This is a genomic window from Pelagibius litoralis, assembly GCF_011683915.1.
GTDB lineage: Bacteria > Pseudomonadota > Alphaproteobacteria > Kiloniellales > Kiloniellaceae > Pelagibius > Pelagibius litoralis.
This window is the reverse complement of record NZ_JAAQPH010000018.1, coordinates 56565-110044: the sequence shown is the minus strand read 5'-3', so window position 1 is coordinate 110044 and position 53480 is coordinate 56565. Positions and strand designations below refer to the sequence as shown.

At 64.3% G+C, this 53480-nt stretch carries 57 protein-coding genes and 2 tRNA genes (2 of these 59 cut by a window edge); 29 read left to right on the top strand and 30 right to left on the bottom strand.

Annotated features, from left to right (window positions below; translation table 11 throughout):
• Positions 1–175, top strand: partial view of a GFA family protein gene (locus HBA54_RS21130; RefSeq protein WP_167228377.1) — the end only. Its footprint begins 260 nt before the window's first position; 175 of the gene's 435 nt are visible here — the last part of the coding sequence; its start codon lies off the left edge, out of view; its stop codon occupies positions 173–175.
• 136 nt (positions 176–311) lie between these two features.
• Here the strand turns inward: HBA54_RS21130 and HBA54_RS21125 are convergent, their stop codons facing one another.
• Complete coding sequence (locus HBA54_RS21125; protein ID WP_205944806.1) at positions 312–707, bottom strand: RidA family protein; 396 nt, start codon at positions 705–707, stop codon at positions 312–314.
• A 59-nt stretch (positions 708–766) separates the two neighbouring features.
• On the bottom strand, positions 767–1372 hold the full coding sequence (locus HBA54_RS21120; RefSeq protein ID WP_167228374.1) for a histidine phosphatase family protein: 606 nt from the start codon (positions 1370–1372) through the stop codon (positions 767–769).
• A 241-nt stretch (positions 1373–1613) separates the two neighbouring features.
• Between HBA54_RS21120 and HBA54_RS21115 the strand changes: the two genes are divergently transcribed.
• Complete coding sequence (locus HBA54_RS21115; RefSeq protein WP_167228372.1) at positions 1614–2519, top strand: transglutaminase family protein; 906 nt, start codon at positions 1614–1616, stop codon at positions 2517–2519.
• A 93-nt stretch (positions 2520–2612) separates the two neighbouring features.
• A complete protein-coding gene (locus tag HBA54_RS21110) occupies positions 2613–3416 on the top strand; it encodes a DUF1223 domain-containing protein (RefSeq protein WP_167228370.1) in 804 nt (267 codons plus the stop codon).
• 23 nt (positions 3417–3439) lie between these two features.
• On the opposite strand, the gene HBA54_RS21105 is transcribed toward HBA54_RS21110, so the two are convergent.
• Both HBA54_RS21105 and htpG read right to left on the bottom strand, forming a co-directional pair.
• Entirely contained in the window at positions 3440–3988 is a 549-nt protein-coding gene (locus HBA54_RS21105) for a GrpB family protein (protein WP_167228368.1), read from the bottom strand.
• Between the two features lie 202 nt (positions 3989–4190).
• On the bottom strand, positions 4191–6080 hold the full coding sequence (htpG, locus tag HBA54_RS21100) for a molecular chaperone HtpG (protein WP_167228365.1): 1890 nt from the start codon (positions 6078–6080) through the stop codon (positions 4191–4193).
• Positions 6081–6161: 81 nt separating this feature from the next.
• On the opposite strand from htpG, the gene HBA54_RS21095 reads away from it, so the two are divergent.
• The 3 genes from HBA54_RS21095 to HBA54_RS21085 all read left to right on the top strand — a co-directional run bounded on the left by HBA54_RS21095 (position 6162) and on the right by HBA54_RS21085 (position 10052).
• Positions 6162–6947, top strand: coding sequence for a protein-L-isoaspartate(D-aspartate) O-methyltransferase (locus HBA54_RS21095; RefSeq protein ID WP_437126235.1), 786 nt, complete (start codon positions 6162–6164; stop codon positions 6945–6947).
• A 70-nt stretch (positions 6948–7017) separates the two neighbouring features.
• Positions 7018–9636: a helicase-related protein gene (locus tag HBA54_RS21090; RefSeq protein ID WP_167228361.1), complete on the top strand. Its 2619-nt coding sequence runs from the start codon at positions 7018–7020 to the stop codon at positions 9634–9636.
• Positions 9637–9650: 14 nt separating this feature from the next.
• Positions 9651–10052: an RNA-binding S4 domain-containing protein gene (locus HBA54_RS21085; protein WP_167228359.1), complete on the top strand. Its 402-nt coding sequence runs from the start codon at positions 9651–9653 to the stop codon at positions 10050–10052.
• 209 nt (positions 10053–10261) lie between these two features.
• Here the strand turns inward: HBA54_RS21085 and HBA54_RS21080 are convergent, their stop codons facing one another.
• The 6 genes from HBA54_RS21080 to HBA54_RS21055 all read right to left on the bottom strand — a co-directional run bounded on the left by HBA54_RS21080 (position 10262) and on the right by HBA54_RS21055 (position 14594).
• Positions 10262–10708 carry a hypothetical protein gene (locus HBA54_RS21080; RefSeq protein ID WP_167228357.1) on the bottom strand — a complete coding sequence of 149 codons (447 nt, stop codon included), beginning with the start codon at positions 10706–10708 and terminating at the stop codon, positions 10262–10264.
• Positions 10709–10818: 110 nt separating this feature from the next.
• A complete protein-coding gene (locus HBA54_RS28770; RefSeq protein WP_205944805.1) occupies positions 10819–11112 on the bottom strand; it encodes a hypothetical protein in 294 nt (97 codons plus the stop codon).
• Positions 11106–11681 (bottom strand): nucleotidyltransferase family protein, encoded by a 576-nt coding sequence (locus HBA54_RS21070; RefSeq protein ID WP_167228355.1) that lies wholly within the window; start codon positions 11679–11681, stop codon positions 11106–11108. The genes HBA54_RS28770 and HBA54_RS21070 overlap by 7 nt, the downstream gene beginning before the upstream one ends.
• Before the next feature lie 137 nt (positions 11682–11818).
• Positions 11819–12397 (bottom strand): CARDB domain-containing protein, encoded by a 579-nt coding sequence (locus tag HBA54_RS21065; protein ID WP_167228353.1) that lies wholly within the window; start codon positions 12395–12397, stop codon positions 11819–11821.
• 167 nt (positions 12398–12564) lie between these two features.
• A complete protein-coding gene (locus tag HBA54_RS21060) occupies positions 12565–13890 on the bottom strand; it encodes an NAD(P)/FAD-dependent oxidoreductase (RefSeq protein WP_167228351.1) in 1326 nt (441 codons plus the stop codon).
• Positions 13891–13892: 2 nt separating this feature from the next.
• Positions 13893–14594 carry a DUF938 domain-containing protein gene (locus HBA54_RS21055; protein WP_167228349.1) on the bottom strand — a complete coding sequence of 234 codons (702 nt, stop codon included), beginning with the start codon at positions 14592–14594 and terminating at the stop codon, positions 13893–13895.
• Between the two features lie 116 nt (positions 14595–14710).
• On the opposite strand from HBA54_RS21055, the gene HBA54_RS21050 reads away from it, so the two are divergent.
• From HBA54_RS21050 to HBA54_RS21030, 5 genes are all read left to right on the top strand, one after another.
• A complete protein-coding gene (locus HBA54_RS21050; RefSeq protein ID WP_167228347.1) occupies positions 14711–15181 on the top strand; it encodes a tellurite resistance TerB family protein in 471 nt (156 codons plus the stop codon).
• Positions 15182–15256: 75 nt separating this feature from the next.
• Positions 15257–15601 (top strand): ferredoxin FdxA, encoded by a 345-nt coding sequence (gene fdxA, locus HBA54_RS21045; protein ID WP_167228345.1) that lies wholly within the window; start codon positions 15257–15259, stop codon positions 15599–15601.
• Positions 15602–16108: 507 nt separating this feature from the next.
• On the top strand, positions 16109–16600 hold the full coding sequence (locus tag HBA54_RS21040) for a CarD family transcriptional regulator (protein WP_167228343.1): 492 nt from the start codon (positions 16109–16111) through the stop codon (positions 16598–16600).
• Positions 16601–16674: 74 nt separating this feature from the next.
• Positions 16675–17487: a metallophosphoesterase family protein gene (locus HBA54_RS21035; protein ID WP_167228341.1), complete on the top strand. Its 813-nt coding sequence runs from the start codon at positions 16675–16677 to the stop codon at positions 17485–17487.
• A 160-nt stretch (positions 17488–17647) separates the two neighbouring features.
• Positions 17648–18532 (top strand): RNA polymerase factor sigma-32, encoded by an 885-nt coding sequence (locus HBA54_RS21030; RefSeq protein ID WP_167228339.1) that lies wholly within the window; start codon positions 17648–17650, stop codon positions 18530–18532.
• Between the two features lie 99 nt (positions 18533–18631).
• On the opposite strand, the gene HBA54_RS21025 is transcribed toward HBA54_RS21030, so the two are convergent.
• The 3 genes from HBA54_RS21025 to HBA54_RS21015 are packed head-to-tail and all read right to left on the bottom strand — an operon-like array spanning position 18632 to position 22949.
• A complete protein-coding gene (locus tag HBA54_RS21025) occupies positions 18632–20596 on the bottom strand; it encodes an adenylate/guanylate cyclase domain-containing protein (protein WP_167228337.1) in 1965 nt (654 codons plus the stop codon).
• A gap of 29 nt (positions 20597–20625) precedes the next feature.
• A complete protein-coding gene (locus HBA54_RS21020) occupies positions 20626–22128 on the bottom strand; it encodes a M48 family metalloprotease (protein ID WP_167228335.1) in 1503 nt (500 codons plus the stop codon).
• On the bottom strand, positions 22125–22949 hold the full coding sequence (locus tag HBA54_RS21015; RefSeq protein ID WP_167228333.1) for a thermonuclease family protein: 825 nt from the start codon (positions 22947–22949) through the stop codon (positions 22125–22127). The genes HBA54_RS21020 and HBA54_RS21015 overlap by 4 nt, the downstream gene beginning before the upstream one ends.
• Positions 22950–23145: 196 nt before the next feature.
• Here HBA54_RS21015 and pip point away from each other — a divergent pair, with 196 nt between their 5' ends.
• The 3 genes from pip to HBA54_RS21000 all read left to right on the top strand — a co-directional run bounded on the left by pip (position 23146) and on the right by HBA54_RS21000 (position 24718).
• Positions 23146–24114 carry a prolyl aminopeptidase gene (gene pip, locus HBA54_RS21010; RefSeq protein WP_240932805.1) on the top strand — a complete coding sequence of 323 codons (969 nt, stop codon included), beginning with the start codon at positions 23146–23148 and terminating at the stop codon, positions 24112–24114.
• Positions 24115–24183: 69 nt separating this feature from the next.
• Positions 24184–24260 (top strand) — tRNA-Arg (locus HBA54_RS21005).
• 77 nt (positions 24261–24337) lie between these two features.
• On the top strand, positions 24338–24718 hold the full coding sequence (locus HBA54_RS21000; RefSeq protein ID WP_167228331.1) for a DUF423 domain-containing protein: 381 nt from the start codon (positions 24338–24340) through the stop codon (positions 24716–24718).
• Between the two features lie 24 nt (positions 24719–24742).
• Here the strand turns inward: HBA54_RS21000 and HBA54_RS20995 are convergent, their stop codons facing one another.
• Positions 24743–25540 carry a glycosyltransferase family 25 protein gene (locus HBA54_RS20995; RefSeq protein WP_167228328.1) on the bottom strand — a complete coding sequence of 266 codons (798 nt, stop codon included), beginning with the start codon at positions 25538–25540 and terminating at the stop codon, positions 24743–24745.
• Between the two features lie 205 nt (positions 25541–25745).
• Between HBA54_RS20995 and HBA54_RS20990 the strand changes: the two genes are divergently transcribed.
• Positions 25746–26084: a VOC family protein gene (locus HBA54_RS20990; RefSeq protein WP_167228326.1), complete on the top strand. Its 339-nt coding sequence runs from the start codon at positions 25746–25748 to the stop codon at positions 26082–26084.
• A 105-nt stretch (positions 26085–26189) separates the two neighbouring features.
• Entirely contained in the window at positions 26190–26948 is a 759-nt protein-coding gene (locus tag HBA54_RS20985) for an SDR family NAD(P)-dependent oxidoreductase (RefSeq protein ID WP_167228324.1), read from the top strand.
• Between the two features lie 154 nt (positions 26949–27102).
• Here the strand turns inward: HBA54_RS20985 and HBA54_RS20980 are convergent, their stop codons facing one another.
• Entirely contained in the window at positions 27103–27393 is a 291-nt protein-coding gene (locus tag HBA54_RS20980; RefSeq protein WP_167228322.1) for a 4a-hydroxytetrahydrobiopterin dehydratase, read from the bottom strand.
• Positions 27394–27506: 113 nt separating this feature from the next.
• Between HBA54_RS20980 and HBA54_RS20975 the strand changes: the two genes are divergently transcribed.
• The gene (locus HBA54_RS20975; RefSeq protein WP_240932804.1) at positions 27507–27920 is read left to right on the top strand and encodes a metallopeptidase family protein; all 414 of its coding nucleotides are present in this window, start codon (positions 27507–27509) and stop codon (positions 27918–27920) included.
• A gap of 234 nt (positions 27921–28154) precedes the next feature.
• Here HBA54_RS20975 and HBA54_RS20970 read toward each other — a convergent pair whose 3' ends face one another.
• Positions 28155–29771 carry a Rieske (2Fe-2S) protein gene (locus tag HBA54_RS20970; protein ID WP_167228320.1) on the bottom strand — a complete coding sequence of 539 codons (1617 nt, stop codon included), beginning with the start codon at positions 29769–29771 and terminating at the stop codon, positions 28155–28157.
• A gap of 96 nt (positions 29772–29867) precedes the next feature.
• Between HBA54_RS20970 and HBA54_RS20965 the strand changes: the two genes are divergently transcribed.
• Together HBA54_RS20965 and HBA54_RS20960 are read left to right on the top strand one after the other, a co-directional pair.
• On the top strand, positions 29868–30530 hold the full coding sequence (locus HBA54_RS20965; RefSeq protein ID WP_167228318.1) for a helix-turn-helix transcriptional regulator: 663 nt from the start codon (positions 29868–29870) through the stop codon (positions 30528–30530).
• Between the two features lie 223 nt (positions 30531–30753).
• A complete protein-coding gene (locus HBA54_RS20960) occupies positions 30754–31155 on the top strand; it encodes a hypothetical protein (RefSeq protein WP_167228316.1) in 402 nt (133 codons plus the stop codon).
• 101 nt (positions 31156–31256) lie between these two features.
• Here the strand turns inward: HBA54_RS20960 and HBA54_RS20955 are convergent, their stop codons facing one another.
• Both HBA54_RS20955 and cobB read right to left on the bottom strand, forming a co-directional pair.
• Positions 31257–31874 carry a uracil-DNA glycosylase family protein gene (locus tag HBA54_RS20955; protein WP_240932803.1) on the bottom strand — a complete coding sequence of 206 codons (618 nt, stop codon included), beginning with the start codon at positions 31872–31874 and terminating at the stop codon, positions 31257–31259.
• Positions 31864–32580 carry a Sir2 family NAD+-dependent deacetylase gene (gene cobB / locus HBA54_RS20950; protein ID WP_167228314.1) on the bottom strand — a complete coding sequence of 239 codons (717 nt, stop codon included), beginning with the start codon at positions 32578–32580 and terminating at the stop codon, positions 31864–31866. Before cobB ends, HBA54_RS20955 begins: the two co-directional genes overlap by 11 nt.
• Positions 32581–32687: 107 nt before the next feature.
• Between cobB and HBA54_RS20945 the strand changes: the two genes are divergently transcribed.
• The 3 genes from HBA54_RS20945 (at position 32688) to HBA54_RS20935 (ending at position 35115) form a co-directional block, all read left to right on the top strand.
• Complete coding sequence (locus tag HBA54_RS20945; protein ID WP_322096082.1) at positions 32688–33194, top strand: low molecular weight protein-tyrosine-phosphatase; 507 nt, start codon at positions 32688–32690, stop codon at positions 33192–33194.
• Complete coding sequence (locus HBA54_RS20940) at positions 33178–34047, top strand: fructosamine kinase family protein (RefSeq protein WP_167228312.1); 870 nt, start codon at positions 33178–33180, stop codon at positions 34045–34047. The genes HBA54_RS20945 and HBA54_RS20940 overlap by 17 nt, the downstream gene beginning before the upstream one ends.
• Before the next feature lie 135 nt (positions 34048–34182).
• Entirely contained in the window at positions 34183–35115 is a 933-nt protein-coding gene (locus HBA54_RS20935) for a DMT family transporter (RefSeq protein WP_167228310.1), read from the top strand.
• Positions 35116–35243: 128 nt separating this feature from the next.
• Here HBA54_RS20935 and thpR read toward each other — a convergent pair whose 3' ends face one another.
• The 4 genes from thpR to HBA54_RS20915 all read right to left on the bottom strand — a co-directional run bounded on the left by thpR (position 35244) and on the right by HBA54_RS20915 (position 38769).
• Positions 35244–35777, bottom strand: coding sequence for an RNA 2',3'-cyclic phosphodiesterase (gene thpR, locus HBA54_RS20930; protein ID WP_167228308.1), 534 nt, complete (start codon positions 35775–35777; stop codon positions 35244–35246).
• 71 nt (positions 35778–35848) lie between these two features.
• Positions 35849–36892 (bottom strand): NADP(H)-dependent aldo-keto reductase, encoded by a 1044-nt coding sequence (locus HBA54_RS20925; RefSeq protein WP_167228306.1) that lies wholly within the window; start codon positions 36890–36892, stop codon positions 35849–35851.
• Between the two features lie 60 nt (positions 36893–36952).
• The gene (locus tag HBA54_RS20920) at positions 36953–38125 is read right to left on the bottom strand and encodes an FIST signal transduction protein (protein ID WP_167228304.1); all 1173 of its coding nucleotides are present in this window, start codon (positions 38123–38125) and stop codon (positions 36953–36955) included.
• Between the two features lie 2 nt (positions 38126–38127).
• Positions 38128–38769 carry an arylesterase gene (locus tag HBA54_RS20915; RefSeq protein WP_240932802.1) on the bottom strand — a complete coding sequence of 214 codons (642 nt, stop codon included), beginning with the start codon at positions 38767–38769 and terminating at the stop codon, positions 38128–38130.
• 305 nt (positions 38770–39074) lie between these two features.
• Between HBA54_RS20915 and HBA54_RS20910 the strand changes: the two genes are divergently transcribed.
• The 3 genes from HBA54_RS20910 (at position 39075) to HBA54_RS20900 (ending at position 43376) form a co-directional block, all read left to right on the top strand.
• On the top strand, positions 39075–39845 hold the full coding sequence (locus HBA54_RS20910) for an ABC transporter ATP-binding protein (RefSeq protein ID WP_240932801.1): 771 nt from the start codon (positions 39075–39077) through the stop codon (positions 39843–39845).
• Complete coding sequence (locus HBA54_RS20905; RefSeq protein WP_322096081.1) at positions 39842–42430, top strand: ABC transporter permease; 2589 nt, start codon at positions 39842–39844, stop codon at positions 42428–42430. The genes HBA54_RS20910 and HBA54_RS20905 overlap by 4 nt, the downstream gene beginning before the upstream one ends.
• 229 nt (positions 42431–42659) lie before the next feature.
• Positions 42660–43376 carry a Bax inhibitor-1/YccA family protein gene (locus tag HBA54_RS20900; protein WP_205944804.1) on the top strand — a complete coding sequence of 239 codons (717 nt, stop codon included), beginning with the start codon at positions 42660–42662 and terminating at the stop codon, positions 43374–43376.
• 176 nt (positions 43377–43552) lie between these two features.
• Here the strand turns inward: HBA54_RS20900 and HBA54_RS20895 are convergent, their stop codons facing one another.
• On the bottom strand, positions 43553–44311 hold the full coding sequence (locus HBA54_RS20895) for a glucose 1-dehydrogenase (protein WP_167228300.1): 759 nt from the start codon (positions 44309–44311) through the stop codon (positions 43553–43555).
• Positions 44312–44511: 200 nt separating this feature from the next.
• Between HBA54_RS20895 and HBA54_RS20890 the strand changes: the two genes are divergently transcribed.
• Both HBA54_RS20890 and HBA54_RS20885 read left to right on the top strand, forming a co-directional pair.
• A complete protein-coding gene (locus HBA54_RS20890; protein WP_167228298.1) occupies positions 44512–45267 on the top strand; it encodes a sulfite exporter TauE/SafE family protein in 756 nt (251 codons plus the stop codon).
• A gap of 42 nt (positions 45268–45309) precedes the next feature.
• Positions 45310–45603 (top strand): DUF1330 domain-containing protein, encoded by a 294-nt coding sequence (locus HBA54_RS20885; protein ID WP_167228296.1) that lies wholly within the window; start codon positions 45310–45312, stop codon positions 45601–45603.
• A 307-nt stretch (positions 45604–45910) separates the two neighbouring features.
• Here HBA54_RS20885 and HBA54_RS20880 read toward each other — a convergent pair whose 3' ends face one another.
• The 4 genes from HBA54_RS20880 to HBA54_RS20865 form a co-directional block, all read right to left on the bottom strand.
• Positions 45911–47041, bottom strand: coding sequence for a glycine cleavage T C-terminal barrel domain-containing protein (locus HBA54_RS20880; protein ID WP_205944803.1), 1131 nt, complete (start codon positions 47039–47041; stop codon positions 45911–45913).
• Between the two features lie 134 nt (positions 47042–47175).
• Positions 47176–47805 (bottom strand): hypothetical protein, encoded by a 630-nt coding sequence (locus HBA54_RS20875; RefSeq protein ID WP_167228292.1) that lies wholly within the window; start codon positions 47803–47805, stop codon positions 47176–47178.
• Between the two features lie 741 nt (positions 47806–48546).
• Positions 48547–49068: a hypothetical protein gene (locus HBA54_RS20870; RefSeq protein ID WP_167228290.1), complete on the bottom strand. Its 522-nt coding sequence runs from the start codon at positions 49066–49068 to the stop codon at positions 48547–48549.
• A complete protein-coding gene (locus HBA54_RS20865) occupies positions 49065–49898 on the bottom strand; it encodes a TIGR04255 family protein (protein ID WP_167228288.1) in 834 nt (277 codons plus the stop codon). Before HBA54_RS20865 ends, HBA54_RS20870 begins: the two co-directional genes overlap by 4 nt.
• Positions 49899–50127: 229 nt before the next feature.
• On the opposite strand from HBA54_RS20865, the gene trhA reads away from it, so the two are divergent.
• On the top strand, positions 50128–50805 hold the full coding sequence (gene trhA, locus HBA54_RS20860; RefSeq protein WP_167228286.1) for a PAQR family membrane homeostasis protein TrhA: 678 nt from the start codon (positions 50128–50130) through the stop codon (positions 50803–50805).
• A 23-nt stretch (positions 50806–50828) separates the two neighbouring features.
• Here trhA and HBA54_RS20855 read toward each other — a convergent pair whose 3' ends face one another.
• On the bottom strand, positions 50829–51740 hold the full coding sequence (locus HBA54_RS20855; protein ID WP_167228283.1) for a PLP-dependent cysteine synthase family protein: 912 nt from the start codon (positions 51738–51740) through the stop codon (positions 50829–50831).
• Between the two features lie 123 nt (positions 51741–51863).
• Between HBA54_RS20855 and HBA54_RS20850 the strand changes: the two genes are divergently transcribed.
• Positions 51864–52256, top strand: coding sequence for a winged helix-turn-helix transcriptional regulator (locus tag HBA54_RS20850; RefSeq protein ID WP_167228281.1), 393 nt, complete (start codon positions 51864–51866; stop codon positions 52254–52256).
• A gap of 150 nt (positions 52257–52406) precedes the next feature.
• Here HBA54_RS20850 and HBA54_RS20845 read toward each other — a convergent pair.
• Both HBA54_RS20845 and HBA54_RS20840 read right to left on the bottom strand, forming a co-directional pair.
• Positions 52407–52482: transfer RNA gene (locus HBA54_RS20845), tRNA-Thr, on the bottom strand.
• A gap of 165 nt (positions 52483–52647) precedes the next feature.
• Positions 52648–53480 carry the 3' portion of a heme biosynthesis protein HemY gene (locus HBA54_RS20840; RefSeq protein ID WP_167228279.1) on the bottom strand. 823 nt of this gene lie beyond the right edge of the window, so the window shows 833 of its 1656 coding nt (coding positions 824–1656); its start codon lies beyond the right edge, outside the window; it ends in the stop codon at positions 52648–52650.

The following is a 53480-nucleotide window of genomic DNA, read 5'->3' as shown; positions in this document are numbered from 1 at the left end:
AGCGGACAGCTATGTCATCTACGCCGGCATTCTGGACGGCCAGGACAGCCTGACGCTGAAAAGCCAGATCTTCATCGACGAAAAGCCGGCTTTCTACGACTTCGCCAACCAGACCCAGAACATGACCGGCGCCGAAGTCTTTGCCCTCTATGCGCCCCCGGCGGATCCGAATTAAGGCGCGGCGCGGTTGGACTCTTTCCGGTTTAGACGGCTCCGGCCCGCACCTCCTCCCGGCCACCCAATGTCAGTATCCTATGGGTGGCCGGGAGGAGGTGCGGGCTGGAACCGCTTCGACGTAAGTCGAAAACATTCTAGGGCCGCCTGGCGACGACATCGATTTCAACCCGTGCGCCGACCGCAAGCCCGGTCACGCCGATACAGGTGCGGGCCGGAAGCCTGCCCTCTTCGAAATAGCTTTGGTAGGTCTGGTTCATCGCCGTGTAGTCGCGTTCGAAATGGGTGATGTAGACCCGCGCCTGCACCACGTTCCGAAGGCTTAGCCCAACGCCCTCCAGCACGATGATGAGGTTATCCATCACGCGCCGGGTTTGCGCTTCGATGCCTTCGGGCAGCGCGCGCTCGGGCTCATCCGGCCAGGTCGGCATCTGACCGGTCAGGAAGACCCAGCCGTCAATCTCCGCCGCATGTGAAAATGTGGCCACCGGCTGCGGCGCCGCATCGATCATGTGAAACGTGGGAAGCGGCATCGCAAACTCCTTTATCGCTTTCTTGTATCGCCTTCTTGCCGGGAGGCGATCACGCCGGTTCAGGCGTCCTCCGTCTCCACATCAAAGCGCGTCACGACACCCTGCGCCAGACGGAAGAAGCCGTCCTGCGGTTCGTCCATGGCGAAGACTTCTTCCGGCGTCGCCTTCAGATAGAGCCCGCGCAGGATACGCCCGGCAAGCCCATGGCTGACCGCCACCAGGGGTGCGCCGTCTTCCAGCTCCGCCATCCAGCTCTTCAGGCGGGTCGCGACCAGGGCGTAGCTTTCACCGCCGGGCGTAATGTAGTTCCACTTGTCGGCCTGCCGGGCCGCCCAGGTTTCGGGGAACAGTTCCGCCAGTTGCGCCTCGCTGCGGGCTTCCCAGTCGCCGAAGGAGATTTCCGCGATCCGCGGCTCCAGCGTAATCGCGGCAGGGTCGATGCCCAGGCGGTCGGCCACGATGGCGGCGGTCTGCCAGGCGCGGCCCAGCGGGCTTGAGACGATCTTCGGCGGCGCTGCGTTCTCGCGCCTCAGGGTCTCGGCCAGCAGGCTGCCCATCGCCCCGGCCTGGGCAACGCCCCTGGCGGTCAGCGGCGAGTCCTTCTGGCCCTGAAGCCGGCCGATGGAATTCCACACGGTCTGGCCGTGGCGGACGAGATAAATCATGCAGGCTTCTCCGCAAAATCAGGAAAACGTTGCGGAGCATCCCGCGACAGTCGTGACCGTCGATATCACGGGCAGGCGGCCCTCGCCAAGCGAGACCGGGGTTTCAAGCGGGACGGGGATTTGGGGAGGGCAACCCGCGAACGGTTCCCAACGACCCTGTCATGCTTTAGGATGCCGCTGCCCCGGGCTTCAAGGATCCTAGGCCCAGAGGACCCTGCGTCCCTTATCAAATCGAGCTCACATGACGCTGCTGTCGGTTACCCATACGACGGTCTATCGCTATCAACGGCCGGTCACCTTCGGCGAGCACCGGCTGATGTTCCGGCCCCGCGACAGTCACGACATACGTCTGGTCAATACCGCCCTGATCATCGCGCCCCAGGCGGACATCCGCTGGATGCACGACGTCTTCTCCAATTCCATCGCCATCGCCTCGTTTCAGGAGGCCGCCAGCGAACTGCGCTTCGAAAGCCGCGTGGTCATCGATCACTACGGTCTCGACTATCCGGACTTTGCGATCGAGCCCTATGCCCAGACCTACCCCTTCAGTTACCCGGCGGAGGAAATTGCCGATCTCGGCCGCTCGGTCGAGCGCCACTACCCCGATCCGGACCGCAAGGTGGATGCCTGGGCGAAACGCTTTGTCGAAGGCAGCGGGCCCGTCGGCACCCAGGACCTGCTGACCCGCATCAACAGCGCGATCCAGGCGGAGTTCCGCTATGAGCGGCGCTATGCGATCGGCGTGCAGACACCGGCGGAAACACTGGAAAAAGGCAGCGGCACCTGCCGCGATCTGGCGGTCTTTATGATGGGCGTCGCCCGCGCGCTCGGTTTTGCCGCCCGCTTCGTCTCCGGCTATCTCTACGATCCCGCCGTCGAAGACGACCAGGCCCCCGAGAGCGATGTAACCAACGGCGTGCAAGGCGCCGGCGATACCCATGCCTGGGTGCAGATCTACCTGCCCGGGGCCGGCTGGGTGGAGTTCGACCCCACCAACGGGCAGGTCGGCGGCGCCAATCTGATCCGGGTCGCCGTGGCGCGCGAACCCTCCCAGGCGGTGCCGGTGCAGGGTACTTTCTACGGCGCCACCGGGGACTTTATCGACATGGATGTCGAGGTCCGGGTCACCAAGCCGATAACCACGTAATTTCCATATAAAAACATAAGCTTACAGGCAGAACCCCGCCGTCACCGGAACGTGATTCGCCAGTGAGCGCCGCGATCCGTAACGTCCCCGGCCATGGGTCGCACTTCTATCGCCTTTGGCGCTGTTGTCCTGGTTGCCGGCATTGCAGCCTGGACCGGACAAGCCATCACCAAGTCTCCGTCCTTCTTCGATGCGTCGGCAGAAGCCGAGCCCCTGCAGCTGGCCGAGCTCAGCGGCAATGCGCGTCCGGTGGTGGTCGAACTCTTCACCTCCCAGGGCTGCAGTTCCTGCCCGCCGGCCGATGCGCTGCTGGACGAACTGGCGGACCGCCCGGGCCTGCTGGCGCTGTCCTTCCACGTCGACTATTGGGACTACATCGGCTGGAAAGACCCCTTCGCTTCGGCGGAATACACCCAGCGGCAGCGTGACTACGCCCGGACGCTGGGCCTGCGCTATGTCTATACGCCGCAGATCGTGGTGGACGGCCGCAAGGACCTGGTCGGCAGCCATCGCCGTGCGGTGACCGAGGCGATCGAGGAAGCCGCCAAGCGCAAGAGCGTGGTGGACGTCACCCTGGCGCCCGACGACGGCGGCAAGGTCTCCCTCTCGGCCGGCCACGCACCGGCGGAGGGCGCGACGGTCTATCTGGTCATGTTCGACGACGACCACAAGACCGACGTGGCGCGGGGCGAGAACGGCGGCCGTTCCATCCACAACGCCAATGTGGTGCGCGAATACCGCAAGCTCGGCCGCTGGACCGGCGAGGCCATGGAGTTTTCCCTGGATATCGCTGCGGCACGCGGCGAAGGCCGTGGCGGCTGTGCGGTGATCGTCCAGGCCGGCACCACCGGCCCCGTTCTGGGCGCGGCGATCCTCGACCTCGACACAACCAGCTGAGCGCAACCCTGGTTACTGCAGATCTATTCAGGTTCCGGGGATAGCGCCCGTTCGACCACATCCGCCACGAAGGCAGTCTTGCCTTCGGTATAGGCCCTCCAAACGCCCTTTGAGTCGATGACGAGCTTTCGTTTCAAAGCACCGTATGCTGCGGCAGCCTCGGGGTTAGCGCGAAGATAATCCCGGAACAAGATGCGTTTCAGATGAACGGGCGTGCCGGGAGCGCACAGATATATTCGATGTCCGGGAGAAAGACCGCGGCGGCTGGTAAAGGTCCACATACCATCGTTGTACGGATCACCATGGTACTCACGGTCAGTCTCTTTGAGCAGATCGACAGACCTGACGATGTCATCGGCCGAGCGCAGAACCACATCAATGTCGATCTTGGGCTTGGCACATAAACCCGGAACGGCGGTGCTGCCGATGTGATGGACCTCTAATGCGGTTTCTCCGAGCGTATGCCTGATCGCTTCCTGGAGCTGCTCGAAGACTGCCGGCCAGAGCTGATCGTAAGGCACGACCGCGATGGGACCTGATCTGACGGCTGTCGACACCTCATCAATGAACATCCCGGCATCCTCAGCGTTCGGCGTGGCGCCAAGGCATCGGTTCACGCCGGCAGCCAAACAATACGCTAGATCGGATCATGTTTTGACGGAACCACTTCTTGGTTGCGCCAAAACATGTGAATCCGATCGCCATCAAACAGTGAGAGCAGATTCACCCGGTCGATGGATCGCCTTCGGCGATTCCATCCGACCGGGATCTGCTCTAGCCGCCGGAAACGAGGCCTCTTTCGACCAGGGCGGACAGCCGCCGCGAGAAGGCCGCGGCATCGGGCAGCGGTTCGCCCTCCATGACCAGCGCCTGGTCGAGCAGCAGCCAGGCTGCATCTTCCAGTACACCGCCCGCACCGTCCTTGCCGACCTGATCCGACAGCGCCTTGATCAGGGCGTGATCCGGGTTGATTTCGAGGATCCGGGCGGAACTGCGCTCAAGCTGGTTCTGCTGTTTCAATAGCCGTTCCAGATGCATGTCCATGTCGCCTTCGTCGGCCACCAGGCAGACCGGGCTGCTGGTCAGGCGCCCGGAAGGGCGCACGTCCTTCACGGCATCCTTCAGGGTCAGCTTCACGAAGGCGATCAAGGCATCCAGCGCCGGGCTGCTGTCCTCGGACTTCTCCGTATCGCTCTCTTCCTCGCCCTCCGGCTTGGCCACCTTGTCCAGATCGGCGCCGCCCCGGGTCACCGACTTGAAGGGCTTGGCGTCATAGTCCGGCACGGCAGTCAGCCAGAAGTCGTCGACCGGGTCGCTCAGCAGCAGCACCTCGACGCCCTTGGCGACAAAGCCTTCGATCTGCGGGCTCTTGGCCAGGGCCTCCGGGTCGCCGCCGGTAATCGTATAGATGGCGTCCTGGCCCGGTTTCATGCGCGCGACATAGTCGGCCAGGCTGACCAGCCCTTCGCCCGCGGTGGAGCGGAAGCGCGCCAGTTCGATCAGGGTGTCGCGCTGCGCCTGGTCCTCGTAAAGGCCCTCCTTGAAGACGGCGCCGAAGGTATTCCAGAAGGTCGCGTATTCCTCCGGCGCTTTTGCCGCCTTCTTCTTCAATTCGCCCAGCACCCGCTTCACCAGGGCGCTGCGGATCTTCGCCAGGCGCGGGTTGTTCTGCAGCAGCTCACGGCTGACGTTCAGCGGCAGGTCCTCGGTATCGACGATGCCGCGCAGGAACCGCAGGTAGGACGGCAGCAGTTCGCTGCAGTCGTCGGTGATGAAGACACGCTTCACATAGAGTTTGATCCCGGTCTTGCGGTCCGGGTGAAACAGGTCGAAGGGCTTGGTCGAGGGGATGAACAGCAGGCCGGTGTATTCCAGCACGCCCTCGGCCTTGAAATGCAGGCGCAGCCAGGGCTCGTCGAAGGTGTGGCCGACATGGTGGTAGAATTCCTTGTACTGCTCCTCGGTGATCTCGCTCTTGGGCCGGGTCCAGAGCGCCGAGGCGGCGTTCAGGGTCTGGTCGGGCTCGTCCTCCTTGCGCGATTCCAGGATCACCGGCACGGCGATGTGGTCGGAATAGGTGGCGACGATCTGGCGGATCCGCATGGGATCGAGGTATTCCTCGTCGCCGTCGCGCAGGTGCAGGACGATACGGGTGCCGTGCGCCGGCGCCTCGCCGTCCTCGGCCACGCTAAAGGCGCCCTGCCCGTCGGAGGTCCAGCGCCAGCCCTCGGCCTCGCCGGCCTTGCGGGTGCTGACCTCGACCTGCTTGGCGACCATAAAGGCGGAATAGAAGCCGACGCCGAACTGGCCGATCAGGCTGGTCCCCTCCGGCTTGCTCTCCAGCTGCTCGACGAAGGCGGCGGTGCCGGAGCGGGCGATGGTCCCCAGGTTGTCGATCAGATCCTGGCGGCCCATGCCGATGCCGTTGTCGGCGATGGTCAGCGTCTTGGCGCCGGGGTCGGCCTTCAGGCGAATGGCGAAGCTGCCGTCCTCACCCATCAGTTCCGGCTGGGTCAGGGCCGCGTAACGCAGCCGGTCGCAGGCGTCCGAGGCATTGGAGATCAATTCCCTGAGGAAGATCTCTTTTTCCGAATAGAGCGAGTGAGCGACGATATCGAGAAGGCGGCTGACCTCCGCCTGAAACTGCATTTCTTCCTGCGCCATCACCAAATCTTTCGTTTCGTGCTTCTTGATTGCTTGGGCCTGCCGCTCTCCTCAAAGAAAAGAGCGCAGCCGCCGACAGATATGTGCGCTATCTATAAGGACTACAAGCCCTCCCCCCTAAGGAAAACCGCCGGAGAGGACCGCATCATGACCGATCACCATGCCACCGTGCGCCAGGCGGAAAGAGCCGCCATGGTGGAAGCGGTGGTGGCGGAAGCCGCCGAGGCGGCGGACTGGCTGGGCGATGAGCCGCTGGACGGCAAGGTGCTGCAAGCCCTGGCAAAAGTGCCGCGCCATGCCTTCGTGCCCGGCCGGCAGGCGGCAGCGGCCTACGAGAACCAGCCCCTGCCCATCGGCGGGCGGCAGACCATCTCCCAGCCCTTCATCGTCGCGGTGATGAGCGACCAGGCAGAGATAACGGCGGGCAGCCGCGTGCTGGAGGTCGGCACCGGCTCAGGCTATCAGGCCGCCATGCTGGCCGAACTGGGGGCCGAGGTTTTCACCCTGGAGGTGCTGCCGGGCCTGGCGGCCGAAGCGGCGGCAAAGCTGGCGCACCTGGGCTATGACCGGGTCCATTGCCGCCAGGGCGACGGCGCGGCGGGCTGGCCGGAGGCCGCACCCTTCGACGCCATTTTGGTGACCGCCGCCGCCGACAGGGTTCCCGGCGTCCTGCTGGACCAGCTCGCCCCGGGCGGGCGGATGATCATCCCCCTGGAAGAACAGGACACCGCCACGCCGGCCCATTGGCGCCGCCCGCGCCAGACCCTGGTGAGGATCGACAAGGCCGCCGACGGCAGCCTGAGCGAAAAAGCGCTGCTGCCGGTCGCCTTCGTGCCGCTGACGGGGCCTTCCGCTGCCCGAAAATAGCCCTGATGCGTCACGCCGGGCGGCCAGGGAAGGCTTGCAATGAGCCCGTAAAATCCCGATTCTGTAGGCTATGTCGCTTTTCGCGCAAGCGCAGGATAAGGCCCAGGTAACCGCCGTTCTGGGGCCGACCAACACCGGCAAGACCTATCTGGCCATCGACCGCATGCTCGGCCATTCCAGCGGCATGATCGGTTTCCCCTTACGCCTGCTGGCGCGGGAAAACTACGAGCGCATCGTCCAGATCAAGGGCGCCGCCCAGGTCGCCCTGGTCACGGGGGAGGAAAAGATCGTCCCGCCGGGCGCGCGCTACTTCTGCTGCACCGTCGAATCCATGCCGGTCGACCGCCCGGTTTCCTTTCTGGCGGTGGACGAGATCCAGCTCTGCGCCGACCCCGAGCGCGGCCATATCTTCACCGACCGCCTGCTTCATGCCCGCGGTTTCGCCGAGACCATGTTTCTGGGCGCCGAAACCATCCGCCCGGTTCTGCAGGCCCTGGTGCCCGAAGCCATCTTCGTCACCCGGCCGCGTTTCTCCACCCTCAGCTATACCGGGCCGCAGAAGCTGACGCGCCTGCCGCCGCGCTCCGCCGTGGTCGCCTTTTCCGCCTCCGAGGTTTACGCCACGGCCGAGCTGCTGCGCCGCCAGCGCGGCGGCACGGCGGTGGTGCTGGGGGCGCTGAGCCCGCGCACCCGCAATGCCCAGGTGGCGATGTTCGAGGCCGGCGAGGTCGACTACCTCGTCGCCACCGACGCCATCGGCATGGGCCTCAACCTGAACCTCGACCACGTGGCCTTCGCCAAGCTGCGCAAGTTCGACGGCCGCGGCCAGCGCCGCCTGACCGCGCCGGAGGTCGGCCAGATCGCCGGGCGGGCCGGGCGCCACATGAACGATGGCACCTTCGGCACCACGACGGAAATCGGGCCGCTCAGCGACAGTCTGGTGGAGGCGGTGGAGAACCATGTCTTCCCGCCGCTGGCCTTCGTCCACTGGCGCAACCCGGATCTGGATTTCCGCGATCCCGAGCACCTGCTGAAAAGCCTCGACCGCCGCCCGCCGCGCCCGGAGATGCTGCTGGCCCAGCAGGCCGACGACCAGGTCGCCCTGGCGATCTTGGCAAAGGAGGCCGAGATCGCCGCCCTGGCGACCACGCCGGCAAACGTCGCCCTGCTCTGGGAAGTCTGCCAGGTGCCGGACTTCCGCAAGATCCTCTCTGACCATCACGCCCAGTTGCTGGCGCAGATCTATGTCAGGCTGATGACCAACGAAGGCCGCCTGCCGGAAGACTGGGTGGCCGCCCAGCTTGCCCGGCTGGAACGCAGCGACGGCGACATCGACCAGCTGGTCGCGCGCATCGCCCATATCCGCACCTGGACCTATATCACCCATCGCGGCGACTGGCTGGATGACGTCGAACACTGGCAGGACCGCGCAAGGGCCATCGAGGACGCCCTTTCCGATGCCCTGCACGAACGCCTGACCCAGCGTTTCGTCGACCGCCGCGCGGCGGTGCTGGTGCGCCGCCTGCGCGGCGACGGCGAGTTGATCGGCGCCGTGCGCAAGAACGGCGAGGTGGTGGTGGAAGGCGAGTTCGTCGGGCGCTTCGCCGGCTTCCGATTCGAACTGGACGAAGAGGCCAAGGGCGAGGACGCCCGCCCCCTGCTGGCCGCCGCAAGGCGCGCCCTGGTGGGCGAGATCCCCCGGCGCATCAAGCAGCTGGAGCAGGACAACGACGGCGCCTTTGCCCTCAGCGGCAACGAAATCACCTGGCGCGGTACCCCGGTCGCCCGCCTGCAGGCCGGTGACACGGCACTGACACCTGGGATCGAGGTGCTGCACAGCGACTTCCTGGACGGCCCGGCGCGCGAGCGGCTGCGCAAGCGCTGCATGCTCTGGCTGACCCGCCATATCCAGGCCACCTTGAAGCCGCTCATCGCGGTCCAGAAGGCCGAGCTTTCGGCCCCCGGCCGCGGCCTGCTCTTCCAGCTTGTCGAGGCGCTGGGAACCCTGCCGCGCCGCCCCTTGAGCGCCCAGATCGCCCTGCTGACCAAGGCCGACCGCAAGGCCCTGGCGGCGCTCGGCGTCAGGCTTGGCGCGGCCAGCCTGTTCCTGCCCAGGCTGCAGCAGCCGCGCATGCTGCAACTGCGTGCCCGTCTCTGGGCCCTGCGGGCGGGCTGCGAAGAACCGCCCCTGCCGTCGGTCGGCACCAAACTCTTCGAACTGACCGATGCCGCCAGCCTGACCCGCGACGTGGAGGGCTTCTGCCATGCCCTCGGCTTTCGGCTGGCAACCCGCAGAAGCGGCGCGCCCCTGGCGGTCAGGGCCGACGTGCTGGAACGTCTCTCCCGCGAAGCGTACCGCCTGTCGGCCGAGAACGGATCGCTGAGCCTGACCGCCGAGCTCTGCAAGTTGGCGGAGGCAACGGAAGCGGACATGGCGGTTTTGCTCTTCGCCCTCGGCTATCGCCGGCAACAGGAAGGCGAAGGCACCGTCAGCTACAGCCGCCGGGGTGCCCGTGCAAAACCGCGTCAAAACGCTGCGGCGGGCGTGGCAGCGACGGCAGAAAACAAACCCGCCAAGCGGCCGAAAAAGCGCGGCAGGAAACCGTCGCGTCAAAGCCTGGAGGATGAGAAGCGCTATGCCGACTCGCCCTTCGCGGTGCTGCGCAACCTGGCCCTCAGCGGCAAGTAAGCTGTGACCGCAACATGAGCGAAACCGGCAAAGGGCTGCGCGCCGACAAGTGGCTATGGTACGCGCGCTTCTTCAAAACCCGCAGCCTGGCCAGCAAGGTCTGCCAGGCGGGTAAGCTGCGTCTTTCCGGGCAGGGCGTGGTGAAGCCCCACCACAAGGTGCGGGCCGGGGACGTTCTGACCTTTCCCCAGGCGTGCCACATCCGGGTGATCAGGGTCGTCGCCCTGGCCGAACGCCGCGGCCCCGCCAGCGAGGCCCAGGCGCTCTACGAGGACCTGAAACCGCCGGAAGCGGAAAGCCGCCTGCCCCGCGGTACGCCCTCGGCCACCGCAAAGATCGCCCTGCGCGATCCGGGTACGGGCCGCCCGACCAAGCGCGAGCGCCGCGACCTGGACAGGCTTCGCGAACCGGAGTGACCTGGCGATAAATTCCGGCGCTTCCCCCCAAAAGGAAAACTGCCCGCTCTGGCCGTGCAGAGCGGGCAGCGCCGAACAACGTTGCATCCTGGAACGGACCTGGTGCGTCTACTCCAGGTATTTCATGAGGCACAGGGGCGCCCTTGCGGCTGACCTGAAGCCGTCTCCGCGATCCTGAAGACAGACGCCCTGTGCCAGTTGCCGGAAGTTCAGTCTTTGGGACAGTTGGTGCCATTGCATTGGTGACAACCGCCATCTACGCCGCCCGGTCCCGCCGACACATAGCAAACCTTACCGCCGATCCAACAACCGAATTGAAACGGTTCCGAGCCCGTTGAGTTGAAGCCGCATCCCGCCGCTTCAGGATTGCGGTCGATCGCCTTCAGCCGGATCTTACTTTGGTTCAAAGGGGGCAGGTCCGGACCCGCGTTTTTCAGCGATAACAGTACGCGATCAAGCTGGCGTTTTTGCGTAGGGTTAAGCTGCGAATAGCGGACAACCTCTCTTCCTTCATCTGTCTGAATGACAACAGGAATAGAGTTCTTGTTTGTCGAGAACGTCTTATTGCTTTGCGCAAGCGCACCACCCGATGCCGTCATCAGAACCGACGATGCCAAGACAACTGAAAAAGCTATTTTGAAGAGATGTTTAAACACGACAACCGTCCTTTCAATATCGTTGAAAGACCAGTTGTCGTCGGCACAAGACCGGAGGGTTCAAAACATCGCCATCACAACCTTAGAGAACACAAATAGGTCATAACCCGTCACGCAGCATTCCGGGTCGCCCGGCGGAGCACCGCTGAAAGCGCCGCCAGTCCGGCCGCAAGGTCCGGCATGGAAAGCAGGCCGAAGCCAAGGCGGAAGACACGCGGCTCCTCGCCGAACCAGTCGCCGTTGCCAAACCGGACATCGTGAGCGGCCGAAGGATTTCGACAGCCGCCGGGTGCTACCGCAACTGTGTCTGCCTGAGCTGCGGCCACGCCTGGGACGCCGGGATCGAAGAGGCCGTCGAGGTGCTGGGCGCGGTGGTCGGCGGCACGGCATAGCAGCGCTACCACCCGACAACCGTCAGCTTCGGCCAGAGCGCTTGCCATCGCGTGACCTTGGCCCGGTAGATCGCCGCCGTGATCTGCGTCTTGTTCGGGCGGACGATAAGCCGCATCAGATCGTCGAAGCCGAAGGGCGCGCAGATATCCATGCCCCCTTTGGAAGGACGGATGCCGACCGCGGTCGCGGTGGTGGGGAACGTGGCGATGGCCGCCTCGGCCGAGCGGTAGGGCGGGATGGCATAACCGAACTTGGCTTCATACCAGAGGTGCACCCGCGCCTCGTTCTTCACATCGAAACGCGTCGACGCGCCGTCGAAGAGCGCGTTGATCCGCCGGCTGTGCCGTACCTCGGCCTCTTCGGAGAGATCCGCCGCATCGAAGTAGACGAGGTCGATATCGCTGATGCCGAAAACGGGCGGGAAATCATGCGCCTGGTTCCAGACCGTTTGCGCAACGGCGCCGGCAACCAGCCGGACATCCGGCAGCGCGATCTCACCCCAGGCCGCGAGAACCGGGCCGAGCAACGGGCTGTCCGTCACCGCGCTCTCAAGCTGTCTGATCTGCGCCGTTGCGTTCATACCTGATGCCGGCTCTTCGCGGAAAACGCCGCAGACTACTGTCTTTTCGTTGAGGATGAAATGTAGAGCGGGCGCGGGTGCCGTTTTGCAGCGCCCGCGCCCTTTCACTTCAACTGCGTTCAACCTGTCATCCGGGTTCAGCCGGCCGGGGCGACGCAGTAGCCTTCCATATAGTTATTCGCTTCACCCGAGAGGCCTTCGTCGACCTCATTTTGTGAATCGATCTCCACTGTGAAACGTGCCATGCCATTCTTCCAAGCCTGCTGCGGAATGACGAAGGAATCCAGATCGGCAGAAGGGCCGGGATTGATCGGACCGTAGGCACGGGCGCTGGTTCCGGGGTAATCCAGGAAATCGACCTTCACCATAAAATGGCCGGCCGTCTCGTTACCGTTGTTCTTCACCGCGATGACCACGGACTTGGCAACACCGCCGCCCTGGTTGCTGCCGCAATACCCGGACATCGGCGCCCCGACCAGCGGGCCGTTGGGGTAGGGTTGTTTGAAGACCAGTTCCGCATGAGAGCGCTTGATCTCTCTGCCTGCCTTGGGGGCAACGGGTAGGCTTTTGTCGGCATTCGGGCTCGAGGTACCTACATTGACATGCGGTTTTGTCCGTTCGAATTTCTCCTTCGCCGCTTCTGCGGGCACGGAAAGGTTCAGGACGCCAGCGGAAATCGCCGCCAGGGCGACAAGGCTTAAAGCTTTGGTTTTCATTGAATTTTCCTCGATCTTCTGGAGCCGAGCCGCGGGACCTGCCAGGCCGCAGCGTTGTGTTCTGCAGGGTTAGGCGCAGCGGCAGGCGGAAAGGTTCAATGGCAGAGGAATCAACAGCCGGGCGTTCGCCGCGGGGCCGGAAATGGGGAAACAGGCGGCGGGAAACCCTAAAGCCGGTCCAGCAGGGCGTGGTAGGCCATGCCGGCGACAAGGCTGGGCCAGCGCAGCAGGGTGCCGCCGGGAAAGGCCGGCGTCGGCACCGAGGCGAGAAGGTCGAAGCGCGCGCTGTCGCCCGCGATGGCCTCGGCGATCACTTTGCCCGCCAGCGAGGTCAGCGCCACGCCCTGACCGGAAAAGCCCTGGGCGTAGTAGGTGTCCTCTCCGAGCCTGCCGTAAGCCGGCAGGCGGTTCATCGTGATCGCCAGGGTGCCGCCCCAGGCATGGTCGATCTTCACGTCGGCCAGCTGGGGAAAGACCCGGAGCATACAGCGCCGCACCAGCCCGGCGATATCCCGGGGATAGGCCGCGCGGTAGGACTCGCCGCCGCCGAACAGCAATCGTCCGTCAACCGAGAGGCGGTAGTAGTCGAGCACGTGTTTTGAATCGGCGACCGCCGCGTCGTTGCTGATGATGGACCGCGCGCGCGCCGCGCCCAGGGGTTCGGTCGCGATGATGAAATTGTTGATCGGCATGATCGTCCCGGCAATGCGCGGTTCGATCTTGCCGAGATAGCCGTTGCAGGCGAGCACCAGTATATCCGCCGTCACCTCGCCCTGCGGCGTGCGCACCAAATGACGCCCGCCTTGGCGCGTCAGGGCGGTGGCCGGGGTCTCCTCACAGATCCGGGCACCGGCTTCGCGCGCCGCCGCGGCCAGGCCGAGCACGTAGTTCAGGGGATGAAGATGCCCGGCGTCGGTGTCGATGCAGCCACCGTGATAAAGATCGCTGCCCAGCATCTCGCGCATCTCCTCGCGTGAGACCGGGCGGATGTGCGCATAGCCGTAGTCGTCGCGCAGGCCGGTGGCATAGTCGAGAATCTCCTGCAGGTGCGCGGCCTTGAACGCGGCGGAAATCAGGCCGGGGCGCAGGTTGCAGTCGATGGCGTGGCGGGCGATCCTCTCCCGCACGATGGCCTTGGATTCCTCCGCCAGATCCCACAGCATCCGCGCGCGTTCGGCGCCCATCAGGCGGGTCATCGCCGCTGGCTCGACACGCTGGCCGCTGCAGAACTGGCCGCCGTTGCGCCCGGAGGCGCCCCAGCCGATGCGCTGGCTTTCCAGCACCACGGTCTTATAGCCGCGCTCAGCCAGGTGCAGGGCTGTGGCAACGCCGGTGTAGCCGCCGCCGACGATGCAGACATCGCAGCTTGTGCTGCCGTCCAGCGGCTGCGGCGCCGTCAGGCCCTTGGCCGTGGCGACGTAGTAGGTGTCCGGATAGCGCCGGGTCGCGCTGGTTTCTGGGGTGACCTCTGGGGTGGTCTCTGCCGTGGTCACGGTTACGCCGACTCCGCATCCTGCCGGGCGAACCACAGTGCCAGATTGTTGGCGGGCATTTCGCGGATCAACGGTTGCGACAGGCCGGCGTCCTGCGCCAGGGCCGTCACCGCCTCCAGGTCGCGCACCCCCCAGGCCGGGTTCTGTCTGCGCAGGTTTTCATCGAAGGCCGCATTGGACGGGGCCGTGTGAGTACCGCCACGCTTGAAGGGACCGTAAACGAACAGGCCGCCGCCCGCGGCAAGGTGACGCCCGGCCCCGGCAAACAACCCCTGCGCCGCCGCCCAGGGCGCAATGTGGATCATGTTGATGCAGACCATGGCATCGAAGACCGCCTCATCAGCTGGCAGGCGCCAGTCGTCGGCGGTCACGTCGACGGCCAGCGGCGCGCGCAGGTTGGCAGCCCCTGCTGCCTGCCGGGCCGCATCCTGCCGATAGGCCTGGATGCTGAGGCGCGATTGCGGGTCGGGCTCGCTGGTCTGCCAGACGATCCGGGGGAACCGGGCGGCAAAGTAGAGCGCATGCTCCCCGGTCCCGCTGGCCAGTTCCAGCAGGCGGCCGGAAGCCGGCAGCCAGTCGGCCAGAGCGGCGGCGATCGGTTCACGATTGCGTGCGGTGGCGGGCGCATGGCGGCGCGCCTCCGGGCCCGGCGGGGCCGCTTCTTCGGGTAAGGCTGGCGTCTGCTCGTTTATTGGATCGGGCATCGGATCGGGACCTCTCTGCAGAGGCAAGCTATGCCAGGCCCCGGGTCGTCGGCAAGCGCCAAAGACCGCACGAGGCCTGGGGTTGCACCGAACAACGCAGGGTGATAGGCAAAGCCATGCTCGATAAAATCAAGGCGTTTTTCAACGACCAGCTCGACGCTGGACCAACCGCCGCCGGCAACCACGGGACCGACCAGCTGCAGCTCGCAGCGGTGGCCCTGCTGGTCGAGGCCGCACAGATGGATGACGACTTCGGCACGGCGGAGCGCAGCAAGATCATCGAACTGGTCCAGCGCCGTTTTGAGTTGAGCGAAGCCGCCAGCCATGAGCTGCTGCAGGCGGCCAGCGACAAGGTCGACCAGTCGATCCAGATCTTCGGCTTCACCCGTGTCGTCAACGATGCCTTCTCAGCGGACGAACGGGTCGAGATGATGGAGATGCTGTGGGAAGTGGCTTATGCCGACGGCGAGCTGCACGACTATGAGTCGAACCTGATGCGGCGCCTGGCCGGACTGCTGCACGTATCCGACCGGGACAGCGGCGAGGCACGCAAACGCGCCCTGGCGCGCCTCGGGCCGGAATCATAAGGCCGCCAAAACGGCTGTTCAGATAATGGAAACAATCAAGAGGGCCTTGAACGGCCGCACGAGGAGAGTTGAACGATGACCTACGTCGTTACCGAAGCCTGCATCAAGTGCAAGTACATGGATTGCGTCGAGGTCTGCCCCGTCGACTGTTTCTACGAGGGTGAGAACATGCTGATCATCCACCCGGACGAGTGCATCGACTGCGGCGTCTGCGAGCCCGAGTGCCCGCCGGAGGCCATCGTTCCCGATACCGATCCGCAGGCCGAGACCTGGCTGGAACTCAATCGCGAATACAGCGACAACAAGTGGCCCAACATCACCCGCAAGGGCGAGGCGCCCGCCGATGCCGACACCTTCCGCGGCCAGGAGGGCAAGTACGAAAAATACTTCTCGGCCAATCCCGGCAACACCGACGGCTGAGGTAGCAGCGGTTCTGAGGTAGGGCGGTTCTGATTAACGGTGGGCTAAGTCGAGTGTCTTGGGCCCGCCCGGGACTTCCGCCGGTCAATCACCTGATCGATGGATTGGCGGGATCACACCACCGGAACGGGAATTTTATCCTGATCGTCTGATTCCGATCCTGGTGCCGCGCATTAACCTTGTTGGGCCTTGATAGGCTTCTATCCCTTGGGGAAGCGGCGCTCTTCGCACCTGCGGTAGTTGTTTTTCACCGCCGTATGTGATAATTAGATGACATGAAGAGCTGTTAGTGAAGGACGCGCCATCGAGGATAATCGGAGGCGCGGCCATTGCGTTCGTGCATTGGTCTTGGGGAGCAGCAAGCACCATTGCCCGGACAGTGTGATTACTTGGCGACCTGGCATCGCTTTGCGCGACGGTCCCAGAAATAGGCGTTCCTTAGCTTCGGTCGTAAAGAGTTCAGGGGGAACCGCGACCGGACAAGGTGCCGATTGGAGAGAGCGGAGCATGGCAAAAAGCGAATACGATGAGGGTGATTACGTTGTCTATCCGACCCATGGGGTTGGGCGGGTATTGGGTATCGAGACTCAGGAAGTTGCCGAGGTAACCCTGGACCTGATCGTTATCAAGTTTGAAAAGGACCGCATGACCCTGCGGGTTCCCGTCAACAAGGCCGCGAACTCCGGCCTGCGCAAGCTTTCAAGCCGCAAGATGATGGATACGGCGCTGACAACCCTGAAAGGGCGCAGCCGTGCCAAGCGGACCATGTGGAGCCGCCGGGCGCAGGAATACGAGGCAAAGATCAATTCGGGCGATCCCGTCTCCATCGCCGAGGTGGTGCGGGACCTGCATCGCAGCGCCGATCAGCCGGACCAGTCCTACAGCGAGCGGCAGATGTATCAGGCTGCCCTGGACCGCCTGGCCCGTGAGCTTGCAGCGGTCGAAAAGATCGACGAGACCGCGGCCGCGACCAAGCTGGAAAAGCTGCTGGCGGCTTGACCGGTCAGCCTGACCGGGCGTTCCGGCCGGGCAGTCCGACGGATCAATCTCTTCGGAAGTAAGGTGCCAGCACCATGGGGAATCGCCAGAAATTCGCGATTCTTCATGGCGCCCGGCGGATCTGGGCGGTCTCCTCGATCCACGGGCAGGCGGCACAGCTTGATCGTCTTCATTTTGCCCTGACCGGCCGGCTGGCCTTCGGCGACCGTCTGGTCTATCTCGGCAACATGATCGGGCGCGGCCCGGACACCATAAACACCCTCAACGCCCTGCTGCGGTTTCGCAGCCTTTTCATGGCGCGCCCCGATGCCTTTGCCTGCGACGTTGCTTTCCTGCGGGGCAGCCAGGAGGAGATGTGGCAGAAGCTGCTGCAGCTCCAGTTCGCGACCGACCCCAGGGGCGTACTGCAGTGGATGCTGGATCAGGGTCTTGCCGCCAGCCTGGAGGCCTACGGGATCGATCCGGGCGAGGGCCTGCGCGAGGCCGCTGCCGGGCCGCGCCAGTTGACGCGCTGGACCAGCGCCCTGCGGCAGGGCATTCAGCAACATCCGGGGCATTACGAACTGCTCGGCAACCTGCGCCGCGCCGCCTACACCAAGGAGCACAGTGGCGAAGAGGGCCTGCTCTTCGTGAACGCCGGCCTTGACCCCGCACGCCCCCTGGAAGCCCAGAAAGACAGTTTCTGGTGGGGGGCGGCGCATTTCACGGATATGGAAACGCCCTATGACGGCTTCGCCCGTGTCGTGCGGGGCTTCAGCCCCCACCATCCGGGCCTGGAGCTGGGCAATTTCACGGCGACCCTGGACGCCGGCTGCGGATTCGGCGGCAAGCTGCTTGCCGCCTGTTTTGGCGCAGATGGCCGCATTGAGGATCAAATTGAGGCCTAAAACCATCTTTTAAGGCGATTCCAGCTGCCTATCAGACTTCGCTGATACCGTACGTCTACGTATGATTTAGAACTTTTCCAAAGAAGCTGTGATCCAGCCCCACCCGGGCACCGTAAACTCTAATATTGGGTTGAGTGTTACGAGGGTGAAAGGTCTGTCCATGCCTCTCTACGAAGACTCACAGGCGCAGCGTTCCCAGGCAAGGTTCATCCGGCAATCGATGTCGGAAAGGCTACTTTCGCGCGAGGAAGAGTACCGGCTGGCCCGGTCCTGGCGCGACGACGGTGACGCCGACTCTCTGCATGAGCTGATCCGCGCCTACACCCGTCTCGTCGTTTCCCTGGCGACCAAGTTCCGCAACTACGGCCTTCCGATGGGCGATCTCATCCAGGAAGGCACCATCGGCCTGCTGCAGGCCGCCAGCCGCTTCGAGCCGGAACGCAATGTCCGCTTCTCGACCTATGCCTCCTGGTGGATCCGCTCCGCCATGCAGGACTTTATTCTGCGCAACTGGTCGATCGTGCGCACCGGCACCACGGCGGCGCAGAAAACCCTGTTCTTCAATTTCCGCCGCCTGCGCGCCCGCATCGAGGATTCCTCCGGCCGGCCCTTCGACGAAGACGGCCGGGTTGAGGTCGCCAAGCACCTCTCCGTGCCGCTGCACGATGTGAATCACATGGAAAGCCGGCTCTCCGCGTCGGATCAGTCGCTGAACGCCCGGGTCGGCGAGGACGGCGACGACGAGTGGCAGGATCACCTGACCGACGACCGCTCCAGCCCGGAAGACCTGGTAATCTCCTTCCACGACAGCCTGACGCGCAGCGAATGGATCGAACAGGCGCTGCTCGAACTCAGCCAGCGCGAACAAACCATCATCAGGGCCCGGCGCCTGAGCGACGATTCCAAAACGCTGGAAGACCTCGGCAAGGATCTCGGGGTCAGCAAGGAGCGTGTGCGCCAGCTGGAACAACGCGCCTTACAGAAAATGAAGGCGCTGCTGCTGGACCGGGTAAAACGCCCGCTTGACCTGCTGGCCGACGCCTAGATCGGATCATGTTTTGACGGAACCACTTCGTGGTTGCGCCAAAACATGTGAATCCGATCACCATCAAACAGTTAGAGCAGATCCTATCTGAGCGCTACTTTATGAAGTCGCTCCGGATGAAATCGTTCCGGATGAAATCGTTCCGGGCAGCAATCTGAAAACGCCGATGGCGCCGATCCGCCCGCGCATCTGGTGCTCGCCCAGATCCTCCAGGGAAAACCCCTCATCGTCCCCCAGGGCCTTCCGGGTCGATTCTGACAACAGAATCAAGGCATCGGGCTGATCGCCGGGCAGGCTGGCAGCAACTTCTTTGCCGAAAGCCTCCAGGCGGTTTGCCAGGTTCACCGTATCGCCGATCAGGGTGTAGTTCACACGGCCCGGCGCACCGATGTTGCCAACGACGGCGGGGCCTGAATGCACGCCCATGCGCAGGCGTACCGCAGGGGCACCCCGGGCGATCCGTTCACGGTTGTCCGCCTGCAGCGCGGCGCTGATGGCCTTGGCGGCCCGGCAGGCGCGCAGGGCGTGATCGGGCTGGTCGTCCGGCGCGCCCCAGAAAGCCATCACCGAATCGCCGATGTACTTGTCGACGGTTCCGCCGGTCTTTTCGATCTCGGTGGCCAGCAAAGCGAAGTGATGGTTCAGAAAATCAGCCAATTCCTGCGCCGACATGTTCTGGCTGGCCGCGGTGAAGCCGACGATGTCGGTGAATATGACGGTGACCTGGCGCTCTTCGGACTGCACCCCGTCCTCGCCCAACTGGATCAGGCGCAGCACCAGGGAACGCGGCACATAGGTTTCGAACCAGCGCAGGCCGTTGAGCATGGAGTTAAATGCCCCGGAGGCGGAGTCCAGTTCGCGGAAGAAACTGCCCTTGGCTGCCGGCACGCGGCGAAAATCGAAACTGCTGATCGCCCGCGCCGCCGTCGAAAGGTCGCTGATCGGTCTTGCGATGCTGCGCGCCAGAACGACCGCAAGCACAAGCGACGCCGCCAGGATGCCCAGGCCGACCCAGCCGGCCAGCAGCAGCCGATCCATCTCCGACTGCTCGATCTCGCTGTTGCGCGCATAGACGCCCATATAGAAGGGCTCGGGGCCATAACCCTCGACACTGCGGTAGAGATAGAAAACCGGGTCGTCGCCGTCCAGGATCAGATGCCCCAGAAGGCTTGTCTCCTCGCCTTCGAGAATATCGATATGCTCGCCGCGGTCGCTCCAGATCATCGCCAGTTCCGGGTCGCCGATCTCCTCCAGCGACAACAGCGGCTTGTCCGGCCCCACCATTGTGTTGGCTTCGATCAGGGCCGGATGGGCCAGCACCCGGTCGCGGCCATAGAGCACAAAGGCGTGGATATCGAACTCCCGTTCAAAGTCCGCGACGTAGTTCGAGAGCACCTGGATTGAGACGACGGCGGCAAAAACGCCGATGTAGTCTTCTCCGCGATAGGCCGGCGCCGTGACGGTTACCTGGGGCTGCTCAAGGGATTCGACCCAGAAGACACCATCCCAGACCGATTCCTGCCGGCCGCGCATCTGCTTGACCAACTGCACGATCTCAGGATCCGGCTCCACCGCATCATAGAGGCGGACAATGCCGGTCTCTCCGCGTCCGACGCGCTGCGACCAGCCCTCCGCCGAGAAGAAAGCAACCCCGGTCACCTGCGGCGCACCGGCAAGGGTACCCAGCAGCATTTCGGTCAAACCCGCGCGGTCATCGGCGGAAATCTCACCCTGCTTTGCCATCTCGGCCATAAAAACGACACGGCTGTGGACCACGCCAAGATGCTGGCCGATCCGGTCGATCAGGCTGTCGACGGTGAACTCGGCGGTCTGGCGGATCAGGGAGGTGGTGTTCTTCTGCGCCGCGCCCAGCGATATCCCAAGCACCGCGGAAACCGCCACCAGGACCAGGCCGGCAAAGCCGAAAACCAGGATCGCGGCAATGGTCGGACGCCAGCGCGGCCGCGCGGCCCCGGCCCTAAGCTCTGCCGCGGACTCTGCCGACGGGATCGGCCCTGCGCCCGGCAGCGCCGCGATGTTGGGTAACCGCTCTTCGCTGGTCATGGGGCTGCGTCGTTCATTGGGGGTTCCATCTACTCGGCGATGATCTTCACCGCTTGGCCGGTCTGCAACGTCACATTCCGGTCAAAGCCGTTCAATACCAGAAAGCGTTTCAGGTTTTCCTCAACGAAAGGCATGCGCGCGGCGATTTTGCCCGCCGTCTCCCCTGCCTTGACCTGATGGATCCTGATCCGGCGCGGCTTCAGCTTGCCGGCCTCCGCGTCGGAGAGTTTGCGAAAGCTGTACGTCGTCTCGCGGAAACCGCGGTTGAAGCTGGCCGTCTGGTCGGGCTTGGTGACGAAGGCGAAACGATAGATTGTCTGGGCATCGTATCGCAGCGTCAGAAGCCGCAGGCTCTGTTGCCCGTTGCTTGCACCCGCCGTCGCCGCGTCCATGCCGTTCACCGTAATCGCCTCCAGGCCCGAAAGGCTCAGGTTCTTACCCCAGACACCGCCGAGATAGTCGGTCATGGCGCCCTTGTAACCCTTGCCGGCCCGGTCGAAAATGATCGCGGCGCTGCCGTCGCCGTTGCGCGCCAGCACCCGGTTCGACTGGTTGTAGAGGCGAAAGCCTTCCGGCACTTCGAAGGCGAATTTCAGCTTCGGATGAGCGAAACTGCGGCCACGGATGTAGCCTTCGTCCGGCTTGTCACCGAACAGCAGGCCGTCGATCTTTCTGAAATAGATATCCTGCGCCACCATAGGATCTTCCACCCTGTTGACGCCCGCCTGTTCCAGGGCCCGTTCGATCCGGTCGGTAGTGCGCGGATGGGTCTGCATGATGTCGAAGGCGTCGGCCTTTTCCGGCTGGCCGGCCAGTTCCGCCTCCAGGCGGCCATGGGCCTGAAGCTGGCTCAGGAAGCCGGCCATGGCGCGGGTATCGTAGCGGGCGCGGCCAAGATAGCGGCCGCCCAGCATGTCGGCCTCGAACTCCTGTTCGCGCGAATAGCTGCGCACCAGCAGCCCACCCAGGGCGCCGCCGGCCTGGGCCGCCGGCCCGCCGAGCAGCACGCCGAGCCCAGCCCCGGCGACGTTGGCGGCCATGGTCTGGCCATAACGCTCTGCGGTATGACGCGCCGTCACATGGCCGATTTCGTGGGCCATCACGCCGGCCATCTCAGCCTCGTTCCCGGCCAGCGCCAGCAGGCCGCGGGTGAGGTAGACATAGCCGCCGGGCAGGGCGAAGGCATTGACGACCGGCGAATCCAGGATGGTGAAAGTAAATTTCAGGTCGGGCAGTTCGGAGGTCTGGACCAGCAGGTTCCCAACCGAGGACACATAGGCGTTCAGCGCCGGGTCGTCATAGCTGCCGCCGTACTGGGCCATCACCTTGGGATGTTCCTTGCGGCCCAGCTCGGCCTCGCCTTTTTCACTGAGCCCGCCGGTGAAGATGGTCCGCCCGGTGCCCGGCGCCGTGGCGCAGGCCGCCAAAAGCGGCAGCAGGATAAAGAACGGGAGCAGCGCCCCCAGCCGACGCAGGAGCGGCCAACGCAGGAGGAAAGAACGTGCAAGGGAACCGAAAGTTAGGGACATCATTCCTCCAACAGCTCGATCTGCTCGGGATGGGTGGCTTCGATCATGGGGCCGTTGCGCGACTTTAGCCAGCCGCGCACGCGCAGGCGCCGGCCTTGATAGCTTTCCAGGTCAATGCCCTGTTCGGCGAACATCTGCCCGGCGCGGCGGCTCACCACAATGGTAAAGTCGCTGCGCCAGTCCTCGGCGAAGTTCAGATAGGTATTGCGCCCGGCCCGGCCAACCGCAACCACCCGGCCCTCGACCAGTTCGAAACCGCCGAGCCAGCGCTGCGCCGCCTCTGCCGGGCGCAAGGCGTAAAAGGAATCGGCCCAGATCCCCCGCCTCTCGGCCCTGGCCCGGCGTTCCAAAGCCAGCATCTCGGCGATCAGCGCGCGGTTGTCGTCGAAGCTGTAGACCCGGGCGAGGCCGGCTTCCAGGATCGCCCCCTGCACCCAGAGCTTCTCTCCCCCGGGGGCCGCCTCCCCGGACCCACCCTCGACAAAGAGATGCGCCAGCACCCGCCCGTGGCGGTCGCCGCGGCGCCCGCCGAAGCCCGGCGTAACCGTCTTGTCCAGGGTCAGGGCAGCGAGCAGGGCCTTGGCCTCCCCGGCCAGGGGCCAGGCCTTGAAGCCGGCGCGCCCGAGCGGCAGTTTCGGCGCCTGGATGCCGACCAGCCTGATCTCGCGCCCGTCCGCCAGCACCAGGGTATCGCCGTCGACGATCTCCGCCACCCGGCCCGCTTCGCCCGGCGCCAGCGCCTCCTGCGGCGGAATTGCCAGTCCCGGTGGCGCGGCCAGCAGCGGCACCAAAAGCAGAACCAGATAAAGGACGTGACGGGTCATCGGGCGAATCATGAGGCGGCGGCGGAACCAAATCGTTGGCGGACAGTCTATCAGGCCAGGCCCCGCCGGGGCGAGAGCGGTCAAGAGGAAGCCGAAAGCCGCCGACCGGCGCCTAAGCCCTAAGAAAGTTGGCAGAGGCAGGCCGCCTGGGATATGCAGGGAGCCGGGCCAGGGCATGGCCTGAGGAGAAAGACAGATGGAAGAGGCTGGCCGCATGCTCGCGCAGGACCTTTTTTCACCGATTGAGCCCTATGAAAGCGGGCGGCTCGCGCTGGACGACCAGCATTCGATGTATTGGGAGGTTTCCGGCAATCCGACCGGGCGGCCTATCGTCTTCCTGCACGGCGGGCCCGGCGCCGGGGCCGGGCCGGACCACCGCCGCTTCTTCGATCCGCGCCACTACCGCATCGTCGTCTTCGATCAGCGCGGCGCCGGGCGCTCCACCCCGCTGGGCGGGCTGGAGAACAACACCACCCCCCACCTGATCGCCGATATGGAACGCCTGCGCGATCACCTGGGGATCATGCGCTGGCACGTTTTCGGCGGCTCCTGGGGCTCGACCCTGGCGCTGGCCTATGCCCAGGCCCACCCGGAGCGGGTTTCCGCCCTGGTGGTGCGCGGCATCTTCCTGGGCAGCGAGGCGGAGATCGACTGGTTTCTCTACGGCATGGCCCGGATCTTCCCGGAGAACTGGCGCAACTTCGCCGACGCCATTCCCGAGGACGAGCGCGGCGACCTGATGACAGCCTATCAGAAGCGCCTGAACGACCCGGACCCCAAGGTGCACCTGCCCGCCGCCCGCGCCTGGAGCATGTACGAGGGCAGCTGTTCCACCCTGCTGCCCAGCCCGCAGACCGTGGCCGCCTTTGGTGAGGAACGCCACGCCCTCGGCCTCTCGCGCATCGAGGCGCACTATTTCGAGCATCAGGTCTTTCTGGAGGAGAACGCCCTGATGAAGAACCTGAACCGCATCCGCAACATTCCCGCGGTCATCGTCCAGGGCCGCTACGACATGGTCTGCCCGATGGAAACCGCCGATGCCCTGCACCGCGCCTGGCCGGAAGCCGACTACATGGTGGTGCCCGACGCCGGCCACTCCGCCATGGAGCCCGGCATTCGCCGCGCCCTGGTCGCCGCCACGGAGCGCTTCAAGGGCGTGGAGTAAGGGGCATCCGCCCGCATTGCCTAATCCGGCGCTTTGGCCTATCTAAAAGCGGCCTTCATCGGCCAGCGAGGCCCCGTAGCTCAGCCGGATAGAGCGACAGATTCCTAATCTGTAGGTCGCAGGTTCGAATCCTGCCGGGGTCACCAGCCCTCCCCCATGACAATCGGCCCCGCGACAATCCGGCATAGGACAGCGGGGGCGCCCTCGCCTATCCTCCGCCGCCATGCGCATCCTTTGGATTCTTCTCGGCCTTTTGGGCGTCGCTGCGGTGGCGCTGGGCGCCTACGGCAGCCATGGGGCGGCCTTCGCCGATGCACGGGCGCAGGCGGTTTTCGACACCGCGCTCAGCTATCACTTCGCGCATCTGCCGGCCCTGGGCCTGGCGGCGCTGATCGGCAGCCTGGCGCCAGCGGCGGGCCGGCGGGCGGGCATTGCCGCCGCCCTTTTCCTCGCCGGCATGGCTTTGTTCTGCGGCGCGCTCTATCTGAAAAGTCTGGGCCTGGCCGAGATCACCAACCCCCTGGCGCCGACAGGCGGCTTCCTGCTGATGGCCGGCTGGCTGGCGCTGGCCTGGGCCGGAATGGGCTGCCGGGCGAGGCGATAGGGGATCGCGGTTAGCGGCCGGGACTCAACGGCCCGATCGTTTCAGGCTGCGCCGATCCTCCGCCCAGGTGAACCAGTAGACGCGGCGCTTGCCGACGGTCTCCTGCACCTTGCGCAGGGCGCGGATCGCCGGGAAGGCCAGGCGGTGGGCAAGCCCGGTTTCCATGACCTTCTCGTGCCGCAGGGTCCCGATGGTCGACTCCAGGGCCACATCGGGGGCAACCGGGACCGGCTCCACGGTGAACCAGACCAGTCCATGGTCCCAACTGCGCCCCATCAGGCTGTCCACCGCCAGCCAGTTGCGCTGCATGGCGGGCAGCAGTTTCTCCGCGCCGCTGCGGCGCAGCAGATAGGCATGGGCGCCGCCCAGCGTGGTCTCCGGCCGCACCAGCCAGTAATCCCCGGTGAGGCTGGCGACACGGCGGCGGCGGCGGCGCTGCAGCTTGGCGCCGTCGACGAAACGCACCATGTCGAAGGGCGTGTCACAGGCCAGGATCGCCGCCATCACCGCCGGGAAATCCGGGCCGAAAACCGCGTCGTCCTCCAGCACCAGGACCTGGTCCAGATCCCCCGCCAGCAGGCGCTCGCAGGCCGCGCGGTGGGAGAGGGCGCAGCCCAGTTCCGCCGCCGTCAGATCCCGGCCGTAGGCGTAGCGCCGCCGCTTGCGGTCGTAAGCCGGATGGCTGGTCACGTCCAGCTGGCGACCATCGACGGCTGCGATGAATTCGTAGTCCAGGCCAAGCGCATCGAGCCGGCGGCGCATGCCTTCGCGCCGCGCCTCGGCACGGGCCAGATTAATCACCAGAACCTTGACCGCTTGCACGGACTTTCCCCTTGAAGCGGCCCAACGCCCCTGCGGGCCGCTTTTTCGCACACCTTCTTCATCACACAATCGCCGCCCTCATACAAGGACCGGGGCACAGGGGCCCGGACAACCCCGGGGCTTCATTTTTTTATCGATCCGCTTCACTGTCGCGAAGAACAACATTCGCCAAGGCGCGAAGCGGACCCGGAAGGTAGGAAAAATCATGCAACTGGCACTGCGGCGGGTGACCATCTTCACCGGCAATATGACGGACCTGGCAAGGTTCTATGGCGAGGTGCTGGGCCTGCCGGTCCTCAACGACGGCCCCCGGTGGAAAATGTTCGACGCCGGGGCGGTGCAGATCGCGCTCCACAACGGCTCGGCCATGCTGGGCCGTCGGCCACCCAAACTGGTGTTCCATACCGACGACGTGGCCGCCGCGCGCGAAACCCTGAACCGGCGTGGTGCGCGCTTTGGCCCGGTGAAGCAGGCCGAGGACTTCGCCATCTGCGACGCCAAGGACCCGGACGGCAACCCGATCCAGATCTCCAGCCGGCCCTGAGCCCGGCGGGGCTCGTCTTTGTCGGGCCGCTCTGCTATAGAGCCCGCGCTTTTTCGAGATCGTGCCGCGAAGCGTGGCCTTTTAGCAGTGAGAGGGGATCAGGAGATGGACGTAAAAGGGCTTGCAGCAATCGTGACCGGCGGAGGCTCCGGCCTGGGCGCGGAGACGGCACGGCACCTGGCCGCCGCCGGGGCCAAGGTGACGGCGCTGGACCTGAACGGCGAGGCGGCGGAAACCGTCGCCAAGGAAATCGGCGGCCTGGGCCTGGCCTGCGACGTTTCCAGCGCCGAAGCCGGCGAGGCCGCGGTCGCCGCCGCGCGTGAGGCCCATGGCCCCTGCCGGGTGCTGGTGAACTGTGCCGGCATCGCGCCGGCCAAGCGCATCGTCGGGCGCGACGGGCCGATGCCCCTCGACTTCTTCGAGAACGTCATCAAGGTGAACCTGATCGGCAGTTTCAATCTGCTGCGCCTGGCCGCCGCCGACATGCTGGCCGCCGAACCGCTGAACAGCGACAACGAGCGCGGCGTGGTGATCTCCACCGCCTCCATCGCCGCGGTCGAAGGCCAGCTCGGCCAGGTCGCCTATGCCGCCTCCAAGGCCGGGATCAACGGCATGATGCTGCCGGCGGCGCGCGAATTCGCCAAGATGGGCGTGCGCGTGCTGACCATCGCACCGGGCCTGATCGGCACCCCGCTGCTGCTGAACATGCCCCAGGAAGTGCAGGACAACCTGGCCGGACAGGTGCCCTTCCCGCACCGCTTCGGCCACCCGTCGGAGTTCGGCAGGCTGGTCATGCACATCTGCGAGAACACCATGCTGAACGCCGACACCATCCGCCTCGACGGCGCCATGCGCATGCAGTAGAGAAAACCAAAAGCCCCCTCACCCCGACCCTCTCCCACGAGGGGAGAGGGGAGAAACAAAAGGACCTCTATAGAGCCCCTCTCCCCTGCGTGGGAGAGGGAGGGGCGCGCGTTAGCGGGAGGGTGAGGGGGCTCTGTTTTGTTCCTGCCTCACATCAAGCCGCGTAGCTCTCGATGCGCTTGGCGAGCTTCACGTCGAGCTCTGAGAGACCGTCGCAATCGTGGGTCGTCAGGGTGATCTCAACACGATTGTATACATTGAACCACTCGGGGTGATGGTTAAGCTTCTCTGCCGCCAGGGCGACCCGGTTCATGAAGCCCCAGGCCTGGTTAAAGGACTTGAACTGGAATGTCTTTTTCAGGGCATCGCGGCCCTCCACAGGGGCCCATCCGGGCAGCACGGCGGGCAGATCGGCGCGTTCCTTTGGGCCCAGCTTCTCCACCATCGCGTTCCTCCAAAAACTAATTGCTTGGGTTAAGGTTAACCGAAAGTGACTCTGCTTGGACTCCCGGTCAAGGCAGGCTAGGGTGAGGTCAAGAAGAGGCGATAGGAACCGTTATGGCACGCATGCACGACGTGGGGCGTCACAGCACCCCGCCCGAGACCAAGCACCTGGAGGCACTGGCCCGCGAGGCCTATGCCACGATCCCCGCTGACCTGCGCGATGCGCTGGGCAACGTGGTCATCCATGTCCTGGATTTCCCGGACGACGATACCCTGGAGGAGATGGACTGCGAGTCTCCCTTCGACCTTCTGGGTCTCTACCGCGGCACCAGCCTGCTGGCGAAATCCAGCCTGGATGTGCCCGACGACATGGACATGATCTTTCTCTATCGCCGGCCGATCCTCGACTACTGGTGCGACAGCGGCGAGGACCTGGCGGAAGTGGTGAAGCACGTGCTGGTCCACGAAATCGGCCATCACTTCGGCTTCTCCGATGACGACATGGAGCAGATCGAAAGCTACCCCTGAGGTCCGCACGCCTCTCTCAAACGCAAACGGCCCGCCGCAAGACGGGCCGTTTTTCGTTTGGCGCCTATCTCCCGCTCACCCGCTGCGCGGGACGCTGATCACCCCTCACCCCTCACCCCGGCCCTCTCCCACGGAGGGGAGAGGGAGAACAAAAAAGAACGTGGATGTATTTCCCTCTCCCCTTGTGGGAGAGGGCCGGGGTGAGGGGTGAGGGGGCCTTTTTGGTATCGGCGCCTAACCCTCCGCCGCCACGAAGCTGAGCGCCTGCTGCGCCGTGCGCCTGGTGTGCTTGCGCTTCAGCGGTTCGTGCAGGAAGCGGTTCACCGCGGCCAGCAGCGGCGGCACCCAGGGCGCCGCGGGATCGGCGGCAATCTCCTCGCGGGCCGCCGTCAGCAGCTTCACCAGATGCACCGAGACGATGTATTCGGGCTGGGCGTGATCGAAGAGGCCCCGCATCGAACGGTCGAAAAAGGCCGCGCTGTCGTCCACCTGCCAGGGGCTGGCGTCCAAGGCGCAGTCGACGTAACCCGCGTTGCGGCCGATGAAGCAGGCGATCTGCAGCAGGCCCTGGGGCCAGAGCCGGGGATGACGGCTGCAGAGCACCCGCACCGCATTGCTGAAGGTCACGGCATGGGTGAAGTCGAGCCAGTTGACGTTGTGGGAAACCGACCCGTCGGTGGCCGCCTGGACCGTCAGGTCGAACTGCAGGAAGTCGGCCGCCGCTGCCCCCAGCAGTGCATCGAAGAGGGCCTTGCGGTCCGCCGATGACGCCAGCACCCGCTCCAGCACCTTGGGCACCGAAAGGCGCCGCAGGTCCTCTGCCGCCACCGGCGCAGCGCCCTTGCCGTCCCAGCGCACCAGGGCGCCGCCGTAGGCCCGGAATTCCGGGATCAGGTCCTCGCGCGAGGCGTAGACCAGGGAGCGAACGAGACTGAGAAGCAAGGGCTCGGCGGAGGCGGGGCCCAGGCGTTCGATCAACTGGCCGGTCTTGTAGACATAGATCAGGGAATGGCCGAAGTCCTGGTAGTGCGCCAGGGCCGCCTCGGCCAGGGGTTCCTCCAACTCGCGATAGCCCAACCCGTCCGCCAGGGCGCCGCGCAGCAGGGCGATGGCCGCGGCTTCGTCTTCCGCCTCGATGGCGGCCACCAGTGCCGCGGCATCGTAGGGGCGGCTTCCCTCGGAAAAGGGGTAGGCCGGTTCGCGCAGGCAATCCCAGGCCAGATGGCCGACGACCTCCAGCAGCGGAACGAGCTTCTCCGGGTCGCTCTCGGCCAGTTCATCGCGCAGGGCCAGCCAGTCCGGCGCCCCGGCATGGGCATGGGTGGTGCCGAACTCGAAGTGGGCCGCCGTCCAGTCCAGCGCCCCGCGCAGGGCGTCCAGCGGATCGCCGCCGGCGGCCTGGAGCCGCGAAATCTCCCGCGCCATGCGGTCGTATTCGTGCCGCCGGAACGAGCGGCGCAGGCTTTCCAGCGCCGCGGCCCGGCGCTCCTCGGCCGGCGGATCGGTAATGTCCAGCCAGACCTCGCCGTCGATAATCTCCACGGGGTAGCGGCGCAGCTTGTCGCCCCCGACCAGGGTCTCGCCGCCCTCGAGATCGAATTTCCAGTTATGCCAGTTGCAGGTCAGGATGCAGCCCCCACCATCCGCCCCCTGGCTCAGCTTGCCCTCCATCAGGGGGTAGCCTTCGTGCGGGCAGCGGTTGTTGCAGGCGAAGACGCCCTTGTCACTGGCGAAGACGGCGATCTGCTTGCCCTCGGCCTTGACGATCTGGCGGCCCTTTTCGAGCAGAGGCTGGAGCGGGCCGATGTGAAGCCTGGTACCGGAGGACGGGACGGCGGCGAGCGCGGTCATGGGCATTCTCCCGATCTTATATTCGAAAGTTTTTCCTTGAGAAATACGGTAAGCCCGCCGCTTGCATTTCTCAAGAAAAATCTTTAATTAATAGGAATGTTGAAGAAAGTACCCAAGCCGGGCGAGAAGCGCAGCCGCCGCGCCATCATCGACCACCTGAAGCAGGACGGCCCTCAGGATGCCGGCCGCTTGGCGGAGCGTCTCGGCATCTCGGCCATGGCGGTGCGCCAGCACCTCTACGACCTGGAGGCCGAGGGCCTGGTCACCCATGAGGCCGAAGCCCGGCCGCCCGGTACGGCCAGGGGCCGCCCGGCCAAGCTCTGGGCCTTGACCCAGGCAGCCGACCGTTTTTTTCCCGACGGCCATGCCGACCTCACCGTCGGGCTGATCGATTCCATGAAGCAGGCCTTCGGCGAAAAGGGACTGGAAAAGCTGCTGGCGGTGCGCGCCCGCGAACAGGTCGAGGCCTACAAGGCCCGCATCGGCAAGCGGCGGAGCCTGCCGGCGAAACTGCGCGCGCTGGCCGCGATCCGCAGCGACGAGGGTTACATGGCCGAGGTCGAGAAGACCACCGGCGGCTATCTGCTGATCGAGAACCACTGCCCCGTCTGCTCGGCCGCCGCCGCCTGCACCAGTCTCTGCCGCAGCGAGTTGGAGGTCTTTCAGCAGTCGTTGGGCGGCGCGGTCACGGTGAAGCGCATCGACCACATCCTGGCCGGCGCCCGGCGCTGCGCCTATCTGGTCACGCCGAAAGACTGACGCATTAAATCACCTGCGCCCTTGTGGCCTTTTTCCAGTGGCTTTCCAGCGTTTGCATTTTCCGATGCCAGGCCGTCAAAGAGACGGTTTTGATGGGTGGTGTCCGCTTGGTTTTTCTATAACGTTCACTTTGTGCAACAAGGACGTTCTCGTGGATCACCTCCAAAAATATTGCGCCCGCAGTGTTTTGTCCTTGCCAGTCGTGAGAGATCACGGATGGCAGTTGAAGCGCTATGCGATCCTCGCCGACGGAAGACGTTTTGACGACCGCACCGCATCCGCAGCCGGAACTGAAGCCATCAAAAGACTGCCCGATGCAGGCAGTCTGGCAGATGGGATTGGAAATCATGGGATTGGATTTCAAATCATCCACTTTGCAGAGGTCGCCGTCGTATCTCCGGTATTCTACTGGCAGTGGGGTAGTGTGCTCGCAAACATTGGGCAGATGCGCGCAAAGTGGGAAGCGCCAACGGAATTCGGTAACGGCGTGAAGGAGGTCGTGGGCTGTATCTGGGAAATGGACGTTGTGAGCTTTGAAATCAATGCGTGGAAGACGACACTGCTAAACGATGTCGGAACCCCAGCAGAAAGACTTGCGACTTACCTTGAACAGCGATTCGGGTAGCTTTGCTTTCACGATCAGTTCGGATCTTTCATCTGCCATCTCATGAAGCCGCCCTTGGTTGATCCGCAACAACCGCTCGTCTCGAAGGGCGCAGCCGCTTCCTACTTTGTCAGACGTTTCACCCGCTTACGCAGTTCCGGCAAAAGGTCGGTTTCGAACCAGGGGTTTTTCTTCAGCCAGGCGGTGTTGCGCCAGCTCGGGTGGGGCAGCGGCAGGTATTCCGGCAGGTAGTCGCGCCAGGCCCGCACCGTCTCGGTCAGGTTCTTCTGGCGCCGCTTGCCGAGGTAATGGCCCTGGGCATAGAGGCCGACCAGCAGGGTCAGTTTCATCTTCGGCAGCGCCGCCAGCAGGGGCGGATGCCACAGTGGCGCGCATTCCGGGCGCGGCGGCTTGTCGCCGCCCTTGGCATCGACACCGGGATAGCAGAAGCCCATGGGCACGATGGCGATCCGGGCCGCGTCGTAGAAGGTCTCGTTGGGCACCGCCAGCCAGTCGCGCAGGCGGTCGCCGGAGCGGTCGTTCCAGGGAATGCCGCTTTCATGCACCCGGGTGCCCGGCGCCTGGCCGATGATCATCAGCCCCGCCCCGGCCTCGGCCCGCAGCACCGGGCGCGGCCCCAGCGGCAGGTGGGCGGCGCAGACCCGGCAGGCCCGCGCCTGGGCGACAATCTCCGCCAGCCCCGGGACTGAGGCAGACGCCATCGGCTTTTTACCGGCCATCGTGCAGCATTTCCTCGACAAAGGCCGGCACCTGCTGGGTCGCCGGGCCGTAGCGGCATTCGGCAAAGAGGCTGTGGCTCTCGGAGGGTTCCAGGTTCAGTTCCACCGTGTGGGCCCGGCCGTTGCCCCTGGCCTCGGCGACGAAGCCGGCGGCCGGATAGACATTGCCCGAGGTGCCGATGGAAACGAAGAGGTCGCAGGCGGCCAGGGCATCGTAGATGCGCTCCATCTCCAGGGGCATCTCGCCGAACCAGACCACATGAACCCTGAGAGTGCCGTCGGCGCCGCAGGCCGGGCAGAGACTGTCGACGGTCATCGCCTCGCGCCAGGGACTGACCGAACCGCAGGCCAGGCAGCGCGCCTTCAACAGCTCGCCATGCATGTGGATCAGCGCCGGGGAGCCGGCGCGCTCATGCAGGTCGTCGATGTTCTGGGTGACCAGAAGAACCTCTCCCGGCCAGTCCTGCTGCAGGCGGGCCAGCGCCAGATGGGCGGCATTGGGCGCCACCGCCGGGTCCAGAAGGCCACTGCGCCGATAGTTGTAGAAATCGTGTACGCGCCCCGGCGCCCGGGCAAAAGCCTCCGGCGTCGCAACATCCTCGATGCGCAGCCGCGCCCAGATCCCGTCCGGATCGCGGAAGGTATCCAGGCCCGATTCCTTGGATATGCCCGCACCGGTCAGAATAACGATTCGTCGATCTTTCATCTTCCTTTGGCTGCCCTGCCGACTGCTTTGCCCCTTGCGAATTCTTGCGGACATGAGGCCGCGATGATAGATCAAATGCAACCACCCGTTTTCCAAGTAATTCAATTGTGAATACACCCGAGAAGCTGAAAGTCCTGATCGTCTGCACGGGGAACATCTGCCGTTCGCCGACGGCCGAGGCACTGCTGCGCCACCACCTGATTTCGGCCGGTCTGGGCGACCGGGTCCTGCTGGATTCAGCGGGGATGGCCGGCTACCACATCGGCCAGCCCCCCTCCAGCGAAGCGGTCATCTGCGCCGCCGAGCGCGGCTATGACCTCTCCGCCTTGCGGGCGCGCCAGATCACGCACCGGGATTTCGACGACTTCGACCTCATCCTGGCGATGGACCACGGCCATCTGCGTCAGTTGGAACGCCAGCGCCCGGAGGGCTCGGCCTGCGGCCTTGCCCTCTACCTGGACGTCATGCCGGACGCCGGGGACGAGGTCGCCGACCCCTACTACGGAACCCTGGCCGACTATGAGATTATGCTGGACGTGATCGAGTCGGCCGCGCCACCCTGGATCGAAGCTTTCAAGCGCGATTACCTGGCGGCCCATGGAACCAAGCCCTAGCGAAAGGAACCAGACCCCCGAAGACGTCGTTGCGGCGGCCCTGGGCCTGCCTCCACGCGGGCTCACGCGCCTGCTCGGCGGTTGCGTGGCGGAGGTTTTCCGGGTCGACCTTGAGAACGGCCCGCCCCTGGTCGCCAAAGTGGCCCGGGACGGCGGCCTTGCGGTCGAAGGCTATATGCTCGACTTCCTGGCCGGGAACACCCGCCTGCCGGTGCCGCAGACGCGCCATGTTTCAGAATCGCTGCTGCTGATGGACTATGTGGACCATGACTCCGGCGCAAGCACCGCCACGGAGGAAGACGCCGCCGAAAGGCTCGCCGCGCTGCACGCCATCACCGCGCCGGCCTATGGTTTCGAGCGTGACACCGTGATCGGCGCGTTGCCGCAGCCCAACGCCTGGGCCGGATCCTGGTGCGATTTCTACCGCGACCGGCGCCTTTTGGTGATGGGGCGCATCGCCAGGGATTCAGGGCGCCTGCCGGCCGAGACCCATCGACGGCTGGAGGCTTTCTGCAACAGGCTGGAGCGTTTCATCGAGCAGCCGCCGCAGCCCGGACTGGTGCACGGCGATGTCTGGGCGGGCAATGTCCTGTTTCGCGGCAATCGCGTCGCCGCCTTCATCGATCCGGCGCTCTACTTTGCCGATCCGGAGGTGGAGATCGCCTATATCGAGCTGCTGTCCACCTTCGGCCCCGCCTTCCACCGGCACTATGAAGCGCTGCGGCCGCCCCGGCCCGGCTACCACGAAGCCCGGCGTGATATCTACAATCTCTTTCCTTTGCTGGTGCACACGCAGATCTGTGGACCCCCCTATGCGCAAATGGTGCAGGACATCCTGATCCGCTACGCGTAGCGTTATTTCGACCTACGTCGAAGCGGTTCCAGCCCGCATCCCCTCCCGGCCACCCACCAGGATAATCGCCCATGGGATATTTGGGGGTGGCCGGGAGGGGATGCGGGCCGGTGCCGTTACGTTCAGGATAAGAACATGAGCCAAGAGGTTGCAAAGCCCGCTGCCGGGGTGGAGCGGATCGGTTTCGGCATCGCCTGTGCGCTGGTCGGGCTCTTCGGCATGGCGGTCATGGACGCCTGCGCCAAGTTTCTCGGCGAAGGCTACGCCGTCAGCCAGATCATCCTGGCCCGCAACTTCTTCGGCCTGATGACCATTCTGGTTTTCGTGATCCTCAGCAGCGGCGGCCTGGCCAACCTGCGGCCACGCCGCCCCGGCCTTCTGCTGGCCAGGGCCTGCGCCAATCTGGGCGCCGCCTTTCTGTTCTTCACCGGCCTGCGCTACATGCCCCTGGCCGATGCCTTCGCCATCGCCTTTGCCGCCCCGCTGTTCATCACCGCCCTCTCCGTCCCGGTGCTGGGCGAGCATGTCGGCGTGCGGCGCTGGGCGGCGGTCATCTTCGGTTTCCTGGGGGTTCTGGTGGTGGTGCAGCCGGGAACCTCGGCCTTCCGCGTCGAGGCCCTGCTGCCCCTGGGCGCCGCCTTCTGCTACGCCGTTGCCATGCTGATCGGACGCAAGCAGACCCGCTTCCTCTCGACCTCGGCGATCCTGTTCTGGCCCAGCCTTATCGCCGTCGGGGTCACCCTGACGCTGATGCCCACCCAATGGCAGACCCCGACCCTGCCGGATCTCGGGCTCTTCGCCTTCATGGGCGTGATCGGCACCGCCGGCATGATGCTGATCACCCAGGGCTACCGCTTCGCGCCCGCCGCGGTGATCGCACCCTTCGACTATTCGGTGCTGCTCTGGGGCGTCATCATCGGCTGGCTCGTCTGGCAGGATGTGCCGGGCCCCGAAGTGTGGATCGGCTCGGCCATGCTGGTCGCCAGCGGCCTCTACATCCTGCACCGCGAGACCCGCAAGCCCAAACCGATACAGCCGCCGGCCGGTCCCCTCGGCCCGACGTCCTAAGGCAGATCACGATCAGAGCGGCACAGGCCGCCGCAGCCTGCTGCATCAGGTGAACCATGTGACGGACATTTGAGAGCGGCTTGGCCGTGACCGCAAACTCGCCGTGGCAACGCTGAGACGCGCGCCGCTCATATCAGCGGATACGTCGCTTCGGGGGCGTAGATCGCGCCCTTGTGGGCCAGGTAGCTGGAGTAGAGAACGAACTCGGTCACCTCGAAAGGTTCGGCGCGGAACAGCGACCGCTCGACGATGTAGTCCTGCAGCCGCTCGCCCGGGTTGGCCTTGAAGCGCGCCAGGGTGACGTGGGGTTTGAACTTGCGCTTCTCCGGGGCGAGACCGGCGCGCTGCAGCGCGGTTTCGATCTTGGCCTGCAGATGGTCCAGGGCCTCGTTGGGCTCCACCCCGGCCCAGAGCGCGCGCAGCCGCCGGTCCCCACCGAACTGGCCGAGGCCGGAAAGGGTCAGGGAAAAGCGCTTGCCGTTGATACCGGAGAGAGCGGCATCCACATCGTCCGCCTCATGACCACCGACCTCGCCGATGAAACGCAGGGTCAGATGCAGATTGGCCGGATCGACCCAGCGGGCGCCCGGCAAGCCCGAGGACAGGGCGCAGAGACGGCTGCGCAGATCGGCGGGAAGGGAAAGGGCAACAAACAGACGCATGGCCGATATCGAAGACTGGAAAACGCGGGAAGACCCGAACGGCAGTGACGCCTGCCCCGGCGGGACTGCTCTTAGGGGCAGGGATAGGTGTAGTCCTTGTGAATGGCTTCGATGCCCGCAAGGACCTCGTCGCTGAGAACCACATCCTTGGCCTGAAGGTCGAGCTTCAGCTGCTCCATTTTCGTGGCACCGATGATCGAGGCGGTGACGAAGGGGCGGGTCAGCACGAAGGCATGGGCAAGATGGGCCGGGTCCAGGCCGTGGTCCTGCGCCAGCTTCACATAGGCCGCCGTCGCGGCATCCGCCTGGGGCCCCTGATAGCGCGTGTTGTCCGGCCAGAGCGTGCGGCGCGCGCCCTCGGGCCACTGGTCGTTCAGGTACTTGCCGCTCAGGGTTCCGGCCGCCAGTGGCGCATAGGCCATCAGGCCGCAATCCTCGCGCAGGGCGACCTCGGCCATGCGGGTCTCGAAGCTGCGGTTCAGCAGGTTATAGGGGTTCTGGACGGCGGCCATGCGCGGGCCCCTGCCGGCCTCCGATGCCGTAATAAAGCGCATCGCCCCCCAGGGGTTTTCGTTCGACAGGCCGACCTGGCGCACCTTGCCGGCCTTCACCACTTCATCCAGCGCCTCCAGGGTTTCCTCGACCGGGGTCTCCGCGGCATCCGGCTTTTGTTCATAGGCAAGGCCGCGAAAATCGTTGGTCGCCCGGTCCGGCCAATGCAGCTGGTAAAGATCGATGTAGTCGGTCTTCAGGCGCTTCAGGCTGGTGTCGACCGCCGCGGTGATGTGGTCCTTGTTGAAGCGGGTATCGCCGCCCCTGATGTAGGCGAAGCGCTCCTTGTTCGGGCCGACGATCTTGGTCGCCAGCACCACCTTGTCGCGGTTGCCCCGGGCGGCGAACCAGTTGCCGATGATCTCTTCTGTGCGGCCGTAGGTGTCGGCCTTGGGGGCCACGGGATACATCTCGGCGGTATCGAAAAAATTGATCCCCTGATCCAGGGCATAGTCCATCTGCTCGAAGCCCTCGGCCTCGCTGTTCTGAATGCCCCAGGTCATGGTGCCAAGACAGATGGCGCTGACCTTTATGTCGCTGCGGCCCAGTTTGCGATACTCCATGTGATGTCCCCCAGACATGTGATGCCCTCAGAAAAAGCGCCGTCGAGACAAGCCGCCGTTTCAAAGCAGCAGCGTCAGAACGCCGGTGTAGCCGTAGAGTCTGTTGTTTGAGATTTCGCCGTTGGCAAAGAACCCGGTCAGCGGGATATCGCCAAAGGTCTCGCGGATCAACTGCAGTTCTTCCGAGTGTGGACCGAAAAGGTGCCGCCCCCGGGCGACGCAGGAATAATAAAGCCCGGCGCGCGGCGCTGAGCCGGCGCGCTCGCGCAGGCCTTCCAGCATCCGTTTCAGGTCGCCCCGCGCCGAGGCATGGTCGCGCCGGCAGAACCCGACGCGGTCGCCGGGCGCAAGCTCGGCACCGACCTGCAGCCACTCGCGCTCCATATCCATGCCGACCAGATTGCGCACCGTATAGTCGCCGGTGTCGCTGCCGGCAATCGGCAGCGCCGCGAAGATGTAACCGCCGATACGGCTTAGATCGCGCGACAGCAACTCGCCGACATCCTCACGCAGCACCGTCAGGGCCGGACGGCCGTCGAGGGTCTTGACCACCCCCTGCCCGGTCGCTGCGGTAACCTCATGGACGGCGCCGATCGGCGTGCAGCCCTGGGAAAGGCCGGCCACCGCCAACTGCTCCGAGGAGAACAGCACGCCCGACAGACCGCCCTCGGTCAGGGTTCCGCAGACCTGCGGAAAATCGGGGCTTTCCGAAGCGGTCAGGCCGCCGACCAGAAAAGCGGCGGTTGCCTGGGAGACGGCTTCGATGACCTCGATAATCTGGGGATTGCGCGGATCGCCGTGAACCACACCCAGGATCGGCCTGTGCTGCGCCACCCAGGCGTCGTGATCGCGGCTGAAATCGTCCAGGTCGCTCACCACCGGCGCGAAGGGGCGATAGCTGTCTTCCGGCAGGGCGGCGACCAGGACCGAAAGCGCCGGGCGGTCGTAAAACTCCCGCCCCGAAGCCATCACCCCCAGGCCGACCGTGCCGGTCCAGTCCGCCACGCCGGTGCGCTCCCGCAGGAAGGTGACGATGCTGCCCAGATCGTCGGCCAGGGCGGCCGTGACGTAGACAAAGCCCAGGTTCGCGCGCTCCGGCAGGTCGCCGAGCGCCGCAACACAGGCAGTGGCCACCGACCCCCAGATTTCAGGCGAGGCCTCATCACTGCTGGCAAAAGCGGATACGTAACGCCCGGCGCGCTGGGCGCCGCTGTTAATTGCGGGGGCGGTCATAGTCAGTTCGTCTGCTGGGACTGTTCGGCCAGCCTGGCGGTCTTCACCAGGGCAACAACCTGCGGCTTGATGCGTTTCACGATCTCCGCCACGCCCGCGGCATTGGGGTGGATGCCGTCGGCCTGATTGAGTGTCGGCTCAAAGGCCACCCCCTCCAGGAAGAACGGATAGAGCGGTGCCTGGTATTTCTCGGCCAGGCGCGGAAAGACATTGTTGAAGATATCGCCGTATTCCCGGCCCAGGTTGGGCGGCGCCAGCATCCCGGCGATCAGCACCGGCAGACCTTCTTCGTCGAGCCGGGCCATGATGGCGTCGAGATTGTCGTAGGTCGCGTTCGGGTCGAGGCCGCGCAGGCCGTCGTTGGCGCCCAGCTCCAGGATCACCGCGGTCGGATCGTCGGCCAGCGCCCAGTCGAGCCGGGCCCGCCCCGCTGCCGAGGTATCGCCCGAATTGCCGGCATTGATCACCGTGACGTCCAGGCCGTCGGCCCGCAGCGCGGCTTCCAGTTGTTCGGGAAAGGTATCGCCCGCCGCCAGGCCGTAGCCGTGGACCAGGCTGTCGCCGAAGGCCATCAGGCGCAGGGCTTCGGCCTGGGCCCCGGGGCTGCCCAGAACCATTGCCGCAGCAACCGCCAGGGCCGGCATCCATCTGCCCTGCCGCCTGCGGGAATCGGGGGAAAAATGCATAGAAACCCACCCTTTAAGGGTTGTGCCGCGGGGAGAAGACGTCCTGCCGGAGGGTCATCCGCCCCGCCGGGAACCCTTTTGATCCTGTGAAACAAGTAGTCGCCGCAACGCGCCCGATCAAGCGGGCAAAATGATGGCGGCGGCCGGCAAACCGCCCTAAAGGTCCGGAAAACACCAAGAAAGGCGCGGCTTAGACGGCCGATCTGCGTTGAAATGGCGTTTGAGCGATCCATATGGCAGGCAGACCGTATAAAAGAGGGACCATGACCGAAAACAGCAACCCTGCCTCAAAGGTCCCGACCGACCCAAGAGATTCCATGATCGCCCTGGAGGCGGTGGAACTGACCCTGCCGTCGTCGGCCGGTCCGGTTCATATCCTGCGCGGGCTCGACCTGACCATCGGCCGCGGCGAGACGGTCAGCGTGGTCGGGCCTTCGGGTTCCGGCAAGTCGTCGATGATGATGATTATCGCCGGCCTGGAGCGTGCGAGCGAGGGCCAGGTAACCATCGGCAGCACCCGCTTCAACGGCCTGGACGAAGATTCCCTGGCCCGGTTCCGGCGCGATTCCGTCGGCATCGTGTTCCAGGATTTTCACCTGGTCCCGACCATGACGGCCCTGGAAAACGTCGCCATTCCCCTGGAGTTCGCCGGGCGCAGCGACGCCTTTGAGCGGGCGGCGGCCTGCCTGGAGTCGGTCGGCCTGGGCCACCGCCTGACCCACTATCCCGGTCAGCTTTCCGGCGGCGAGCAGCAGCGCACCGCGCTGGCCCGTGCCTTTGCCGCGGAACCGGATCTGCTGCTGGCCGACGAGCCGACCGGAAACCTGGACGGCGAAACCGGCCAGCAGGTCATCGACCTGCTGTTCAGCCTGCAGGCGGGGCAGGGCACCACCCTGCTGCTGATCACCCATGACCCGCAGCTGGCGGCGCGCTGCGCGCGCACCGTAAAACTGCTCGACGGCCTGATCATCGACGACGGCCCGACCGGCCGGAACACCTCCGCAAACGCCCCGGCTCAAGCGGCCGTCTCGTGACGGCGCTGGACCAACCAGCCGTCGGGCGCCCGGGCAGCAAAGCCATGGGCAAAGGCGTTGCGGGCAGCCTGCCGCTCGCTCTGCGCCTGGCGCGGCGGGAACTGCGCGGCGGCCTCAAGGGCTTTCGCATCTTTCTGGCCTGCCTCACCCTTGGCGTCGCCGCCATTGCCGGCGTCGGCTCGGTATCGGAGGCGATGCTGCAGGGCCTGCAGCGCGACGGACGCAGCCTGCTGGGCGGCGACATGGACCTGCGCCTCACCCATGTCGAGGCCAGCGCCGAGCAACTGGCCTGGCTGGGCGAGCGGGCCGAGATCTCGACCACCTCGGAAATGCGGGCCATGGCCCGCGGCCTGGACGAGGGGTCGCGCCGGGTCCTGGTCGAGCTGAAGGCGGTCGACAACCTCTATCCGCTTTACGGTGCCGTCGAGCTTGCCCCGGCTCTCGATCTCGACAAAGCCCTGGCGCAACAGGACGGTGTCTGGGGCACGGTCGTGGACGGCAATCTGCTGCGCCGCCTGGAAGTTGAACTGGGTGAGCTGGTGCAGATCGGCGACACCCAATACCAGGTCCGGGCGGTGCTGGAGCGCGAACCGGACCGCACCTCACGCGCCTTCACCCTGGGCCCGACCTTCATGGTCCAGCAGGAAAGCCTGGCCGCCACCGGCCTGGTTCAGCCGGGCAGCCTGATCCGCAATCATTACCGCCTGCGCCTGGACAGTCAGACCTCTGCTGCGGCGCTGCGCAGCGATCTGACGGAAACCTTCCCCGAGGCCGGCTGGCGCATTCGCGATACGACGCAGGCGGCGCCGGGCATCGGCCGCTTCATCGACCGGCTGACCCTGTTCCTGACCCTTGTGGGTCTGACCGCTCTGCTGGTCGGCGGCGTCGGCGTCGGCAATGCCGTGCGCAGCTACCTGGACGGCAAGACCGGCACCATCGCCACCATGAAGTGCCTGGGCGCACCGGGCCGTCTGGTCTTTCAGATCTACATGGCGCAGATCCTCGCCCTGGCGCTGGTCGGCATCGTGATCGGCGTGGCGATCGGCGCCCTCAGCCCGCCGGCGGCCCAGGCGGTGATCGGCGACGCCCTGGGCTGGCGCGCCGAACTGGCGATCTATCCGGTTCCGCTGCTCACCGCCGCCGCCTTCGGCATCCTGACCGCCATCACCTTCTCACTGCTGCCGCTGGCGCGGGCCCGCGCGGTGCCGGCGGCCAGCCTGTTCCGCGATCTGATCACACCGGCAAAGGCACTGCCGGACCGTAGCGTCCTGCCGGCGCTGGTCTTCTCCGGCGGTCTGCTGGCGGGCCTGGCGGTGCTGACCGCCAGCGACCGGATGCTGGCGTTCTATTTCGTGGTCGGGGCCATCGCGGCGCTCGCCCTGTTCCGTCTGGCGGCGCAGGCAATCATCAGCCTGTCGCGCCGCCTGCCGCGCTCGCGGCGCCCGGGCCTGCGCCTCGCCATCACCAATCTGCACCGGCCGGGAGCACCGACCGGCTCGGTCGTCATGTCGCTCGGCCTCGGCCTGACGGTGCTGGTGGCGATCGCCCTCATCGAGGGCAACTTGTCCCGCCAGCTCCAGCAAAGCCTGCCGGAGGAAGCCCCCGGCTTCTACTTCATCGATATCCAGCCCGACCAGGTTGCCGACTTCGACAGCCTGGTCGCCGGCCTGCCGGGCATCACCGAGGTGCAGCGCGTGCCGATGCTGCGCGGGCGCATCTCCGCGGTGAACGGCGTATCGCCCCGGGACATGGAAATCCCGGCGGACGTGCAGTGGATCTTCCGCGGCGACCGCGGCCTCACCTGGATGCGTGAGCCGCGCGCCGGCGACGAGCTGACCGCCGGCGACTGGTGGCCCGCCGACTACAGCGGCGACCCCCTTGTCTCGCTCGACAACGATGTCGGCCAGGCGCTCGGCATCGGCCCGGGCGACAAGCTCAGCGTCAACATCCTGGGCCGCGACGTCGAAGTGACCATCGCCAATCTGCGGGTCATCGACTGGAGCAACCTGACCATCAACTTCGTCATGGTGTTCTCCCCCGGCCTGCTGGAGCAGGCACCGCAAAGCCACATCGCCACCGTGAAGGCCGAACCGGAAGCCGAGGATGGCCTGGAAATCGCCGTCACCGACCGCTTCATCAACGTCTCCTCGATCCGGGTGAAAGAGGCGCTGGAGCAGGTCGGCCAGCTGATGACCCACATCGCCACGGCGGTGCGCGCCATCGCCGCCGTCGCCCTGGCCGCCGGCGTTCTGGTGCTGGCCGGTGCCGTCGCCGCCGGACATCACCGCCGGGTCTACGACGCCGTGGTGTTGAAGGTTCTGGGCGCAACCCGGCGGGTCATAGCCCAGGCCTTTCTGCTGGAATACGGCCTGCTGGGCCTGGTGACCGCCACCATTGCCGCCGCCATCGGCAGCCTGGCCGCCTATCTGGTGCTGACCGAAATCATGGGCACACCCTTCGTTTTCATGCCCCAGGCGGTTCTGACCACCGCCCTGCTGGCCACCGCCATCACCGTGGCCTTCGGCTTTGCCGGCACTTGGCGGGCACTCGGCCAGAAGGCCGCCCCCCTGCTGCGCAACGAATAATCGCCCCCTGGGGCCGCAAATCGCGCTCCAACGCGCCGAAACAGAGCCTTAATACAGACAAATACTGTTGTTTATCGCTTTGAATATGAAGAAAAATTCACGCACGGGCTATGCGGAAATAAGTTGATTCGAAGGCCGCTTCGCCCAATATTATCAGTGAATTCTTTGGGCAAGCTTGCGGCCTCGATTTTGCCGCCAAGGTTGCATGGGTAAATGAAAGGGTGTCCTGATGGCTCTCGGTCCCGACCGCAAATACATGACGCAGACGCAGGCTGATGCCTCGCAGATCGATGAGGGTCTGCGCTCATACATGCTGGGCGTCTACAATTACATGGCTGTCGCCATGGGCATCACCGGCCTGGTCGCCTATCTGACCTCGACGAGCCCGGCACTGCTCAGCGCGATCTACAGCACGCCGCTGCAGTGGGTGGTGATGCTGGCGCCGCTCGGCTTCGTGTTCTTCCTCTCCGCGCGGGTCCACAAGATGTCCGCTTCGGCGGCACAGATCACCTTCTGGGTGTTTGCCGCGGTGATGGGCCTCTCGCTGTCCTACATCTTCCTGGCCTATACCGGCGCCTCGATCACCAAGATCTTCTTCATCACGGCCGGTGCCTTTGCGGGCCTCAGCCTGCTGGGCTACACCACGAAGAAAGACCTCTCGGGGATGCGGACCTTCCTCTTCATGGGTCTGATCGGCATCATCATCGCCATGGTGGTGAACATCTTCCTGGGCTCCCCGGCGATCCAGTTCGTGATCTCCGTCGCCGGCGTGCTGGTCTTCGCGGGCCTCACCGCCTACGACACCCAGCAGATCAAGAACATGTACAACGAGGCCGACGGCAGCGAGATCGTCACCAAGAAGTCGATCATGGGCGCCCTGCGTCTCTACCTCGACTTCCTGAACCTCTTCCTCTTCCTGCTGCAGCTTTTCGGCAACCGCAACTAAGCGCTTCAGGAAACGCCTAAAAAAAGCGAAGGCCCGGGACAATGTCCCGGGCCTTTTCTTTTGTGGCGCACCCTTCGAGACGATCGCTTCGCGATCTCCTCAGAGTGAGTTTTTTTCATCCTCATGCCGAGGAGCGCGCTCAAACGCGCGTCTCGAAGCATGGCTTCCTGCAGAATTCAGATGCAGCGGCCGCCATCGACCTCCAGGGTGACCCCGGTCAGGAAGTTCGCCGAGTCCGACGCCAGGAAGAGCGTCGCTTCGGCAATGTCCTTAGGCGTCGAGAAACGGCCGAGGGGAATGGTCGCCTCGAACTTCTTACGGTTTTCCGGCGTGTCCGGCACGCCCATGAAGGTTTCCATCAGCGCCGTCTCGCCGATCACCGGGCAGATCGCGTTGACGCGGATCTTGTCCGGCGCCAGTTCCACCGCCATCGACTTGGTCATCACGTTTACCGCCCCCTTGGAGGAGTTGTAGACCGTGAGACCGGGGCGCGGCCTGAGCGCCGCGGTGGAGGAGGTGTTGACGATACAGCCGCCGCCCTGGGCCTTCATCAGCGGAATCGCCGCCACCGCCGCCAGGTAGATGGCCTTCACGTTGACGTCGTAGATCCGGTCGAACTCCTCTTCACTCACCTCGGTCATCGGCTTGTTTCGGTGGGAGACGCCGGCGTTGTTCACCAGAATGTCGAGGCGCCCATAGCTGTCCAGCGCGGCACGCATCATCGCATCGACATCGGCCTTGGCGGTCACGTCGGCGCGCAGGCCGACCGCCGCGCCGCCGGCGGCATCGATCTGCGCCGCCACCCGCTCCGCCGCATCACCGTTGATGTCGGCGACCACCACGCGTCCGCCTTCGGCGGCAAAGAGCCTGGCAATCCCCTCGCCGAATCCCGACCCGCCGCCGGTAACCACGGCGACCTTACCCTGAAGCCGCATCGCTTCCTCCCTATGACCTGTTTTCTGTTGAGCGGCGGCGAGATTAGACCTTTTTTGGGTTTCGGCACCAGCCCGCTCCCCCTCCCGGCCACCCATTAGGATAATTGCATTGAGTGGCCGGGAGGGGGAGCGGGCCGGAACCGCTTCGACGCAAGTCCAAAACCCAAGACCCGGGACTGCAGGGGTCCTATGATCAAACCATGTGGGAGATCGATCTGATTGCCGTCGTGGTGGCCAGCTTTCTGCTGGCCGGGCTGGTGAAGGGGCTGGTCGGCCTCGGCCTGCCGACCATCGCCCTGGCGCTGCTGGCGACCCGGATCGACCTGAAAGACGCGATACCCCTGGTGCTGGTGCCCTCCCTGGCGACCAACATCTGGCAGGCCGTAAGCGGCGGTGCGCTGGCGGTGCTGCTGAAACGCCTCTGGCCGCTGCTGGCACCGGCCTGCCTGGGTATCTGGATTGGCGCGGGCGTGCTCGCCGGCCTCGACGCAGTGCTTGTCTCCGGCCTCTTCGGTGCGCTGATCTGCGCCCACGCCGCGATCAGCATCACCGGGCTGCAGGCCCCGGCACCCGGCGCCAGAGAGACTTGGCTATCGCCGTTGATCGGCAGCGTGAACGGCGTCATCACCGGGCTCACCGGGTCCTTTATCTTTCCCTCGGTGCTCTACCTGCAGGCCCTCGCCCTGCCGCGCGATCATCTGGTGCAGGCCATGGGCATCACCTTCCTGGTGTCGACCCTGGCGATGGCCGTGGCGCTGAGCGGCCATGCGCTGCTGCCCGCCGAGGCGGGCCTGCTCTCCGCCGTTGCCCTGGTCCCGGCCCTGGCCGGCATGGCACTGGGCCAGTTGCTTCGCAAGCGCCTGCCGGAGGCGCGCTTCCGCAAGGTCTTCTTTCTCGCCCTGGCCGCCCTCGGCGCGTATCTTACCGCCGCCGCCTTTCTGGCGCCGCACCTATAGACGACCCGCAACCCGAAGACCCTATCTGGAGAGACGATACCCATGGCCGCCTATATCATTGCGCATCTGGACGTGACCAACCCGGAAGCCTTCGAAGCCTATCGCGATGCCGTTCCCGCCGTCGTCGCCGACCACGGCGGCCGCTACCTGGCGCGCGGCGCGCCCGTCGACGTGCTGGAAGGGGATTGGGAAATCCCGCGCCTGATCATCCTGGAGTTTCCCGACAAGGCGGCAGCCGAGGGTTTCTATCACTCCGCGGAATATCAGGAGATCCTGCCCCTGCGCCTGGAGAACGCCGACGGCGCCGTGGTGATCGTCGAGGGCGTGGAAGGTTAGAGGGGTCACTTGTACAACGCGACCATCGCCCCCTATCGTCACCCCGGACCTGATCCGGGGTCCATGGTGATAACCATCACTCTGTTTGCCGGGAGAGACCGCGCAAGCGCAACGATGGATCCCGGATCAAGTCCGGGATGACGGAAAAGCGCTGAGACCTAGATCGGATCATGTTTTGACGGAACCACTTCGTGGTTGCGCCAAAACATGTGAATCCGATCGCCATCAAACAGTGAGAGCAGATTCACCCGGTCGCCAGATATCCCAGGGGATCGCCTCCGGCGATTCCATCCGACCGGGATCTGCCCTAAACCGTCTTCCGGCTGACGAAGGGCAGGGGCGAGACCTTGGCCGACAGGGGCACCACGTCGCTTTCCACGGTCAGCACACTGCCCTCGCCGCTCTGCGCCAGGGGCACCAGGGCCAGGGCGATGGTCTGTTCCAGGCTGGGCGAGTAGACGGCGCTGGTGATGCGCCCGGCGGGCGCGCCATCGCAGGTGATCGCCGCACGTTCCAGACTCGGCACCGCTGCCGCGCCGCCCTCGACCGCCAGCCCGACCAGACGCCGGGTGATGCCCGCTTTCTTGATCCGGGCCAGCGCCGCCTTGCCGATGAAATCGGCCTCCTGATCCAGGTCGACGAGGCGGCCCAGGTTCATCTCATAGGGGTTGTTGTCCAAGTTCATATCGGCGCCGTAGGACAGCAGGCCGCCCTCGATGCGCCGGATCGCCGAAGGGGTGGCCGGGGCGATGCCGTGGGGATTGCCGGCCTCCATGATCGTCTCCCAGAGCCGGTCGCCGTCGTCGCCGTTCTGCAGATAGATCTCGTAACCGCGCTCACCGCTCCAACCGGTGCGCGACACGATGAGCGGCATGCCCGCCAGTTCGAACTCCGCAAACCAGAAGTACTTGAGGTCGTTCAGGGCGGAACCGAACAAGGCCTCACCCACCGCCGCCGCCAACGGGCCCTGCAGCTGCAGGGGGGAGACATCGGGCTCGAAGATCTCGACGTCATAATTGCCGAAGTAAGCGACGCCCTTGGCCCAGAGCAGCACGTCGCTGTCGGCCAGGGACAGCCAGTAGCGGTCCTCCGCCAGCTTCAGCAGGACGGGATCGTTGAGGATGCCGCCGGTCTCGTCGGTCATCAGCAGGTACTTGCACTGGCCGACGGCACAGTTGGAGAGATCGCGCGGGCTGAGCAGTTGGACGAAGCGCGCCGCGTCGGGCCCGACGATTTCTACCTGGCGCTCGACCGCTACGTCCCAAAGCGTCACCCCGTTCACCAAATGCCAGTAGTCGGCCTCCGGGCTCTGGTAGTAGAGCGGCATGTACATGTGATTGTAGACCGAATAGGCCTTGCAGCCATACCGCTGGGTCGCCGCGAAGAAGGGCGAACGGCGCACCCGCGCCGAGATTACGATGTTCGAAAGCACGGTCATGGCCATACTCCTTCCGCTGCCGGCAGTCGCCTTTCAGGGGAGAAATACGGACGTTGCGGCGCGCTGTCGCCCCTGCAGGCGACACGCGATCATCCTAAGGGCGACCAGCCGCCCACGGAGACACCGCGCTGGGATCAGAGAATGCTGTCGACGAAACCCGGGGGCGACCAGCCGGCCCGCCATTCTTCCAACGGCACCACGTGGGCCGGGCGGCCGTTGTCTTCGAACCAGGTATCGACGGCGTAGGCCTGACCGGTCTTCAACTCCACCACCACGGCGGACTGGTGTGGCCAGGAGCCGTCGATCAGCAGGCCGCGCCCGGCCCAGCCCTTGATCTTGTGCCACTTCAGATAGCCCGCCTTGGCCATCAGGGTGAGATAGACGGAGGTGTTGCTGGTCTCGTCGACACAGTCGAACTGATGGTTGCCGCTCATGGCGTTGAAGGTGCCGCCCTGGTCTTTATGGGTGCCGGTCTTGCGGCCCACCGCCTCTTCCAGGATCGCCGTGGCCATGGCGATGCGCGCCCGCTCGATATCGGCGGAGGCCGCCGGCTCGGCGAAGATGTCGGCGACCGGGTCCCATTCCAATTCGGTCAGGGATACGTCGGAAGTCAGCCGGCAGCCATGGCCGTGACAGATCGAAAAGGCATCGTTCTTGGCGCCGACGAAGTTGCGTTCCGCCATCAGGTCGTCGTAGTCGCCGCCCGGCGTGCCGCAGGCGCTCAGCAAGAGCAGCAGCCCGGCCGCGGCCCCGGCAGTAAGCATGTTCCGATTTCCGGGTGTCATCTTCCCGAGTGTCATCTGGTCCCCCGACGTCAGCGCTGCGCGGCCCGGCTTCTTGAAGCCCGGGCCCGATTCCCGCGCATTTAAACACTCAAAGCCCCGGCAGGCAAAGTCACAGAGGTGTTACGGGCTCTTGGCAAAGTTCGGAATTTGGGTCGCTTTGGAGAAAGGGCATTAAAAAACTTGGAACCGCACCCGTGCAGCAATCTATTGGAAGATTGAGATTGCCGACTTAGATCAAATTTCGACGAAAGGATGTGCCCGACTATTAAGTCATTCCGTCTGGCTTCTTTACCCATATGGCAGTCTCGGCAATCCTCCTCTTCTGCCCTTTCGATTTGGGTATTCCCCATACAGAACCGTGATATGGATTGCCTTCCTTGGGATCACTCCCAACTCTACAGCCCATCGCTCTGAGTGCGCCGGCAATTAGCCGAACAGCACCAAATTCAGGGTTTGGCAAAGTGTGCGTGACATTAACGCCCGCCTCTACCATCGGTCTCTCAAGGTTTACTGACATTCCGCCGGACGGCCCACTTGATTCCGAAAACGCGCCAGTCGACAGACGAGGCTGACCAGTGTTTTGGTCCGGAACCAAATGATACTCGGGATTAATATAACGAATGAGCCCGTCGTTTTCCAAAATATCGGGGTCATCATAAGGCATGATTCGGTTGGAACCGTCCCGCGGAGGTTTTGCCATGAGACCCGAACAACCAAGAATCAGGTCTGGATGCGCGAGCTCAGCTTTGCTAGCTGCTCAGCCATTGCTGTATAGTCTGTTGAGATCTGCTGTTCGATCTCTTCTCCTGTTTGGTGATCGCAGAAGTACAACGCAACTCGGTTTGGCGCCTCAATCTCAATTTCTAGATCAATTCCTCTTTCGTGCCATTCCAATTGAAGGCCCCCATAGCCAAGCGGAACGATTTGAGGCGGAGGGCAATCTGGATCGAGCGTCTCCGACAGCAATTTGAAAGCGAAATTCGCGATATCGCTTTGAAGCGGTTGCCCATCGTACCCATCCCAACCAACTGGCAAACCTGCGAGTTCTTGGAGTTTCCTAGCAATCGAAAACAGGCATTTATTCGTTTGTTTTGCCGCAAAATAGGAGCTGATTGAGCCGCTACGCGGAGCCTGAATAACATCCTCCTCAGTCAGGTTTTGTCGGAGTGAAAAGCTTCTCAAGCTAGATACCCCTGAAGCCATCAAGCTAGCGTCCGGGTCATACGCTGCATCTGCAGTCATTGCTTCCTCCTCCACCGGCCATGCATGAGTTCTGTCGTGGACTGTGCAAAGTGCCCAACAATTTTCTCGCGTCCTATATCAATAAATTCTAAAGCTGATTCTATATTCGGTTCGCTCGGCTGACCACGCACCAAAATTGATAGTGCGATTACAGGAAGGCCTTCATCTGAGAACCCGGGCTTAGATTCGATTAACAATCTGCCCACTGGAAGCTGATCGTCAGATTTTATTACGTAACGAAGCAAGAATTGTGCATCTTCGATTTCTTCGGCCCGAAGCGTGTCGGGCATATTACCAAACATCCGAAATACTTTGCCTGGGTCGGCGCATAGGTTCTCTGCTTCTTCGGAAACTATATGGTTTATATAGGTAACCTCACACTGGTTTGGGCGAAGATCTCCCAATTCAGATTGCTCGAGAAACCGAGCAAGAACGTTTAGTTCATCCGCGAAGTTTTCCTTTATCTGCTCGTACCGTGGATATGGATCGCTTTCGCTTATTTTTCTCCAATTATGGATAAATCTATCCGACTGGAATTGAATGAGCTCATTCTTGGCTTCATCCATGAACCACAGGCGCGGTGTGGGCATCGGGCCCGATATAAGCTCTACCTTTGGGCCTTTGGTTTGTGATCGCGTTCCAAATGTCTCAAAACTCGGCCCAAGAGGAGGCTGCTCTTGAACAAAGGGAAACTTGTCCCTAAACGCTTTCCAAAGATCGCCTATGTGAATGGACTGAAATCCTTGGATACGTTCGAATTGGACGCCAAGAACAACCTCTACAAGTGGTGGATTCTCGAAGTCAGGTAGATCTTTAGGTCGACCACTCATCAAGGAGCCTCAGACAAAACAGATTCTTCGGCATCATGAATCATGCTTGACTCTGATGCAAATAGCTTCGTCGCAATGATCTTGAGTTAACAAATTCCAAACTATGATCATTGGTAGTCACCCTTTCATACCTTTCGATGCTGTGCATCTTAGTGCGCACGTAAGGGATTATAATAGCAAGTTATTGCGAATTTCGCAATACTATGAGTGCTTATAAGAGCCCCCTTCGATGCCCGAGCCTCTTGTCTTTCCCACCTATGCCTCCGCCGAGCGCCGTGCTGATGCGGCGGTACACGTTCTCGGCGTAGGCGCCAGCCTGATCGCCTTTCCGATCCTGATCCTGCTCGCCCTGCCGCAGGGCTCGTCGCTCTCGATTCTCAGCCTGGCGGTCTATGGGACCGGCCTGATCGCGGTTTTTGCCTGCTCCGCCGCCTACAACATGGCGAAACGGCCCGGCTGGAAAGAGATCCTCCGGCGCCTCGACCATGCCGCGATCTTCGTGATGATCGCCGGCACCTATACCCCCTTTTCGCTGATCGTCATCGGCGGCGGCTGGGGCCTGGCGTTGCTGGCGGCGGTCTGGGTAGTGGCGCTGGCCGGCGTCGCCCTGAAGCTGTTCCTGCCGCGCCGCTTCGAGCGGGCCGCCATCGCCCTCTACCTGGCCCAGGGCTGGGCCATCCTGGCGGTGGTGGAGCCACTGGTCGCGGCGCTCTCGACCGCCGCCCTGGTGCTGCTGGTCACCGGTGGCGGTCTCTACACCCTGGGTGTGGTCTCTCACCTCTGGCGGCGTCTGCCCTATCACAACGCGATCTGGCATGCCCTGGTGCTGGCCGCCGCCGGCTGCCACTACGCCGCCATCCTGGAAGCGGTGGTCCTGACGTTGCCTGTGACAGCCTTCAAATCATGAACAGCTAATGCCGCCGTGATAGGTCACCGATACAAGTCGTCGCTCAAATACCGCATCCCGGTATCAATTATCACCGTCACGATCTTTTTTCCGGGTCCCAGTTCATTGGCACGCTGAAGGGCCGCCCAGACGTTTGCGCCCGAAGTGACGCCGCCAAACAAACCTTCTTGCCGCGCCAATGACCTCGCACCCCAATACGCGTCCTCATCTTTCACCGACACAACCTCGTCAATCAGGTCGCGCCGCAGAATAGTTGGTACAAACGACAATCCGATCCCTTCGAGCTTGTGGGTGCCACTTGTGTCCCCCCCTGAAACATTGCGTACATAGTAGGGTTCAATTGCGATGATCCGCGTTTGCGGATTGTGGTCTTTCAGGATTTCCGCATTGCCGGAGATACATCCGCCGCCGCCTGCCGCCATGACAAACTCGTCGATAGGGCCATCAACTTGATCTAGGATTTCGCGCGCCATCGCGTGATATCCTAGCTTGTTGTCCATGTTGTTTACCTGATCCGGCCAGAACGTGCCCGGCCGATCAGCCAGCTCTTTTGCACGAGAGATCATTCGGTTGATCACGTCGGCGGTAAGAATGCCGCCTTCCGCATGAACAATCTCCACCTCGGCGCCGAAGGCACGCATCGTTTGAAGCTTTTCTTCGGAAAAGCCGTTTGAAGACACGAAATGCGCACCATAGCCGCGCGTGGCACAGACCATCGCCAAAGAGCTTCCCGTGCTGCCGCCAGTGTATTCGATCACACGCCCACCAGATTTCAGAACGCCGCGCCGTTCCGCACCTTCAATCATCGACAGCGCCATTCTGTCTTTCATGCTGCCGGTTGGGTTCGCCCCCTCCCATTTCACATAGACGTCAGCACTGCCAGGATCGGTCAAATGGTTCAATTTGATCAACGGTGTTTTCCCGATCGCGATCATGGCGAGCCCTCGCAGAAATTCAGTATGTAACTTCCATAATTAAAGTGACTAACGTTCGTCAAGCTTTCATTTTTAAAGTCACTTGGGTAGAGAGGGATGTGCTACTGCCTTTCGGAGACCTCCATGCAAAATCCAGAACATGACTTTCGCTCTCGATGCTCCATCGCGCGCACTTTGGAAATACTCGGCGACAAATGGACGTTGCTCGTCGTTCGCGATCTGATGTGGCACGGCAAACATACGTTTCAGGCGCTGCAAAGCAGCGCGGAACGAGTGCCTGCGAATTTATTGTCGCAACGTCTAAAGAGGCTGATGGCATGGGGGCTTGTGCAGCGCGAAGCCTATCAGGACCGACCCGTTCGATACCGCTACTACTTGACCGACAGAGGAAAGGAACTGGAATCGCTTCTCCTGCAAATCATGAGCTGGGGTCACGCTCAATTGGGAGGTGGGCTTTATGAGCCTGCTCAGGGAAAAACTGTAGGAGAAGCGCTGGAGAAAAGGAAAAGCCCATAGCCGCATTGGGTCTAAGGTGGTCATCCGACTATTTTGGTCGCATGTCCTCTATAGCGTTTTCGACCTACGTCGAATCGGCACCGGAAAACAGCAAATCCAGCTGCCCATAAAGGCAAAACCTTCTGGCGTTTTACAGTATCCTGGGGGAAATGGTGCCGCCTGGGTGACTTGAACACCCGACCCCCGCATTACGAATGCGATGCTCTACCAGCTGAGCTAAGGCGGCCCTTTGGCCGGAGCGAGACCCCGGCGACCTGAATCGAGCGGAGATTACGGCGAAGCCGCGATCAAGGCAAGACCCGCAACCGGGCTTGTTACAGCCGCCCGGAACCCGACAATCCCGCCGCAATCCTTAGGCCTTGTGCCTTAATCCAGGGTTAATGGCTCGGGATTACGGGCGCGGCGGGACGGAGCCTTCCACGGCAGAGGCCTCGTCCGGATCGTCGTCTTCCGGGCTGCTTTCCGGCGGCTGCTGACCGTTGGGGCCCGCCGGCGCGGGCTTTGATGCCGCCGGCGTCAGTGAAACCGGGGGGGCGGGTTTCGCCGCGGGAAGCGCCGCGCCGGCGCTCGGCTGAGGCGCCGGTTTGGACGGTTCCGCCGGGGCGCAGTCCGGCAATGGCGGCTGATCCGGCAGCGGCGCCAGAGGAATGCCGACCGGCGCTTCGGCGGTCTTTACCGGATGCCTGGCGGTGATCCGGGCCAGCGCCGAGCCCCAGGAACCCGCGTCGGCGGCGCCCAGCGTCCCGACCCGGCGCGGCGCCCGCCAGGCGAGACTGTCGAAAGCCCCGCAGGCGCCGCAATCGACGCTCCACTGCGCCGCCACGGCGCCGCAGGCATTGCAGACCCAGGCCGGATCGCGGGGCGCATGGGCGGCCTGTTCAAGCCAGGCCCGCGCCGCCTCGCTGTCGTTATGCTCGGCCTCCTCCAGCCGGGCCATGAGGCGGCAGACCTGGGCCCGGGCCGGGTCCTCGCCTTCCAGGGTGACGAGAATGCCGAGATGGCGCCGGGCCTCGCCCCAGAGCTTGGCCTCCAGACTGGCCTCGGCCAGGGCCAGGTGGCTTTCGCGGTGATCGGGGTTGAGGGCGGCAAGTTTGGTGAAGCGCTTCACCTGCTCCAGCGGCTTGGCGGCGGGCGCGGCCCGGCGATAGAGCCCTGCCAGTTCCGCCGAGGGGGTACGCGGCCAGGACCGCTCGACCACCTTGGCGGCTTCGCGGAAACGGCCGC

Excerpts from the sequence above, each read along its gene's own strand:
- HBA54_RS20955 (WP_240932803.1), bottom strand. The coding sequence starts at position 31,874 with ATGGCCGGTAAAAAGCCGATGGCGTCTGCCTCAGTCCCGGGGCTGGCG.
- HBA54_RS21025 (WP_167228337.1), bottom strand. The coding sequence starts at position 20,596 with ATGACCAGCGAAGAGCGGTTACCCAACATCGCGGCGCTGCCGGGCGCA.
- HBA54_RS21040 (WP_167228343.1), top strand. The coding sequence starts at position 16,109 with ATGGCAAAAAGCGAATACGATGAGGGTGATTACGTTGTCTATCCGACC.
- HBA54_RS20910 (WP_240932801.1), top strand. The coding sequence starts at position 39,075 with ATGACCGAAAACAGCAACCCTGCCTCAAAGGTCCCGACCGACCCAAGA.
- HBA54_RS20965 (WP_167228318.1), top strand. The coding sequence starts at position 29,868 with ATGTTGAAGAAAGTACCCAAGCCGGGCGAGAAGCGCAGCCGCCGCGCC.
- HBA54_RS21035 (WP_167228341.1), top strand. The coding sequence starts at position 16,675 with ATGGGGAATCGCCAGAAATTCGCGATTCTTCATGGCGCCCGGCGGATC.
- HBA54_RS20985 (WP_167228324.1), top strand. The coding sequence starts at position 26,190 with ATGGACGTAAAAGGGCTTGCAGCAATCGTGACCGGCGGAGGCTCCGGC.
- fdxA (WP_167228345.1), top strand. The coding sequence starts at position 15,257 with ATGACCTACGTCGTTACCGAAGCCTGCATCAAGTGCAAGTACATGGAT.
- HBA54_RS20925 (WP_167228306.1), bottom strand. The coding sequence starts at position 36,892 with ATGGAGTATCGCAAACTGGGCCGCAGCGACATAAAGGTCAGCGCCATC.
- HBA54_RS20875 (WP_167228292.1), bottom strand. The coding sequence starts at position 47,805 with ATGCTTACTGCCGGGGCCGCGGCCGGGCTGCTGCTCTTGCTGAGCGCC.
- thpR (WP_167228308.1), bottom strand. The coding sequence starts at position 35,777 with ATGCGTCTGTTTGTTGCCCTTTCCCTTCCCGCCGATCTGCGCAGCCGT.
- HBA54_RS21020 (WP_167228335.1), bottom strand. The coding sequence starts at position 22,128 with ATGATGTCCCTAACTTTCGGTTCCCTTGCACGTTCTTTCCTCCTGCGT.
- HBA54_RS20920 (WP_167228304.1), bottom strand. The coding sequence starts at position 38,125 with ATGACCGCCCCCGCAATTAACAGCGGCGCCCAGCGCGCCGGGCGTTAC.
- HBA54_RS21050 (WP_167228347.1), top strand. The coding sequence starts at position 14,711 with ATGCTCGATAAAATCAAGGCGTTTTTCAACGACCAGCTCGACGCTGGA.
- HBA54_RS20900 (WP_205944804.1), top strand. The coding sequence starts at position 42,660 with ATGGCTCTCGGTCCCGACCGCAAATACATGACGCAGACGCAGGCTGAT.
- HBA54_RS20890 (WP_167228298.1), top strand. The coding sequence starts at position 44,512 with ATGTGGGAGATCGATCTGATTGCCGTCGTGGTGGCCAGCTTTCTGCTG.
- HBA54_RS21015 (WP_167228333.1), bottom strand. The coding sequence starts at position 22,949 with ATGACCCGTCACGTCCTTTATCTGGTTCTGCTTTTGGTGCCGCTGCTG.
- HBA54_RS20850 (WP_167228281.1), top strand. The coding sequence starts at position 51,864 with ATGCAAAATCCAGAACATGACTTTCGCTCTCGATGCTCCATCGCGCGC.
- HBA54_RS20880 (WP_205944803.1), bottom strand. The coding sequence starts at position 47,041 with ATGACCGTGCTTTCGAACATCGTAATCTCGGCGCGGGTGCGCCGTTCG.
- HBA54_RS21115 (WP_167228372.1), top strand. The coding sequence starts at position 1,614 with ATGACGCTGCTGTCGGTTACCCATACGACGGTCTATCGCTATCAACGG.
- HBA54_RS21120 (WP_167228374.1), bottom strand. The coding sequence starts at position 1,372 with ATGATTTATCTCGTCCGCCACGGCCAGACCGTGTGGAATTCCATCGGC.
- HBA54_RS21085 (WP_167228359.1), top strand. The coding sequence starts at position 9,651 with ATGAGCGAAACCGGCAAAGGGCTGCGCGCCGACAAGTGGCTATGGTAC.
- HBA54_RS20895 (WP_167228300.1), bottom strand. The coding sequence starts at position 44,311 with ATGCGGCTTCAGGGTAAGGTCGCCGTGGTTACCGGCGGCGGGTCGGGA.
- htpG (WP_167228365.1), bottom strand. The coding sequence starts at position 6,080 with ATGGCGCAGGAAGAAATGCAGTTTCAGGCGGAGGTCAGCCGCCTTCTC.
- HBA54_RS21065 (WP_167228353.1), bottom strand. The coding sequence starts at position 12,397 with ATGAAAACCAAAGCTTTAAGCCTTGTCGCCCTGGCGGCGATTTCCGCT.
- HBA54_RS20855 (WP_167228283.1), bottom strand. The coding sequence starts at position 51,740 with ATGATCGCGATCGGGAAAACACCGTTGATCAAATTGAACCATTTGACC.
- HBA54_RS21055 (WP_167228349.1), bottom strand. The coding sequence starts at position 14,594 with ATGCCCGATCCAATAAACGAGCAGACGCCAGCCTTACCCGAAGAAGCG.
- HBA54_RS20885 (WP_167228296.1), top strand. The coding sequence starts at position 45,310 with ATGGCCGCCTATATCATTGCGCATCTGGACGTGACCAACCCGGAAGCC.
- HBA54_RS20940 (WP_167228312.1), top strand. The coding sequence starts at position 33,178 with ATGGAACCAAGCCCTAGCGAAAGGAACCAGACCCCCGAAGACGTCGTT.
- HBA54_RS20935 (WP_167228310.1), top strand. The coding sequence starts at position 34,183 with ATGAGCCAAGAGGTTGCAAAGCCCGCTGCCGGGGTGGAGCGGATCGGT.
- HBA54_RS20975 (WP_240932804.1), top strand. The coding sequence starts at position 27,507 with ATGGCACGCATGCACGACGTGGGGCGTCACAGCACCCCGCCCGAGACC.
- HBA54_RS21110 (WP_167228370.1), top strand. The coding sequence starts at position 2,613 with ATGGGTCGCACTTCTATCGCCTTTGGCGCTGTTGTCCTGGTTGCCGGC.
- HBA54_RS20970 (WP_167228320.1), bottom strand. The coding sequence starts at position 29,771 with ATGACCGCGCTCGCCGCCGTCCCGTCCTCCGGTACCAGGCTTCACATC.
- HBA54_RS21000 (WP_167228331.1), top strand. The coding sequence starts at position 24,338 with ATGCGCATCCTTTGGATTCTTCTCGGCCTTTTGGGCGTCGCTGCGGTG.
- HBA54_RS21030 (WP_167228339.1), top strand. The coding sequence starts at position 17,648 with ATGCCTCTCTACGAAGACTCACAGGCGCAGCGTTCCCAGGCAAGGTTC.
- HBA54_RS21070 (WP_167228355.1), bottom strand. The coding sequence starts at position 11,681 with ATGAACGCAACGGCGCAGATCAGACAGCTTGAGAGCGCGGTGACGGAC.
- cobB (WP_167228314.1), bottom strand. The coding sequence starts at position 32,580 with ATGAAAGATCGACGAATCGTTATTCTGACCGGTGCGGGCATATCCAAG.
- pip (WP_240932805.1), top strand. The coding sequence starts at position 23,146 with ATGGAAGAGGCTGGCCGCATGCTCGCGCAGGACCTTTTTTCACCGATT.
- HBA54_RS21125 (WP_205944806.1), bottom strand. The coding sequence starts at position 707 with ATGCCGCTTCCCACGTTTCACATGATCGATGCGGCGCCGCAGCCGGTG.
- HBA54_RS21090 (WP_167228361.1), top strand. The coding sequence starts at position 7,018 with ATGTCGCTTTTCGCGCAAGCGCAGGATAAGGCCCAGGTAACCGCCGTT.
- HBA54_RS20915 (WP_240932802.1), bottom strand. The coding sequence starts at position 38,769 with ATGCCGGCCCTGGCGGTTGCTGCGGCAATGGTTCTGGGCAGCCCCGGG.
- trhA (WP_167228286.1), top strand. The coding sequence starts at position 50,128 with ATGCCCGAGCCTCTTGTCTTTCCCACCTATGCCTCCGCCGAGCGCCGT.
- HBA54_RS21095 (WP_437126235.1), top strand. The coding sequence starts at position 6,162 with ATGTGCGCTATCTATAAGGACTACAAGCCCTCCCCCCTAAGGAAAACC.
- HBA54_RS20990 (WP_167228326.1), top strand. The coding sequence starts at position 25,746 with ATGCAACTGGCACTGCGGCGGGTGACCATCTTCACCGGCAATATGACG.
- HBA54_RS20870 (WP_167228290.1), bottom strand. The coding sequence starts at position 49,068 with ATGACTGCAGATGCAGCGTATGACCCGGACGCTAGCTTGATGGCTTCA.
- HBA54_RS20980 (WP_167228322.1), bottom strand. The coding sequence starts at position 27,393 with ATGGTGGAGAAGCTGGGCCCAAAGGAACGCGCCGATCTGCCCGCCGTG.
- HBA54_RS21105 (WP_167228368.1), bottom strand. The coding sequence starts at position 3,988 with ATGTTCATTGATGAGGTGTCGACAGCCGTCAGATCAGGTCCCATCGCG.
- HBA54_RS20865 (WP_167228288.1), bottom strand. The coding sequence starts at position 49,898 with ATGAGTGGTCGACCTAAAGATCTACCTGACTTCGAGAATCCACCACTT.